This is a genomic window from Ruegeria sp. BI11 (genome assembly GCF_056538005.1).
Map to the genome: position 1 here is coordinate 56,160 of NZ_JBQFSM010000003.1, position 57,298 is coordinate 113,457.

Consider the following 57,298-nt stretch of genomic DNA (forward strand, 5'->3'; position numbering starts at 1 on the left):
GCAAGCGTAACGGTCACAGGTGGATCCGAGGTTTCGGACATCCTGTCGCTGAAGTTTCGCAATGGTCTCACCAACAAAAGCGGCACGGTTCTGTATTTTGTCTCGGTCGGATACGTGCAAGGTGACGTCACGACCACAAGCGGTCTGGCTTCTGGGGGCACGCTTCAATCCTTTGAAGAAAGTGACTCGCGCGACGGGTATTCCGTCAGTATTGGCGCTGAACACAGCCTGAACGACAACTGGTCGATTACAGGTGAATTTGAATACGTGCAGTTTGACTCGCGCGATGTAGAGTTTGGCAATGGATTCTCAACTAAATCCACGCCGCGTTATCGTGGTTTGCGCTTTGGATTGAACTACACTTTCTAAAAGTGTCAGCGATTGGGGCAAGGCGCGGCTGCGTCTGGCTTCGGCGGTTTTACCATCCGATTGGGAAAAATTGAAACTGTGGCTTGCGCCCACCGAGACTTGTTGTCTACGCTCAGGGTATAAACGCCAAGACAGGAGAACGGATTGGCCATCGGTGCCCTTACCCCACCGCAAGATGACATGCCCCAACGCGAGGCGTTTGTTGAATTCCCTGACAATCGGTTGCTGATTGATTTGTGCGGTGAGTATGACCGCAACCTGACCGAAATCGAACAAAAGCTGTCAGTCCAGATCGTGCGCCGTGGCAATCAGTTGGTTGTCATGGGCGACGAAGATTTGCAGAAGCAGGCGATTGAAGTGCTGCAGGCCCTCTATACTCGTCTGGAAGGTGGTCGCGATGTCGAGGCCGCAGATGTGGATCGCGAATTGCGGATGGGTGGTTCGGAACAGGGAACTGGCAGCCGCGACGGTGATCAGCTTGAGATGTTCAAAGGCGGAACGGTCGAGATAAAGACCCGTAAAAAGTTGGTCGAGCCACGCACCGATGCGCAAAAAGCCTATGTTCAGTCGCTGTTTAGTAACGAGCTGGCTTTTGGAATCGGTCCTGCGGGCACGGGTAAAACCTATCTGGCCGTTGCCGTTGGCGTGTCGATGTTCATCGGCGGGCATGTGGATCGGATTATCCTCAGCCGCCCCGCGGTCGAGGCCGGGGAAAAGCTGGGCTATCTGCCCGGTGACATGAAGGACAAGGTCGATCCGTATATGCAGCCGCTATACGATGCGCTGAACGACTTTCTGCCCGGTAAGCAGCTGGCCAAACTGATCGAGGAAAAACGCATCGAAATCGCACCGCTGGCCTTTATGCGCGGGCGAACTTTGGCCAATGCGTTTGTCGTGTTGGATGAGGCACAGAACGCCACAACTATGCAGATGAAAATGTTCCTGACCCGTCTGGGTGAAGGCAGCCGTATGGTGATCACCGGTGACCGCTCGCAGGTGGACCTGCCACGCGGAGTTCAGTCGGGGCTGCAAGATGCGGAACGTTTGTTGAAAACGATCGCAAATATCAGCTTTAACTACTTCACCTCGAAGGATGTGGTCCGCCACCCGCTTGTCGCCGCCATTATCGAAGCGTATGAGGCCGACTCGGGCCGTGAGACGGGGTAATCGTCCGCGGCCGCAGGCTTTGGACGTGGTTACATGAACCTTGAACTGACAATTGAGGATTCACGCTGGCAGGGACTGGAACCCTTGGCTACGCGCGCCATTCAGGTGGTGCTGGACCATTGCGATCTTGATGCGGATCTATGCGAAGTCAGCCTGCTGGCCTGTGATGATGCGCGGATTGCTGAGCTGAATGCAGAATTCCGGGAAAAGCCTACGCCGACCAACGTACTCAGTTGGCCCGCCGAAGAGCTGGCTGCTGAGGAACCTGGTCAGAACCCGACGCCGCCCGCGCCAGATTTCACCGGTGAGATTGCACTGGGCGATATCGCGATTGCCTACGACACCTGCGCGCGTGAAGCAGAAGAGGCCGGGAAAACTATGGATGATCACGTCACGCACCTGATCATTCACGGAACGTTGCATTTGCTGGGCTATGATCACATTCGTGACCCCGACGCCACTTTGATGGAAACGGTTGAGGTCGCTATACTTGGCAAAATGGGTATCGATGACCCATATAATACGTAGACGGGCCATCTAGGCCGATTATTTGGAACAGGATTATGGGCGAGACAGACGGCAGTTCTATGGCGGCGCAGGGCGCGCAATCCAGGAACGGCGGTGAAGATAGCAAAGAGAAAGCCGGTTTCTTTTCTCGAATAGTGGACGCGTTTTCGCCGCAGGGCGAGGATGAAGAGAGCCAGGTGACCAACGGTCATGATGTCGACAAGACACAGCCGCGTGGCATGATCAACCTGCGGCGGATGCGGGTTGAGGACGTGGCCATCCCGACGGCCGAGATCATCTCGGTCCCTTCAACAATCACCAAGGATGAGCTGGCGCAGTTGTTCCGCGAAAGCGGTTTGTCGCGGATTCCGGTTTATGAGGGCACGCTGGACACGCCATTGGGGTTCGTCCACCTGAAAGACTTTGCCCTGACCCATGGGTTCAACGGCGGGTCCAGTGAATTCGATTTGCTCACGATGCTGCGGACGTTGCTGTTCGTGCCGCCTTCGATGCCGATTGGGGTTCTGCTGACCAAGATGCAAACTGAACGACGCCATATGGCGTTGGTGATCGATGAATATGGTGGTGTCGACGGGCTGTTGACGATTGAGGATTTGATCGAACAGGTTGTTGGTGAAATTGCCGATGAACATGACGCGGATGAAGATCAGCTTTGGGTTCAGGAAAAGCCCGGCTGCTATATCGTTCAGGCCCGCGTCCCGCTGGAAGAGTTTGAGGCCGAGATTGGGCGCTCGCTGACCAGTCACGAAGACGTGGACGAAGAAGAGATCGACACGTTGGGCGGTCTGGTCTTTATGCTGTCGGGCCGGGTGCCAGCGCGGGGTGAAGTTGTCTTGCATCCCGAAGGCCCTGAATTCGAGGTGATTGACGCCGATCCGCGCCGGATCAAGCGGCTGCGTGTCATGTTGCCGGACCTCGCTGCATGAACCCTTCACAGGGCTGGAACATTTGGCTGAGATGCGCTCTGGCCGCCCTTTTGGGTGCGTTGGCGGCGTTTGGCCTGGCACCCTTTGGCGTGTGGGCTGCAACGCTGCTTGCGCTGGTGCTGCTCGCTCCGTTGTTTCTGTCGACCGAAACGCGGGGAAGGGCTGCCTGGGTGGGCTGGGCATTTGCCACCGGGTATTTCGCACATGGCCTCAGCTGGATTGTCGAGCCGTTCTTCGTGGACGCTGAACGGCATGCCTGGATGGCGCCCTTTGCCTTGGTCTTCATGGCGGGGGGGCTGGCCCTGTTCTGGGCGCTGGCCTTTTGGGTCGCGCGGCGACCAAAGGGTGGCGCAGTCGCGCAGGCCGTCTATCTGGCTGTGGTCGTGTCACTGGCGGAATTCGCCCGCGGCTATGTGCTGACGGGGTTTCCGTGGGCAGGGCTGGCGCAGGTATGGGTCGGCTCGCCAGTGGCCCAACTTTTGTCATTGTTCGGGCCATACGGTCTAGGCGCGCTGACCCTGTTGGCGACGTTGCCCCTGGGGGCGGCGCTGACGCAACGCAGCGGGTTTGCTTGTTCGCTTGGGCTGACTGGTGGCGCCGCCTGTTTGGCGCTAGGCTATGCTGCCACACGCCCCGCGGTTATGGAAACCGACCACGTTGTGCGCTTGATCCAGCCTAATGCCCCGCAGCATCAGAAGTGGGATCCGGATTACGCCCCCTTGTTCTTTGCGCGTCAGATTGAATTTACGGCGGCGCAGCCCCGGCCCGATCTAATTATTTGGCCCGAAACTTCAATACCTGCGTGGCTTGGCAGCGCGCAACCTTACTTGAACGCCGTTGCCGACGCAGCACAAGGCACGCCGGTGTTCCTGGGTATTCAGCGGGGCGACGGGCCACGCATCTACAACTCGATGATCTATTTGAATGAACAGGGCCAGCAGCAAGGTCTGTATGACAAGCACCATTTGGCCCCGTTTGGGGAATACGTCCCGTTCGGCGAGGTGATGGCAAAGTTCGGTATCTATGGCATGACCGCCACCACCGGTAATGGTTTCAGCGCGGGGCCGGGGGCCGCGTTAATGGATGCGGGCAAGCTGGGCAAGGCGTTGCCGCTGATCTGTTATGAAGCCGTGTTCACGCAGGATGTACTGTCTGCCCCGGGGCGCGCGGATTTCCTGTTGCAGATCACCAATGACGCTTGGTTCGGCACAAGATCCGGCCCTTATCAGCATCTGGTGCAAGCTCAGATGCGCGCGATCGAGCAGGGTCTGCCGATGATGCGGTCGGCCAATACCGGGGTATCGGCGATGATTAATCCGTTGGGGCGCATCACACAGGCGCTGCCCCTGAACCAGGCCGGATTTATCGACGCAAAGCTGCCTGCTCCGTTTGCTCCTACCGTGTATTCCAGAATTGGGGATGTTCCGGTCTTTGCCCTGCTGGTCGCCCTGTTCGCGCTGCTTTGGCGCAACGCCCGGCGGGGACACGAATAATTATCGATTGACCCTGTGTTTGTGTGGGCGTATCCCCTCGGGTGCCTGTCACAACGGCTTCCTGGCGTGATGGGGAAATCTTAATGGAGCACTTTCATGTCTCGACAGAACTATACTTTTACTTCGGAATCCGTATCCGAAGGGCACCCAGATAAGGTATGTGACCGAATCTCGGATGCTGTACTTGACGCATTTCTGAAAGAAGAACCCGAAGCACGCGTGGCGTGCGAAACCTTTGCTACGACCGACCGTGTCGTCATCGGTGGAGAAGTAGGTCTGTCTGATCAGGAAAAGCTGCACGACTATATGGGCCGCATCGACGAGATTGCGCGCGCCTGTATCAAGGATATCGGCTATGAGCAGGACAAATTTCACCATGAGACCGTAGAGGTGACGAACCTGCTGCACGAACAGTCTGCCCATATCGCGCAGGGTGTGGATGCCTCGGACAACAAGGACGAAGGCGCTGGCGACCAGGGTATCATGTTTGGCTATGCCACTACCGAGACCCCGGCACTGATGCCCGCACCGATCCAGTATTCCCACGCGATTCTGCGCCGTCTGGCCGAAGTACGCAAGAACGGGTCAGAGCCTGCGCTGGGCCCGGATGCGAAATCGCAGCTGTCCGTGATCTATCGCGATGGTAAGCCGGTCGGCGTCAGCTCGATTGTGCTGTCGACCCAACATCTGGATGAGACGCTAACCTCGAAGGATATTCGCGCCATTGTCGAGCCGTACATCGCCGAAACTCTTCCCGAAGGCTGGCTTTCAGCTGAAACCGAATGGCACGTGAACCCCACGGGCAAATTCGTGATTGGCGGACCGGACGGTGATGCCGGTTTGACCGGTCGCAAAATCATCGTTGACACCTATGGTGGTGCCGCACCGCATGGTGGCGGCGCTTTCTCGGGGAAAGATCCGACTAAGGTGGACCGTTCGGCCGCTTATGCCGCGCGGTATTTGGCCAAGAACGTGGTTGCCGCGGGTATGGCTGAACGCTGCACCATCCAGCTGAGCTATGCGATTGGTGTGTCAAAACCGCTGTCGATTTATGCCGACACGCACGGAACAGGTCAAATTGCGGATGCTCAGATCGAAAAGGCCGTAGGGCAGGTGATGGACCTGACTCCGCGCGGTATTCGTGAACATCTGCAGTTGAACAAGCCGATCTATCAGCGCACCGCAGCCTATGGTCATTTCGGCCGTCAGCCTGATGCGGATGGCGGTTTCAGCTGGGAGCGTACCGATCTGACCTACGCGCTGAAGTCGGCGGTCTGACCGTTCCACTATGAAATGGTGCGCTCTTGCGGGCGCGCTCTATTGTTGGAAATGCAATTTTGGGGCGGCGTGTCGGCAGAACTGACGCGACCGCCCCTTGCTTTGGCCCCGCCTGCGCAGTATGGGCTCCGCCATGAGCACCCAGACACCCCAGCGCCCCCGCAGAAACTTCTATGGCCGCTTTAAGGGCAAGGCCCTGAAGCAGAGTCAAAAGACGTATCTGAACGAAGACCTCGATGCCTTGTCGCCGGGTGCGGTGGATTGGGAGGCCAATCCTGAGCGCCATCCGCTGGACCTGAAAGCGCTGTTCGGCGGTAAGGAGGTCTGGCTTGAGGTCGGCTTTGGGGGTGGTGAGCATCTGGTACATCAGGCGGCAAGCAACCCCGATATCGGGATCATCGGGGCCGAGCCCTATATCAACGGTGTTGCCATGTTGCTGGGCAAAATCCGCAAGGCCGGGGTCGAAAACCTGGCCGTCCATCCCGGCGATGCGCGTGATTTGTTCGATGTGCTGCCCGAGGCCAGCATCTCTCGTGCGTTTCTATTATACCCCGACCCGTGGCCCAAGACGCGTCATCACCGTCGGCGTTTTGTGACGCAGGAACACCTGAAACCCTTGGCGCGCGCGCTGAAGCCCGGTTCGATTTTCCGCGTTGCCACCGATATTCCCGACTATGTCCGCCAGACGTTGGAAGAGGTGCCGCGCGCTGGGTTTGAATGGCTGGCTGAGCGCCCTTCTGACTGGCAAGAGCCGTGGGATGACTGGATTTCCACCCGCTATGAGCAGAAGGCTTTGCGCGAAGGCCGGACGCCACATTATCTGACCTTCCGCCGCAAGGACTGATTGCCGCTGGACCAACCGGCCCCAATTCGCTAATCCGCCTTGAACTGATAGCGAAAACAGGAGCCCCCATGTCCGGACACGGCACGCCCATCCCGATGACCTCGCATCCTTGCGGCCCGCTGACCGGCACGGCAGAGGTGCCCGGTGACAAGTCAATCTCGCACCGGTCGCTGATCCTGGGCGCAATGGCGGTAGGTGAAACCAAAATCTCGGGCCTGCTTGAGGGTGAGGACGTACTGGACACCGCCAAAGCGATGCGTGCCTTTGGGGCCGAGGTAACGGATCACGGCGGCGGCGAATGGACCGTGCACGGGGTTGGTGTCGGTGGGTTTGCCGAGCCGGATCAAGTGATCGACTGCGGCAACTCGGGCACCGGAGTTCGTTTGATCATGGGCGCGATGGCGACCTGTCCGATTTCCGCGACCTTTACCGGCGATGCCAGCCTGAACAAGCGACCGATGGCACGCGTCACCGATCCTCTGGCTCTGTTTGGCACGCAATCGGTGGGTCGTTCTGGTGGACGTTTGCCGATGACCATCGTGGGCGCCGCGGAACCCGTCCCGGTCCGCTACGAAGTGCCGGTGCCGTCGGCGCAGGTGAAATCCGCCGTACTGCTGGCCGGTCTGAACGCGCCGGGCAAGACCGTGGTAATCGAGAAAGAGGCCACCCGCGACCACTCGGAACGGATGCTGGCCGGGTTTGGTGCCGAAATTACCGTCGAAGATACCGACGAGGGCCGAGTGATCACCCTGGCCGGTCGCCCCGAGTTGAAACCTCAGGTCATCGCCGTGCCGCGCGATCCATCCAGCGCGGCCTTTCCTGTGTGCGCGGCGCTGATCACGCCGGGCTCGGATGTGCTGGTGCCCGGCATCGGTTTGAACCCCACCCGCGCGGGGCTGTTCACCACGCTGCGCGAGATGGGTGCCGACCTGACCTATGAGAATGAGCGTGAAGAGGGTGGGGAACCCGTCGCTGATCTGCGCGCGAAGTACTCGCCGAATATGAAGGGGATCAACGTGCCGCCGGAACGCGCGGCCTCGATGATCGACGAATATCCGGTGTTGTCCGTGGTTGCGGCTAATGCCACCGGCACCACGATGATGGGCGGCGTAAAAGAGCTGCGCGTCAAGGAAAGCGACCGGATCGACGCCATGGCGCGCGGTTTGCGCGCAAATGGCGTGACCGTGGACGAAGGTGAGGAATGGTGGTCGGTCGAAGGATTGGGTATCGGCAATGTCCCCGGCGGCGGCACATGTGAAAGCTTTCTGGATCACCGAATTGCCATGTCTTTCATGGTGATGGGCATGGGCGCGAAAACTCCGGTATCCGTGGATGATGGCGGACCAATCGCCACGTCGTTCCCGATTTTCGAGCCGCTGATGGCGGCGTTGGGTGCCAAGGTCGAACGCACATGAGTTTCACCGTCGCCATCGATGGTCCTGCGGCGGCGGGCAAGGGGACGATCTCGAAAGGGGTGGCGGCGCAGTTCGGTTTTGCGCATCTGGATACGGGGTTGCTTTATCGTGCGGTAGGGCGTCGAACGCTGGATGGGACTGACCCTGTCGAGGCCGCGCAGGCATTGACTGCTCAAGAGTTGGAACAAGGCGATTTGCGTACGGCTGACATTGCACAGGCGGCCTCGAAAGTTGCTGTGATCCCCGAGGTTCGTGCGGCGCTGGTAGAGTTTCAGCGTTCCTTTGCCCGTCGGGCAGGAGGAGCCGTATTAGATGGGCGCGATATCGGAACGGTGATTTGTCCCGGGGCCGAGGTGAAACTGTTCGTCACCGCCAGTGCCGAGGTACGGGCAGAGCGCCGCTATTTGGAACTCAGCGCAAAGGGTGCCGATGTAACCCGTGAGCTTGTGCTGGCTGATGTGCGTGAACGTGACATGCGGGATGCCGAACGCAGCACGGCTCCGATGAAACCAGCCGCGGATGCTGTGCTGTTGGACACGTCCGATCTGAGTATTGAGGCCGCCTTGGCGCAGGCCGTCGCCCTTGTCGAAAGCAAACACCCCGCGACGTCCTAACGCCGCGGGGAGAGGTGATTACAACTCGCCTACAGCGATAGATTTGATCTGCGCCCACTGATCGTCAGCGGTTTTTGCGGTGGCTGGTACGTCCTTCAGGAATGCAGCACGGGTTTCGGCGTTCAAGAACAGATACAGTTTACCATCGGCAACAAGATACTGATCCGGGTCGCCATCGAATTTCTTACCAACCGATACGCCGAACGAACAGAACCCGCCATGCTGTGGCAGGTAGGCAGTGGGGTTGGCTTCGAACGCTTCGAGATTTGCGGCGCTGGTGAAATAATAGGACGCGCCATCGTAGGTCGACGAATGGGTGGCAAACCCTTCGACCGGGTTACCTTCGTTCACCAGAGCCACCAGATCGACGCCATGTGCGGCCAAAGGCGCGCCTGCGGCAGAGATACCGTTCGAGACGTTGATCTCGTCCGCCGCAAAGGCAGGTGCCGCAATCAGGGGCAGGGTGGCGATCAGGGATGTCAGAACCAGAGACTTCATTGTGTTTTCCTTTCCTGTTCAGGTTCGGGCCGGCGGGGGAGCCAGCCGCTGAAACAAAGCTAGGGGCAGGGATTTGAACGGGCTATCGCAGTAAGAACGGCAAACCTTGCAGATCGTTCAAAGTTAAGGCGGTGCGCGACATACTCTTCACCAAGCTTTGTTTGGTCAGGATGTGGGCGGGTGCCTATGGTAAAGATGTAGACTGCAGGAGAAATGCCATGATCCGTCTAGCCCTAGTATTGATTTTTCTGGCCGGAGGTCTGGCGGCTCAGGAAACCCCTGAGGCCGAGCCGCCTATGGACTACGAACGTCTGGGCAAGATCATCTTTGCGCTTGATCCGGATGCTCAGCCACAGGGGCCGGGGTTCCAACTGACCGTGTCGGATGTGCCAATTCTGGTTATCACTGACGCCAATGCTGACCGGATGCGGGCGATGGTTCCGATCCGCCGCGCCGAAGGGCTGACGCCCGAGGATATGCGCCGCATGATGCAGGCCAATTTCGACAGTGCTCTGGACGCGCGATATGCGATTGCAAACGGCATGCTATGGGCGGCGTTTATCCACCCGTTGTCGCCCTTGGAAAAAGATCAGCTGATCTCGGGGCTGGCGCAGACTGTAAACATCGCCAAGACTTATGGGTCGCTTTATTCCGGAGGCGCCCAGCAGTTCGGGGGCGGCGACAGCGGCAACCTACAGCGTGAACTGATCGACGAGCTTCTCAAAAAGGGCGAGGAGATCTGAGCTAGAGCGCAGATCCTTCCCTTTGCTTTTCTTGTTCCGACGGGGTTGGCGTGTGGTTGAAGACAAAGGCCGTTCTGCAGGCCTCTTCACCTCCCAGTTCGGCAATCTTTTTGCGTTGATCTGCAAAGGCGCGTGTGTTGACCTCTTCGGGGTCACATATTTCGCGCAGACGGCGTTCGCCTTCGACCAATTCCACTTGAACTTCGGGGTCGTTAACCCTGTCGATGGCGCGATTGACCTGTTCATGCGGGTCCGATGCAAGATCGAACAGCTGGGGGTCATGCCCGACGTAATAGACGTATTTCCACTTGCCCCAGCGCACCATGAAGCTGCCGGTTTTTGATCCTCCGTCATGGTATTCGCTGAACCCGGTTCGATCGGGATCATCGGGTGCCGTGGCCAGATCGATAAGCGAAACGCCCGGTTGATCCGTATTGCCTGCATCATCAGGAACACCGCAGACATCCCGCGCTGTCGCTGCAATGTCCGTCAGGTTCGTGCAGGTCGAGACTTGCTTGCCGTGGGGAATACCGGGTCCGGCTAGGATCATCGGAACTCCGGCGCTGGCCTCATACATCACCTGTTTGGTCCAGAACCCCTGATCGCCCATCATGTCGCCATGGTCTGAGACATAGACAATCACCGTGTTATCGGCCTGACCGCTGTCCGTCAGAGCCTTTAGGATACGCCCTACACAATCGTCCATGAACGATGTCAGGCCGTAATACGCGGCCTTGGCTTCGCGCACCTTCTGTTCATCAAAATAGGCATCGTAGTTGAAGAATGACGCGATATTCTGCAGCTCTGCATGATCAGGTAGCCCTTGGCCATAGCCCACCGGCAGGTCCATTTCCGCAGGATCGTAGAGGTCGTACCATTCCTTGGGACAAGTCAGCGGATAGTGCGGACTAACCAAAGACACAAAGGCCACCCAGGGTGTCTCGTGACGTTTCGGATCGGTCAGCCATGCCTCAGAAGCGGCGGTTATATCCAGATCATAGTCAGTATAGGTACTGGATCCGATGCCAACATCACCCGCCAGTTCGGCGGCTGAATCGTATGCGGGTGGGTTCTCGCGCAATAGGCCCACGGCCCAACCGATTCCTCCGACGACGTGCATGGGGAATACTTCCTGCGAGAATCCGTTGTCATCCTCGGTTGAGCGAAAATGCAGTTTACCGATCGACACGACCTCGCGCCCGGCGTCCCGCAGTTGCCGCATCCAACTGCGCGGTTGGCCGTCATAGGGTGTCGCGCTGTCCCAATTTCCGGTCGTGTGCACCCAGTCTCCGGTGGCCAGGGCCGCGCGGGTGGGGACGCACATCGGTGATGGCGTATAGGCCGAGGTGAACATCGTACCCCGGGCCGCCAGGGCGTCCAGATTGGGGGTTTTGACGATCTGATGACCGGCACAACCCATCGCGTCCTTACGGTGTTCGTCTGAAATGATGACCAGAAAGTTCAATTCGTCTGCTCCTTGATCGCTGCATTGAGCCTAGCACCGATCCATCGACGGAAGGTTTCAACTTGCGACAACTGAGTCGCTTTCCGGCTTTGACTTGCAGTGCTTCAGCAGAATCGCTATAGAGCACGCGTCTAAACAAGGGCGGTCAACGTCCGGATGACGTATCTGAGCAGGGCCGGGTTACCTCGGCCCTTTGTGTTTGTGTAGTCAGATGCGCACCGGATCACGCCTGAAGGCATCATGAAACAAGACCGGCGGAAACAACCGCTCGGCCAGCAAAAACGTATGTAAAGGAAAACAACGCCACATGGCTAACGCATCCATGGAGGAATTCGAAGCCCTCCTTAATGAAAGCTTCGAAATGGACACGCCCGAAGAGGGTTCTGTTGTCAAAGGTAAGGTTCTGGCGATCGAAGCCGGCCAAGCCATCATCGACGTAGGCTACAAAATGGAAGGCCGCGTTGATCTGAAAGAATTCGCAAATCCCGGCGAAGCCCCTGAAATCGCTGTAGGTGACGAGGTCGAAGTCTACCTGCGCGCCGCAGAAAACGCCCGTGGCGAAGCTGTCATCTCGCGCGAGATGGCCCGCCGCGAAGAGGCATGGGACCGTCTGGAAAAAGCATACGCCGACGACCAGCGTGTCGAAGGTGCAATCTTTGGCCGCGTCAAAGGTGGCTTCACTGTCGATTTGGGTGGCGCAGTTGCGTTCCTGCCCGGCTCGCAGGTTGACGTTCGCCCCGTGCGCGACGCTGGCCCGCTGATGGGTCTGAAGCAGCCGTTCCAGATTCTGAAAATGGACCGTCGCCGTGGCAACATCGTTGTTTCGCGTCGCGCAATCCTGGAAGAATCGCGTGCCGAACAGCGTGCCGAAGTTATCGGCAACCTGTCCGAAGGTCAGACCGTCGAAGGTGTTGTCAAGAACATCACCGAATACGGTGCATTCGTTGACCTGGGCGGCGTTGACGGTCTGCTGCACGTCACCGACATGGCATGGCGTCGCGTGAACCACCCGTCCGAGATCCTGACGATTGGCGAAACCATCAAGGTTCAGGTCATCAAGATCAACAAGGAAACCCACCGCATCAGCCTGGGCATGAAGCAGCTGCAGGAAGATCCGTGGGATCTGGTTGCTGCCAAGTACCCGCTGGGCTCGGTCCATCAGGGTCGCGTCACCAACATCACCGACTACGGCGCGTTCGTCGAGCTGGAAGCCGGTGTCGAAGGTCTGGTGCACGTGTCCGAGATGTCCTGGACCAAGAAAAACGTCCACCCCGGCAAGATCGTTTCGACCAGCCAGGAAGTCGACGTCATGGTTCTGGAAATCGACGGCGCCAAGCGTCGCGTGTCTCTGGGCCTGAAGCAGACTCAGCGCAACCCGTGGGAAGTGTTTGCAGAAACACACCCCGAGGGCACCGAGGTCGAAGGCGAAGTCAAGAACATCACCGAATTCGGTCTGTTCATTGGTCTCGAAGGCGACATCGACGGCATGGTTCACCTGTCGGACCTGTCTTGGGACGAGCGTGGCGAGGATGCCATCCAGAACTACCGCAAAGGCGACATGGTTTCGGCCGTTGTCTCGGAAGTTGACGTGGAAAAAGAGCGTATCTCGCTGTCGATCAAAGCCCTGGGCGGCGACAAGTTCGCCGAAGCCGTGGGCGGCGTGAAGCGTGGCTCGGTCATCACCGTCGAAGTCACCGCGATCGAAGATGGCGGCATCGAAGTGGAATACGAAGGCATGAAGTCCTTCATCCGCCGCTCCGACCTGTCGCGTGACCGTGCCGAACAGCGCCCCGAGCGTTTCTCGGTCGGTGACAAGGTCGACGTCCGCGTCACCAACGTCGACAGCAAGACCCGCCGTCTGGGCCTGTCGATCAAAGCACGCGAGATCGCCGAAGAGAAAGAGGCCGTGGAACAGTATGGTTCCTCCGACTCGGGCGCATCGCTGGGCGATATCCTGGGTGCAGCGCTGAAATCGGGCGACTAAGCCCGGGCCTCAGCCTTAGCCGAATTTACGGCCCCGCGTATCTGCGCGGGGCCGTTTTTGTTGCGAATCAATATGTTCCAAAATTTGGGCTTATTCCGGGTGTCGTTCATGCTTTTGCCGGGTATTTCACGCTCACAAGCAAAAAAACGCGTGACTTGGTGCGAAAATGAAGGCTTTGCACACAGAGTTTACGTTCCCCCGATCACGGTTTTTTCCTATACTGTCCAAATAAATAGACATGGCTAACCGGTCGCCTGGGAGGGTAACGCTTATGATCCGTTCAGAACTGATTCAGAAAATCGCCGACGAAAACCCGCATCTGTATCAACGCGACGTCGAGCGGATCGTGAATACCGTGTTCGAAGAAGTGACGGATGCCATGGCCCGTGGTGACCGTGTGGAGCTGCGTGGTTTCGGTGCCTTTTCGGTAAAACAGCGCGACGCGCGCGTTGGCCGCAATCCGCGCACCGGGGAAACTGTTCAAGTCGAAGAAAAATGTGTTCCATTTTTCAAAACTGGCAAGTTGCTTAGGGACCGATTGAACGGTAAAGCCTAAGGCATGATACGCTACCTTCGATATGCTTTTCTGGCGATCCTCGGGATCGTGCTCATCTCCGTCTCGCTGGCCAACCGCGAAACGGTTGAACTGACCTTGATGCCCGAGGCATTTGCCGAGCTTTTGGGCTTTAATCTCAGCACGTCGCTGCCACTGTTCGTTGTGGTGCTGGGCGGTGTGGTTGCGGGCCTGATCATCGGCTTCCTGTGGGAATGGCTGCGCGAGCATAAGCATCGCCGCGACGCGTCGACAAAGAAAAGCGAAGTCCGCAAGCTTGAGCGCGAGGTCAAGAAGCTCAAGAAAAAGCAGAACGAAGGACAGGACGAAGTTCTGGCACTGTTGGACGAGGCCAGCTGAGGCCCTTTTATGTCTGATGTATCCGTCAAAATCTGCGGTTTGACCGCCCCTGATCATGTGCGCGCAGCGGTGGATGCCGGTGCGCGTTATGTCGGGTTTGTCTTCTTTCCCAAATCGCCGCGCCATCTTGAGATCGCGACAGCGTCAAAGCTGGCCCATCTGGTGCCCGCAGGAGTCGCCAAGGTCGCGCTGACGGTGAATGCGACGGATGAGGAACTGGACCGGATCGTGGCCAATGTGCCGTTGGACATTTTGCAATTGCACGGCAAGGAAAGCCCGGATCGGGTGGCCGAGGTTCGCAATCGGTTTGGCTTGCCTGTGATGAAGGCCATCGGTGTGGCCGAGGCGGAAGACCTTGCTGCGATTGATCTTTATTCCGAAGTTGCCGACCAGTTGCTGATCGACGCCAAGCCGCCACGTAACGCGGAACTACCGGGCGGTAATGGTCTGGCTTTTGACTGGCGTCTGTTGGCGGGACGCAAATACTGGCAGCGTCCATGGATGCTGGCCGGAGGGCTTACGCCCGACAACGTCGCCGAGGCGATCCGCATGACCGGTGCACGGCAGGTCGATGTGTCGTCAGGCGTCGAAAGTGCGCCCGGCGTTAAGGATGCGGTGTTGGTTCAGGCCTTTATCGACGCAACCCGGTGATCTGATCGACCGGCATCCGCGTATCCCCGGTAGGGGAGGACGCAATCATGCTGGCGGCAATCGGCGGAGTTTCATTGAAACGGTGGTATTATGGGCCGGAGCTTTTTTGGCGGGCCCATCAAGCATTGCTACAGGCGCGCGGTGATCCGTTGTGCCTGCACGCCAGTGTGTTCCCGCATCAGGGTTTGTATTTCTCGCTGAGCGTCTGGCATGACCTCGAAGCGATGCTAACCTTTGCTCAGTCCGGCCCCCACCGCCGCGTGGTGCAGGTGGCGTCGCGGCTGGCAGAGGTGAATCAGTTCTACCATTTTCCCTGCATTGCCGTGCCCAGTAACCAGCAGGCGCTGCAGGTTTGGGCACAGCATGTTGAAGCGGCGGAATGATACGTTTTGCCATGGCAAATCCCGTCGCCACCACCTATGAACAACGGGTACGACGAGGGAGACACCCATGGCCAACGATCTTTTCAATTCCTTCATGTCCGGCCCTGACGAAAAGGGCCGTTTCGGCATATTCGGCGGGCGGTTCGTCAGCGAAACGCTGATGCCTTTGATCCTGTCGCTGGAAGAAGAATATGAAAAGGCCAAGGATGATCCCACCTTCTGGGCCGAGATGGACGATCTGTGGGCGAACTATGTGGGTCGCCCCTCGCCGCTGTACTATGCGGAGCGCCTGACCGAGCATCTGGGCGGTGCCAAGATCTACCTGAAGCGCGATGAGCTGAACCACACCGGCGCACATAAGATCAACAACGTGTTGGGTCAGATCATTCTGGCGCGCCGCATGGGCAAGACCCGGATCATCGCCGAGACCGGAGCCGGTCAGCACGGCGTGGCGACCGCTACCGTCTGCGCCAAGTTTGGCCTGAAATGTGTGGTCTATATGGGCGCGCATGACGTGCAGCGTCAGGCACCCAACGTGTTCCGTATGCGACTGCTAGGGGCCGAAGTGATCCCGGTGACCTCGGGCCGTGGCACCCTGAAGGACGCCATGAACGACGCGCTGCGCGATTGGGTGACCAATGTGCGCGACACGTTCTACTGCATCGGTACCGTTGCCGGTCCGCACCCCTATCCTGCGATGGTGCGTGACTTCCAGTCGATAATCGGCAAGGAAGCCAAAGAGCAGATGATGAAGGCCGAAGGCCGTCTGCCGGATACGCTTATCGCGGCCATTGGTGGTGGCTCGAACGCAATGGGCCTGTTCTACCCGTTCCTCGACGACAAAGACGTTAACATCATCGGCGTTGAGGCTGGTGGTAAGGGCGTGAACGAAAAGATGGAGCATTGTGCCTCGCTGACCGGTGGCCGTCCGGGCGTACTGCATGGCAACCGCACTTATCTGCTGCAGGACGATGACGGCCAGATTCTGGAAGGTTATTCGATCTCGGCCGGTCTGGATTATCCGGGTATCGGGCCTGAGCATTCGTGGCTGCACGACATTGGCCGCGCGAACTATGTCTCGATCACCGACAAAGAAGCGCTTGAGGCGTTCCAGCTGTGCTGCGCAACCGAAGGTATCATCCCGGCTCTGGAACCGTCCCATGCGCTGGCCCATGTGATGAAAATCGCCCCCGAACTGCCCAAGGATCACCTGATCTGCATGAACATGTGCGGACGCGGCGACAAAGACGTGCAGACCGTGGCCAAATATCTGAACTTCGACATGTCGGATACCGAAGGCCGCACGGCCGATTGACCAAGCGGTAAATTTTGAAATTCTGAAAAGAGCGGCGCGCCTTTGACGGGTGAGCCGCTTTGTTTTTGTCGCGCGGCGTTTTCGAATATTGCGCAACTGGGTAATTTTGTTGCGTGCTCGCCACAGGTGCATTTTAGGGTTGCAGAAAATTATTGAGCGAATCCAGCACCTTCGCCTAAACCCGCCGCTACCGGTCACAACGGGCCGGACCCTAGCGGGCAGAGGTGATCACTCTCCCGGTGCGGACGGCGCTGCCGAAACCGTATGCCAGGGCCGAAACCGAGGATTGGTACATGCTTTGTAGCTCAGTTGGATAGAGCGGCAGGTTTCCCATCTGTAGGAGAAGGTTCGACTCCTTCCAAGGCACCAAATGTAGCTCATTCTGGTTAGAGCAATCGACTGCAAATCGAAGGGTAGCGGGTTCGATTCCCGCCATTTGACAAAGCTGTTCAGTCAGCACCGGCCTTCCACGCCGGCCCGTGAAAACGGTCCAAAACATATGGGTCCGGGTGTTCCCCAGCAGGGGCGGCACCGCGCAACGTCAGACTTTGGTCGGGCGGGGCAGGGACCTTCGCTGCTCTGGCCTTGGGCCGGAGGGCGGATGACGGTGCCGCCGGATCGGTGCCCCGCTTGACCCTAGGGTTACGCGGCGCATGGGTCCCGCGCCCCTCTCTCTGACCCTCCCGCGCAGGGGCATGGCGCGGGGGATGTCCGGGTCTTTCCCGCCTTCAACCGAGGGCTTCACACCTGTCACCCGTTCGGGGTGCAACCCACTGAAAACATGAAAAGGAGTTCGCATTTGCGACGACGATAGAGCGAGACGAAAAGGAGAAATGATATGACACTGTTCCAAGATCTGATTGACCGGCTGACCGGCCACCGGCGGCTGACCATGACCGAGACCCAGCGGATGCTGGTCCTGCGCAACGGGGTGTTCGATGCAATCCTCGGCCCCGGGAAACACCGGCTGCTGCGCAAGGATGTGCTGACCGAAATGCACGATCTGGAGAAGCTCTTTTTCGTGTCGCCCTACGAGCGGGCGCTGATGCAGAACCGGCCTGAACTGGCGGCCAAGCATCTGACCGAGTTCCGGGCCGAGCCTGACGAAGTTCTGGTTCTGCTGCGGGATGGGCTGCCTGTTCGGGTGCTGAACCCCGAAGCACGGGCGATTGTCTGGAAGGCTGCAGGGCCATGGAAGGTCGAACATCACGCGCTGACCGAAACCATGGCCGTTTCCAAAGCAGTCGCACAGCGGCTGGTGCGGGCCGGGCTGCGGTTGAACCTGACGCAGGCCGAAGTTGCCGAAGGGCATACCGGGCTGCTGACGGTGGACGGGGTGCTGGTGGATCAACTGACCCCCGGTGCGCACGCCTTCTGGAAAGTCGGGTGGAATGTTGAGGTCAAGCAGATCGACCTGCGGCAACGCACCCATGAGGTGACAGGGCAAGAGATCCTGACCAAGGACCGGGTGGCCATTCGGGTCAACCTCAACGCTGATTACCGGGTCGTTGATCCGGTCACGGCGGTGGGGGCGGTCAAGGACTTCGATCAGGCCCTGCACCGGGCGCTGCAACTGGCGTTCCGGAAGACCTTGGGCGCGATGACGCTGGACCGGCTGCTGGCCGAGAAAGTGACCTTCGACACCGAGGCTGCGGATCGGGTGCGGACGCAGATGGCCGGGATCGGTATCGAAGTGGGTGAGATCGCGTTGAAAGACGTCATCCTGCCCGGGGAGATGCGGGAGATCCTGACCGCCGTGGTCGCCGCCGAGAAACAGGCCGAGGCCAACGTTATCCGGCGGCGGGAAGAAACCAATGCCACGCGGTCCCTGCTGAACACCGCAAAGGTGATGGCGGAAAACCCGGTGATGCTGCGGTTGAAAGAGCTGGAAGCTCTGGAAACCATCGCTGGGAAGGTCGAACGGCTGACGGTCCATAACGGGACCGAAGGGCTGATGTCCGACCTCGTCAAACTGCGGGAGTAATCCCGAATAAGGGCCGGTCCGGGGTTTTCCGGGCCGGTCCGTCTATTCAGAAGCGGCGTTTTCTTTCAGAAGGCGCAGCGGAACGATCTCAAGCGCCCTCTGATGGGTCGCCTCAAGATGCACCTTCGGGGCGCAGCCTTCGTCATGGGCCTGCAGAAAGCGTGCTGCGCATAGGCACCAACTGTCACCTGGGTTCAGGCCCGGAAAATTGAACTCGGGGCGCGGGGTGCTCAGGTCGTTTCCGACATATTTTGAAAAGGCCAGAAATTCAGCCGTCATCACTGCGCAAACTGTGTGGCTGCCCTGATCCTCAGGGCAGGTGTTGCAGGCCCCGTCACGAAAAAAACCGGTCAGCGGATCACGGGAACAGGGACTGAGCACACCGCCCAAAACGTTGATACTGTCTTGTTTTTGCATGAGACCACTTTACAGGCTTTGAGCGATCTTGCGGAACATTTCTACGTTTGCCTCGTTAATCCCGGGATCGCGGAACTTGCGATCTGCCCCGGTTGTGACGATCAATACGCCGCGCGGTTGGTCGAAATAGATATACTGACCGTAAACGCCACGGGCCAGAAACTCGCCCTCATGCGCGCCAAGAGGGATCCACCATTGATAGCCATAGCCAATTTTGCCAGGTGCGGTTGGGGCGCTGGGCAGGACGGATTCGGCGATCCAGTCCGCAGGTACAAGCTGCTGCCCGTCATGCACGCCGTTTTGCAGGATCATCTGACCAAAGCGCGCAAAATCGCGCGTAGTGAAGTTTAAACCACCCAGCACAAACGCAACCCCAGCACCGTCGGTCACGTAATATCCGTCGTGTTCAAGGCCCAAGGGCTGAATGATCTTTTCGGCCAGCAAATCTGTCACACTGCGCCCGGTGGCGCCGCGGATCACCATGCCGAGGACATGTGTGTCAATCGACACGTATTGCCAGGTCTCGCCCGGTGTGGCGAAACTGTTTTGCAGTGAGGCAGCAAAATCGTCCAACTCTCCGCCCAAGGCGATGACGCGCCCCATACGGTTGATGTCTGAATTGGGATCGAAATAATCCTCGTTGAAGGTGACGCCGCTGGCCATGTTCAACACGTTGCGGACCGACGCGCCGTCATAGGCGGTGCCTTCCAACTGCGGCGCATATTTCACCACCGGATCGTCCAGCGAGTCGATGGCGCCCTCGGCCAGTAGGATGCCGAACAGGGCGGACAGATAACTTTTGGCCACCGACCACGAAATCCGGCGATCCTCGGGTGCAGTGCCCAGATAGTATTCTTCGAACCGGATCTGCCCGTCCTGCATCACCAGAAGAGAGGTGACTGCACGATCCTCGATCCATCCATCGGTGCCCTCGGGCAGGTCAAAGCCTTGGCCATAGGGCAGTTCCCAGGTCGGTCCATCGCCGCGCGGCAGGTCGACCGTCAGGAATGCTTCGTTCATATGAGAGAAATTGTGAACGATCTTTTCTTCGGAAAACAAAGAGTTGACGGCCATCAGGCGCTGCAGTTCTTCGCGTTTCCAGAACCCGACAACGACCGCAGCCAGTACCAGCATCAAAACGATGCGCAGCACCCATTTCAGCAAAACTCTCATATGTCGCCCCTCCTATCCGTACCGCATTGGAGCGTGCCCGACGCTGTTCTTCAATTGGAACGTTACGGCAAGGTCACCCGCTCTATTTGAACTTGTCCAACAGCTTTTGCATGGCCGAGCGCGCGTCGACCTCGGGTTCAGGGGCGGGCTTGGTGGTTGGTTTGGATGCCTCAGCCGGAGATTTTGATGACCGGGGCGGGGCCGTGCGCAGGGCGACAGCATTCATGAACTTACCGCCATCCCCGTTAGCTAGGTAAACTGCGCCGTCCGACACACCGCGCAGTACGTCGTCCAGCCAGTCGGTATCGGCCTTGGCAAAATCGCCCAGAACGTATGGCGAGACCATTTCCTTTCGGCCCGGGTGGCCAATCCCCAGCCGCACCCGATCATAGGCCGGGCTGATATGTTCGTGGATCGAGCGCAGCCCGTTGTGCCCGGCATGTCCACCGCCCGCCTTGACGCGCACCTTGCCGGGAGCAAGGTCCAACTCGTCATGAAAGATGGTCACGTCGGTCGAGTCGAGCTTGTAGAACCGCATCGCCTCACCCACGGACTGACCTGAACGGTTCATGAATGTCTGCGGTTTGATCAGCAGCACTTTTTCGCCACCCAGTCGACCTTCGGCGATCTCAGCCTGAAACTTGGATTTCCACGGGCCAAAGCCGTGATCCTCGGCAATGCGATCAACGGCCATAAAGCCAATATTGTGCCGGTTGCGGGCGTATTTCGATCCCGGGTTCCCCAATCCGACAAACAGTTTCATAGTCTCGTCCTTGTGCCTTGCAACATGTGCAGGTGGTTGATGGCATGGAATGCCACCGGTTTTCCAGCCCGGGTGCGCCAAAAGAAAACGGGGCCCGAAAAAGGCCCCGTTTCCAAATCCGAAATGTTAGGTCCGGACTTATTCTTCTGCTTCTTCCTGGCCGACGACTTCTACTTCGTCTGCGGCGACTTCTTCGCCTTCTTCCTCATCGTCGGTCGACAGGCCTGTAGGTGCCGAGATGTTGGCGATCACGAAGTCACGGTCGATGGTCGGCTTGGTACCGGCCGGCAGCTCAACCGAGGAAATAGTGACAACGTCGTTGATGTTCAGACCGGTCACGTCAACGGTGATCTTCTCAGGAATGTCACCTGCGGTGCACATCAGTTCGACTTCAGGACGGACAACGGTCAGAACGCCGCCCTTTTTGATGCCGGGCGCTTCGTCTTCGTTGATGAACTCAACCGGGATGAACAGCGCGATCTTGGTGGTCCGACGCAGGCGCATCAGGTCCAGGTGGGTCGGCAGATCTTTGACAATGTCACGTTGAACGTCGCGGCAGATGACGCGGACGTCTTCGTGGCCTTCAACCTTCAGGTTCCACAAGGTCGACTTGAACCGGCCTGCTTTCAGACGCTTGAACAAGACGTTGAACGGGATCTGGATCGGCAGCGGCTCTTTGTCACCACCAAAAACAATGCCCGGAACCATGCCGTCGCGGCGCGCTTGACGAGCGGCGCCCTTGCCTGTCCCCGTCCGTTCCAGAGCTACGAGATCCGGAATCTCTCCAGCCATGATAAATTCTCCAATGTTAGGGCGGGCATCCTCCAAGGCTGTATGCCCGCGTGAAGCCGCGTCCTTATCTCGATTCATTGGGTTTGGAAAGGGGTTTTTGTTCTGTTTGGGTCAAAGAACTCTCATTGCTGCCAGCGACCACCAAAGTCTTCGGGAACCAGCAGATTGTGACGCCCCAGGTCGCCCACATTGCGTTCGCCGCACAGCGCCATGGTGGTGTCGAGTTCCTTGTGAATGACGTCCAGCGCAGTGGTGACGCCTTTCTGGCCCATCGCCCCCAGCCCATAGACGAAAGCGCGACCGATATACGTGCCCTTGGCTCCCAGCGCCAACGCCTTTAGCACGTCCTGACCCGAGCGGATGCCGCTGTCCATATGAACCTCGACGTCGCCGCCGACGGCGTCCATGATCTGCGGTAGCATCCTGATGGAGCTAAGCGCACCATCCAGCTGCCGCCCGCCATGGTTTGATACGACAATGGCATCGGCCCCAAGTTTCGCCGCCATTTTGGCGTCTTCGGCGTCCAGAATGCCTTTGAGGATGACTTTGCCGCCCCATTGTTCCATCAGCTTTTCGACCTTCGCCCAGTCGAGGCTGGGGTCGAACTGTTCAGCCGTCCACGCGCCCAGGGACGAGGTGTCTGAGATGCCCTCGACATGGCCGACGATATTGCCGAACTCGCGCCGCTGCGCCCCAAGCATTTCAATGCCCCAGGACCATTTGGTCATCAGGTTTGCAACTGTCTTTGCGGTCAGTTTCGGCGGTGCGGACAATCCGTTTTTCAGATCCTTGTGTCGCTGGCCCAGGATTTGCAAATCCAACGTAATGACCAAGGCCGAGCATTTCGCGTCTTTGGCGCGCTGGATCAGACGGCTGACATAGTCCTGATCCTTCATCGTATATAGCTGGAACCAGAAGGGTTTTGACGTATGCTCGGCCACGTCTTCGATCGAATTGATCGACATGGTCGACAGGGTAAAGGGTACGCCGAACTCTTCAGCGGCTTTGGCGGCTTTCATTTCGCCGTCCGCGTGCTGCATGCCCGTCAATCCAACCGGTGCCAGCGCGACCGGCATCACAACATCTTCTCCGATCATCTGCGACGCGGTGGACCGTCCCGCCATGTCTACGGCAACCCGTTGACGCAGCCGAATATCCGAGAAATCCGAGCTGTTGTCGTGAAACGTCTGTTCGGTCCAGCTGCCGCTTTCGGCGTAATCATAGAACATCCGCGGGACGCGGCGTTCATAGATGCGTCGAAGATCTTCGATTGTTGTAATAACAGCCATGTTCGGGCGCTTTCGCTACTTTGGTCAGATTTTTATGCCAATTTCTAACATTTCCGACACCGACGTCCAGATATCAAAAAAACCGCAGAACGATTGAGGCGTGCTGCGGTTCCGATTATAGGTATGAGTGACCGAAAGATCAGGCGGAATGCGCGCCGTCGGCCAGTGTTTTCACAAAGTCCAGAACCTCGGCCACAGGCTTGCCTGCTCCGATCTGACTGACGATGGCCGAGCCGACAACCGCGCCGTCTGCAACGCTGGCGATGGCTTTGGATTTCTCCGGTGTGTTGATGCCGAAGCCTACGATAACGGGCAGGTCTGTCGCGGATTTGATCCGGGCCACTTCGGGACCGACATTCGTGGCCTGCGCCTCGGCTGCGCCAGTGATGCCGGTGATCGAGACATAATACACAAAGCCCGAGGTGTTCTGCAGAACGCGGGGCAGGCGTTTGTCATCGGTGGTCGGCGTCGCCAGACGGATAAAGTTCAACCCGGCGGCTTGGGCTGGCAGGCACAGTTCCTCATCCTCTTCCGGTGGCAGGTCGACGACAATCAGACCATCAATGCCAGCGGCCTGCGCATCGGCCAGAAAGGTTTCGACGCCTCGGCTGTAAATCGGGTTGAAATAGCCCATCAGAACAATCGGGGTCGTGTCGTCGGTTTCACGGAACATCCGGGCCAGGTCCAGCGTACGTTGCAAGGTCATGCCACCGTCCAAGGCTCGCTGTCCGGCGGCCTGAATGGTCGGGCCATCTGCCATGGGATCGGTGAACGGCAAACCCAATTCGATTACGTCCACACCAGCGCCGGGCAATCCTTTGACCACCTCAAGCGAGGTCTCATAGTCGGGGTCCCCCGCCATGATATAGGCGACAAAAGCCTTTTTCCCTTCGGCCTTCAAGGCGGCGAACTTGGCGTCGATACGGGTCATCGGATGTCCTTGCAGTCAGGTTTCGACCCGATGTGCAGAAACTTTCGCCGAAAATCAATCCCGCTTGGGCATATGAGGTCAGAACGACTTGTGAAACCGCAGGAACGCTGAGTTGACGCCGGGGTTGTCATCGTGTGTGCTGGCATTCGAGATGTGGGTGACTGCAAAGGAAACTTTGTTACCGTTGTTCAACTTATATCCCAGGCCCAGCAGACTACGGATCTGGAACCCTCCGCCCAGATCGTTGTCATCGTCCCCTTCGGAATAGTAGCCGGGCATGACGCTGCCTTCGACAAACCACCGGTTAGCAAATGAGTAGATACCAACCGGACCGACGCCCAGATGAAAGTCGCCTGCTCCGTCCACAGTCGCTGCAACACCCCAGGTGGCGTCGAACCGTTGGGCGTCATAAAACGGGCTATGCTGGTATTCCAAGGAAACCACAGCTTGGTCGTCTGCCCCGCTATTCGAAAACTCGGCGTATCCGGCACCGAAGATCAGGGATTGAGCTTGTGCGGAGGGGGCTGCTGCCAGCAGCACGATTAAAACGGCAACGGATTTCATGGTCTATATTCACTGTCTCTACTATTCTACCTGCTACTTGGTGACATTAGGTCGCAGTTTTCAATCCGGGCAAGCTCACAATTATCCAACGATTTTGTGATGTTGCATTTTGGACTTGCCTTTCCGAACGCTCAGTGACTTGCGCATCTACCCTTTGCCGCCTAGAAGCTGCCGTCGAATGGCATCAGGAGGCCGCTATGGGCTTTAAAATGGGAATCGTGGGTCTGCCGAATGTGGGCAAGTCGACCCTCTTTAATGCGTTGACCAAAACCGCCGCCGCGCAGGCAGCGAATTTCCCGTTCTGTACCATTGAACCCAATGTGGGGGATGTGGCCGTGCCTGATGATCGTCTGGACAAACTGGCGGCCATTGCAAGCTCGAAGCAAATCATCCCGACACGGATGACCTTTGTGGACATTGCCGGGCTGGTCAAAGGTGCGTCGAAAGGTGAGGGGCTGGGCAACCAGTTTCTGGCAAACATCCGCGAAACCGACGCCATTGCCCATGTGTTGCGCTGTTTCGAAGACGGCGACGTGACCCATGTGGATGGCCGTGTCGACCCCGTGGCCGATGCCGATACGATCGAGACCGAGCTGATGCTGGCCGACCTGGAAAGCATCGAAAAGCGCCGCGCCAATCTGGTTCGCAAGCTCAAGGGCAACGACAAAGAGGCGCAGCAGCAGGACCGCCTACTGGCCGAGGCACAAGCCATGCTGGAAAGCGGCAAACCTGCGCGTCTGGTCGAAGTGTCGGACGAGGACTCCAAAGCCTGGAAGATGCTGCAGTTGCTAACCACCAAGCCGGTTCTGTACGTCTGCAACGTGTCCGAGGAAGAAGCTGCCGAGGGCAATGAATACTCAGCCAAAGTGGCCGATATGGCCGCTGAGCAAGGCAACGCGCATGTTATCATCAGCGCCAAGATCGAAGAGGAAATCAGCCTGCTGGAAGAGGATGAGGCACAGATGTTCCTCGAGGAGATGGGTTTGGAAGAACCCGGCCTCGACCGTCTGATCAAAGCTGGTTACGACCTTTTAAAGCTTGAGACTTATTTCACCGTCGGCCCGAAAGAGGCCCGTGCCTGGACCATTCGCACCGGCACCGCCGCACCGCAGGCCGCTGGTGTGATCCATGGCGACTTCGAAAAAGGCTTTATCCGCGCCGAGACCATCGCTTATGACGACTTTATCTCGGCCAATGGCGAGCAGGGCGCGAAAGAGGCGGGCAAGATGCGGGCCGAGGGCAAGGGTTACATCGTCAAAGATGGCGACGTGATGCATTTCCTGTTCAACACTTGAGCCATTTCGGAGTGTCGTATCACGAGCTGCCCGCCCTCTGACAAACGGCGCTAGTTTTCTTCTCCCAGCTCCTGCCTCAGGGTGAAGTAGTCCCAGACGACCCAGCTCTCTGCGATCTTTCCATCGGCAATCCGGTCGATCTGAACACCTGTCCAGTCAACGGGACGGTTCGACGCCGGCAGGCCAAGATAGGTACCTTCTAGAGTGCCGTAAAACCGCCAATGCGTGGACACGCGGTTGCCTTCGGCAATCTGTCCGAAAATCTCGACCTTCAGATCGGGGAAGGCTTTGTGGTTTTCCGCGACTATACTTGCCCAGGTTGCCAGATCGACGCTCCCGGTGCCGCCAGTGGCCAGTGGAGCCTGATGGTTTTGGTAACCGTCGGCAAAAATTGACACGTCAATAGTGGACTCTGCGGCCCACATTTCAACAGCCTGTCGTGATAGGTTTTTTGTTGCAGAGTCATCATCTTGTTGAGCCATCGCGTTTCCTCCTGCCGTAATTGTCAGTAGTAGTGTTAATGCCGAAATATGTGTTGCCAAACCAATGTGCTTTCCGGTCATCGGCTTCCTCCGTCCGTGATGCCGTCATCGGGCTAGGATAATGCACCCATTGCAATGTGGGAAAGTGCGGTCTGTGGCTTGCGTGATCGCAACTAGCACTTTCACCGGGCTGCAAACACGTTACTCTGCGCTTTTGACCTGAAGAAGAAACAGCGGCATGATCGAAATTCGCGACCTGCAATTGCTAAGCGCCTTGGCGCGGCACCGTCATTTTGCCAAAGCGGCCGAGGAATGCGGGATATCGCAACCGGCATTTTCTATGCGGATCCGTAATCTCGAGGATCGGCTGGGCGTATCTATTGTACGGCGCGCAAATCGGTTTCAGGGTCTCACGGAAGAAGGCGAGATGATCGTCCAGCGCGCAAGGCGTATCCTGGATGATACCAAAGCGCTGGAACAGCAAGTGCTGGCTGCCAAAGGCGAGATCACCGGTACATTAATCCTGGGCGTGATACCGACTGCGATTGCTTTCACTGGCCGTTTGATCAAGCGTCTGCGGCAGGCCCATCCGCGCATTGTCACCCGTATCGAGACGATGTCATCCACCGCGATCCAGCACGGACTAGACGAGGGCAGTTTAGATGCTGGCGTGACCTATGGGGACAGCATAGGTACGGATTTGCGGCGGGTGCAGCCGCTATACGAGGAAACCTATGTTCTGCTGGTCCCGTCTCATATGACGGATCACAGCGGTCCGATGCCGTGGTCGCAGGTGGCGGAATTCCCGCTCAGCCTGCTTGAGCCGCAGATGCAAAACCGGCGCATTCTTGACCGGATTTTTGCCGAACAGGGCCTGCATCCGGATGTCGTGGCCGAAACCAGCGGGTTCACTGCTTCGATGGTCATGGCGCGCGAGGGGTTGGCCGCCACCGTCGTGCCGCGCGTTCTGACCCGAGCGCTGGGTGATTTGAAGGGAACGAAAGTGCTGCCTCTGATCGATCCGGTGGTCAGCAAACCGATTTGCCTGGCGACCCTGACACGCGATCCAGAACTGCCGACGGTCCAGGCATTGCGCACCGTTGTGACCTCTTTACGATGATAAGCTGTCGTTATCGTGCGATTGAAGAATGCGATTTGACGATATGTTACTCTGATGAGACAGAGTCGGTCTCAAACGGAGGAACGCATGGCACCCTTGGACACCAAGCCATCCGACGCCAAACCGGGCGTTTGGAAGTCAGGTAAAGGCAAAGGGCGGCACACACCAAAAGGCCGCCAATTCACTGATCAGGCGCAAGCCGACATTCTGGACTTGCTGGGCGATAGCCCACGTAGGCGAGATCTGCTGATCGAATTTTTGCATTTGATTCAGGACAGATACGGCCATATCTCGGCCGATCATATTGCCGCGCTGGCCGTCGAAGTGCGGGTCGGGCAGGCCGAGATTTATGAAACTGCCACTTTCTATGCCCATTTTGATGTGGTGAAAGAAGACGAAACCCCTCCTCCGGCGTTGACCATCCGGGTCTGCGATTCCCTGTCTTGTGAAATGGCAGGGGCCCAGCAGCTGCAAAAGGCGTTGGAAGACGGGTTGGACGCATCACAGGTTCGTGTCCTTCGCGCGCCCTGCATGGGCCGTTGCGACACCGCTCCCGTGCTTGAGATCGGCCACAACCATATCGACCATGCGACGCCGGAAAAGGTGCAAGCTGCGATTGAGGCGGGCGATACCCACGCCCATCTACCCGATTATGAAACCTTTGCTGCCTACGCCGAAAACGGCGGCTACGCCAAGCTGAAAGAGCTGCGCGACGGTGGTGACTGGGAGAAGGTGCAGGAAGGTGTCCTGTCTTCGGGTCTGCGTGGCCTGGGCGGTGCTGGCTTCCCGTCGGGCAAGAAATGGGGCTTTGTTCGGATGAACGAAGGCCCGCGCTATCTGGCCGTGAACGGCGACGAAGGCGAACCCGGCACGTTCAAAGACCGCTACTATCTGGAGCGTACGCCGCATGTCTTCCTCGAAGGCATGCTGATCGCCGCATGGGCGGTCGAGGCGGAAACCTGCTTTATCTATATGCGCGATGAATACCCGGCGGTTCTGGAAATCCTGGCCCGCGAGATTGCAGCGCTTGAAGATGCCGGAATCGTCGAGAAAGGTTACATCGATCTGCGCCGCGGTGCGGGCGCCTATATCTGCGGTGAAGAATCCGCGATGATCGAGTCGATCGAAGGTAAGAAGGGCCTGCCGCGTCACCGTCCTCCGTTCGTGGCGCAGGTTGGGGTCTTTAACCGCCCGACGCTCGTGCACAATGTCGAGACGCTGTATTGGGTCTCGAAGATTTGCCGCGAGGGGCCGGAATGTCTCAACAGCACCGAAAAGAATGGCCGCACGGGCCTGCGCAGCTATTCAGTCTCAGGCCGGGTGGCCAAGCCGGGGGTTTACCTTCTGCCTGCCGGGTCGACCATTCTGGATGTGATTGAGGCCGCAGGTGGCATGGCCGAAGGTCAGACCTTCAAGGCGTATCAGCCCGGTGGTCCTTCGTCGGGTCTTCTGCCCGCATCGATGGACGATATCCCGCTGGATTTCGACACGCTGCAACCCCATGGCACCTTTATCGGCTCCGCCGCCGTGGTGGTTCTGTCTGATCAGGACACCGCCCGCGATGCGGCCCTGAACATGCTGCGGTTCTTCGAGGATGAAAGCTGTGGTCAGTGTACGCCTTGCCGGGCCGGTTGCGAAAAAGCGGTCAAGCTGATGCAGGCCGACAAGTGGGATCAGGACCTGTTAGAGGATCTGTGTCAGGTCATGGGCGATGCCTCGATTTGCGGTTTGGGGCAGGCGGCCCCGAACCCGATCCGTCTGGTCATGAAACACTTCGCTGACGAAATCTGAGGGAGACAGAGCCATGCTTGATGCAAGCCCAACCAAGACCGTCACCTTCAATCTGAACGGCGATGACGTCACCGTGCCCGAAGGCACCACGATCTGGGAAGCGGCCAACGGTCGTGGACTGGTAATCCCGCACCTGTGCCACAAACCGGCACCGGGCTACAAACCCGACGGCAACTGCCGCGCCTGTATGGTCGAGGTGGACGGCGAGCGTACACTGGTCGCCTCGTGCGTTCGCCCAGCCTCGGAAGGCATGGTGGTAAAGACCGACACTGACCGCGCCGAAAAGTCGCGCGCGATGGTCATGGAACTGCTGGTGGCAGACCAACCCGAGCAGCCACATGACGTGTCCAGCCACTTTTGGGATATGGCCAAGCTGAACGATGTTAGCGATAGCCGTTTCCCGGCAAAAGAGGCCGAGAAAATCCCTCTGCTGGATGACAGCCACGTAGCGATGCGCGTCAATCTGGATGCCTGCATCAACTGCAACCTCTGTGTGCGTGCTTGCCGTGATGTGCAGGTGAACGACGTGATCGGCATGGCCGGTCGCGGTCATACTGCGCAGGTGGTGTTTGACCAAAACGACCCGATGGGCGCATCGACCTGCGTGGCCTGTGGCGAATGTGTTCAGGCCTGCCCGACAGGTGCCCTGATGCCCGCTACCGTGTTGAACGATCAGCAGCAGGGGGACAGCAAGGATTATGACAGCGAAACTGAAAGCGTCTGCCCGTTCTGCGGTGTTGGCTGCAAAGTCTCGCTGAAGGTTAAAGACGGCAAGGTCAAATATGTGGAGGGCATCAATGGCCCTGCAAACGAAGGTCGCCTGTGCGTCAAAGGCCGCTTTGGCTTTGACTACATTCACCACCCGCACCGCCTGACCAAGCCTCTGATCCGGCGTGAGGACGCGCCTGCGAAGGGGCTGAACGTCGATCCCGGTAATCTGAGCACCCATTTCCGCGAAGCGACGTGGGGAGAGGCGATGGATTTGGCGGCGACCAAGCTGAAGACGATGCGTGAAGCAGACCCGCGCAGTGTTGCAGGCTTTGGCTCGGCCAAATGCACCAACGAAGAAGCCTATCTGTTCCAGAAGTTCATCCGTCAGGGTTTCCGCCACAACAACGTCGACCACTGCACCCGATTGTGCCACGCGTCGTCGGTGGCGGCGCTGATCGAGAACGTGGGCTCGGGCGCAGTGACCGCGACTTTCAACGAGATCGAAAACGCAGATGTTGCGATCATCATCGGGGCCAACCCGATTGAAAATCACCCCGTTGCGGCGACTTATTTTAAGCAGTTCACCAAGCGCGGTGGCAAGCTGATCGTGATGGACCCGCGCGGTGTCGGTATGCGCAAATTCGCGACCGAAATGCTGCAGTTCCGTCCAGGTGCTGACGTGTCAATGCTGAACGCGATCATGAACGTGATCGTCGAGGAAGAGCTGTATGACAGCCAGTACATCCACACCTGGACCGAGAATTGGGCAGCCGAGAAGGAACATCTGAGCCAATTCACTCCCGAGGCGATGGCCCCGATCTGCGGTATCGAGCCGGATCAGCTGCGCCGAGTGGCGCGGACCTTTGCGCAGGCCAAGGCGGGTCTGATCTTCTGGGGTATGGGCGTCAGCCAGCATATCCATGGCACGGATAACTCTCGCTGCCTGATCTCGCTGGCTCTGATGACCGGCAATGTCGGCAAACCGGGCGCGGGTCTGCACCCGCTGCGCGGCCAGAACAACGTGCAGGGCGCGTCGGACGCAGGTCTGATCCCGATGTTCCTACCAGATTATCAGTCGGTTATGGATGATGACATCCGCGCCAAGTTCAATCATGTCTGGAACTCCGAGGACTTCTCGAACGAGAAAGGCCTGACGGTTACCGAGATCATTGATGAGGTCTACGCGGGCAACATCAAGGGCATGTATATCTTGGGTGAAAACCCAGCCATGTCCGACCCGGATGTCAACCACGCCCGTGCGGCGTTGGCCAAGCTCGACCTGATGATCGTGCAGGATATCTTCCTGACCGAAACGGCGAACTATGCCGACATCATCCTGCCGGCCTCGGCGCTGTATGAAAAGAACGGCACCGTGTCGAACACCAACCGTCAGGTGCAGCGGGTGCGTCCCGCTGTGGCCCCTCCGGGAGAGGCGCGTGAGGATTGGCAGATCACCACCGAACTGGCGCAGCGCATCGGATTGAACTGGGATTACACGGATGTATCTCAGGTGTTCAACGAGATGAAGCTGACGATGGAATCGCTGGATAACATCACGTGGGAGCGACTTGAGACCGAGTCGATCACCTATCCGTCGCTCAGCGAGACCGATCCGGGTCAGTCCATCGTGTTTGGTGACGGCTTCCCGCGCGCTGGCGGTAAGGCCAAGTTCACCCCTGCTAGCGTGATCCCACCGGATGAATCGCCGGATGAAGAATATCCGATGATCGCTACCACCGGGCGTCAGTTGGAGCACTGGCATACCGGTGCCATGACCCGCCGTGCCAGCGTTCTGGACGCGGTAGAGCCCGAAGCGAACTGTTCGATGAACCCTCGCACGCTGAAACTGATGGGCGTTGAGCCGGGCGAGATGGTTCGGCTGACCACCCGTCGCGGTTCGATCGAGATCATGGCACGTGCCGACCGGGCCATCGCCGAGGATATGGTGTTTGTCCCGTTCGCCTATGTCGAGGCGGCGGCGAATATCCTGACCAACTCGGCCATCGACCCGTATGGCAAAATCCCCGAGTTCAAATTCTCGGCGGTGCGGGTGGAAAAAGTCGAAGACGCCGTCGCGGCGGAATAGCCCCACCCCATACATTGAATGAAAGGCGGCCTATTCGGTCGCCTTTTTCTTTCCTTGACAGCATGTTACTTGCAGCCAACCCTGTCACCGTCACTGGTGCAGGAGTTTCACATGGCCCGCCGTTTCGTCGATCTATCCGTTCCGTTGGAAACCGGGATTGTGTCGGACCCGCCAATCATGCTGCCCGAAATCGAATACCTGACCCATGGCCAGACGGCCGAACAGGTCATGTCTTTCTTTCCCGGCTTGCAAAAAGAAGACCTGCCGGGCGGCGAGGGCTGGGCTATCGAGCGGCTGCAGATCGCCACGCACAACGGCACTCATCTGGACGCGCCTTATCATCATCACTCGACGATGAATAACGGCGAAAGGGCGATCACCATCGACGAGGTGCCCCTGGAATGGTGCATGAACCCTGGCGTAAAGCTGGACTTTCGCCACTTCGACGACGGCTATGTGGTGTCCGCCGCCGATGTGGAGGCGGAACTGAAGCGAACCGGGCATAGCTTGCAACCGCTGGACATCGTGATCGTGAACACCTCGGCAGGCACGCAGTACGGGCAACCCGATTACCTGATGAAGGGCTGCGGAATGGGGCGCGAGGCGACGCTGTACCTGACCCAACGCGGCGTCCGGGTCACCGGCACGGACGCCTGGAGCTGGGACGCACCTTTTGCGCTGACGGCGCAGGAATATTCGGAAACCCGCGATCCGTCGATCATCTGGGAAGGTCACCGGGCATCAATGGACATCGGGTATTGCCACATGGAAAAACTGACAAACCTGGAAGACCTTCCGCCCACCGGGTTCGAAATCTCGTGTTTTCCGTTCAAGATCAAAGGTGCGTCGGCAGGCTTTATTCGCGCTGTCGCAATTTTCGAGGAAGACCCTGATGACTAAACTCCGTGGCGGCCATGATGGACCTTATGATGCGCCAATTGAAATACGAGGGTTTTCGGTTCTACCGGAATGGATCGACTATAACGGTCACATGAACGTTGGGTTTTATGGTGTGGCCTTCGATCGTGCGCTGGATCACTTGATGGATGATCACCTGGGCTTGGGCGAGGCGCAGGTCAATGCGTTGGGGCAGGGGCCTTATATCCTGCAATCGCACATGAATTTTCTGGACGAGATACACCTGGGCACGCCGTTCTGGTTTCGCTTTCGCATGCTGGATGCCGACTACAAACGCGGGCACTACTTTGCGCAAATGCTGTCTGGTGACGGGGTGATATGTGCCACGCAAGAGGCGCTGTTCATGAACGTCAGCCATACGACCAGGCGTTCAACTCCTTATCCGGACTGGGCGGTCGCGCGGCTGACCCGGATGGTTCAAGATCACGCAATACTGGAGCCTGCGTCACAGGTTGGACACGCCATCGGCATCCGTCGGCGCGATCAATAATCCCGTTCGAAAAACACCCCAACCCCAGTCTCACCACGCCCATCGACCGAGCCGCGGACCGTGAAGTTGTCCGAGACATCAAGATTCAGGTTCACCTCGGTATCGCCTTCGGTGTTGACTGTGAAATCGGTGTAGAGATTGTCGCTCAGATACGCTCCGGCCCCCAGACGGCCAGCACCTCCTTCGGACGCGCCGATATCCACCGTGTCGACGCCGGTCGAATCGCGAAGCCCTTTGGTTGCATCCCCTCCGGCACCGCTGAGCTGCGCCAGCGACGCCGCCATCTGGGCGATTACAAAGGGTGAAATTTCGGAAAACCGGTTGCCGAACAATAGCATAGCCAGCGCCTCTTCGGCGGGGCGTTCGGGGTCGGAATAGACGTCAACCTCGGGGGCATTCAACGGACCCGAGATTTCGATTGTTGCGGTACCATCGGATGTACTGGTGGATGAGGCGAACTCGATATACGGCGTCAGGTCCCCTTGCAGCGTCACAAGCCCCTTTGTCAGGGCCAGCCTACGACCCAGAATGTCGAAATTCCCGCGGATCAATTCGATCTGACCAGACGGGATAACTGCAGTGGTCGTGCCGCCAATAGACAGTCGCCCGCCAAGTTCGGCATTAACACCCCGGCCGCGCACGAACACCGCTTTGGGCGCGACCAGATTGACATCCAGTGCGATACGGGAATCGCTTTTCTGCGCGCCTTCCTCGACAATCAGACCTGCGCGTTCACGGGTGAGGAAACCGGCCTGACTTTCATTGATATGTCTGATCTCGGGGATCGGCGCGGCGCCAACGGCGCCAGCAGCGGCTGCAAGGTTGATATTGGTTTCTTCGAACGTGATCTGACCGGAAATGGCGCTGTTTCCTGCCAAAGCTCCGGTCATGGCGATTTCACCGTTCAACGTTGTCTCGTACAGCAGCTTATCTGTAAGCACCAGCTGGTTGAGCCGCGCGACGATGTTCGCGTTCAGCGGCGGCGTTAGGTCCAAAGGCCCAGAGATGGTAAAGGTACCACCTGCCCGCATGCCTCCATTCAGCGAGATATTGGCGCGGCTTTGCGCCAATTCGACCGAGCCGCTGATCCCGGTGACGGTCTGTCCGATGGCAGGAATAGCCAGTGACGTTCCCGAGGTGGTGACAGACCCGCTGAGCGAGCTAAGCTGAGGTTTTCCTTTCAGACGCAGATTATGCCGCGCCGTTCCTTCGATCTGGTTCGGTGAAATAAAGATGTTGGCGACACCCAGGTTGATACCGCCCTGCGCTTGCAGATCGGCCTCACCGCTGTTTTCGTCAAAGGTTCCGGCGATGGTGCTGCTGATCTCGGCCGGGCCATTGGCTGATCCGTCGATGGACCAAACGCCATTGTTGCGTTTGGCGTTACCGGTCGCTGCCACGGTACCAGGGAATTCGGGCGCGAACCGTTCGATCTTGTTCAGCTTGGCGTCGAAATCCAGATCGGCTGAACCATCGGTATTTACCATTCCGGTTAGCGCTGCATAAGAACTGTCTGGACCGCTTAACCGCATGTCCCCTTCAAGCCCCGAACGGGTTGGGGCAACATTTCCGTCCAATGTCATCGGCCCGGACATCGAAGCAATGACGCGGGAAAGGTCGTCAAGCTGTGCCGAGAAGGTCAGACCTCCGGCCTCTCGATCCAGCTTGCCCGATGCCGTTGCGGACAAGGCGGTGCCTTTCAGGCTGAAGGTGCGGATTTCCACGCCCTCTTCGCCTTTGTCGGCATCAATGTTCAGGGTCGTGCGTCCTTGGATCAATTTGTCGACCAGTTCGATCCCGGTCTGAATGTCATCGGCGTCCACGTTGCCTTGAACGTCAAAGACACGGTTGGCGAGATTTCCGTTGCCCTGCATATTCGCGGCGACCGATCCGGCCAGATCGCGTTTCGCCAACCCCGAGAACAGCGACAGATCGGGGGCGTTTAGACGGGCGCTGCCGTCAATAGACAGGTCTCCGGTCGGGTCGTCCACCGTTGCGGCGACATTCGCGGTCAGGGCTGTGCCGTTGACCGTCGCTTTACGGATTTCGATCTGATCGGCTGTGCGCGCGCCGTCCCAGGTGATCACGGTCTTGCCGGTCAGCAACGGATCGATATCGGACATGCCAGTTTTGATGTCCTTTCCGGTCACGCTGGCGGTGCCGTCGAATTCCAGCGTCTGCACCGTCCCTTTGCCGTCCATTTCTGCCTGCACCGAACCGCCAAGTTCACGCTTGGCTAGACCGGAAAAGACCGACAGGTCAGATGCATTCACACTGGCCTTGCCGTCGATGGTCAGGTTGCCGTCGGATGTGGTGACTTCGCCACTGGCCTTTGCCTGCGCAGCCTCGCTGTTCAGGTCAAACTCGCGAATGGTGATGCCGTCGCTTCCCCGGCTACCATCTAAGGTAATGGTGGTTTCGCCTTTGATGACCGGGTCAATGTCATCGCGCCCGGTGACCAGATTGCTGCCCTCAACCACTAGCTTGCCGTCAAAACTGCGTTCCAGCGGCGAGCCCTTGCCTTCGACCCGCCCCGAGGCCTTCCCGCCCAGATCAAGTTGCGCCAGATCCGAAAACCGGGACAGGTCCGATGCCTCGAGCGTCGCCGATCCGTCAACCGTCAGACCGCTGTTCAGCCCGTCGATCAACGCATCCAGCGCCAGGGTATAGTCAGTTCCCACCAGTTCGAACCCCGACAGATTCAGGGATTGATCGCTGCCGTAATCGAACTGCCCGTCCAGTGTTATGCTTTCACCCAGTGCGGTGTTCAGGGCCTGATCATTCAGGTCGATCCCGTCCACGATGGCTTGAAGGTCGCCAGAGACGCTGAATGCAGTGCCCTGTTCAAGGGTGCCCTGTGCGGTGATCCGGGCCGTGTCCAGCTTCGCCTGTGGTGACTGAAACGCGTTCGCTGTCAGGCTCAGGTCCCACAGGTTGCCGTTTTTTTGATCGAACAGAGCGGAAATTTGCGCTGCTTCGATCGAGGTGTCGCCGCCTTTGACCGGCAACACCACCGTATTCCCGTCGGGCGGGGTGATCCGGCCTTGCAGTGCCGCCAGTTGCAAAGTGCCGCCTTCGGCCAACTGCAGCTCACCCTTCAGGTTCAAGGCTTGCGTGGTCAATTCCAGGTCGGGTATGTCCAGCGCGCCTTGCGGTTTAGTCTGCCCTTCTACGTACAAGCGCGTTTTCGGGCCGAAGAACGGGTCTAGATCCTCGGCCATGAAGGGGGTCAGGTCGCCGCCCAGATCTGCGGTAAAGGCGATCCCGTCCGCCGCGCCGGTTTCTGTGGCGCGTAGTTCAACCTGTCCTGTGACCTGTTGCTGATTGTCACTGCTCAGGGCGATATCGGCGGTGAAATCGGTCACCGGACCCGCACCTGTGACCGAAAGGCCAATCGGCGGGCTATCAGGAATGTTCAGTGCCGTCGAAATCACCCCGCCTGCGGCCTCTTTCACCTGCAGGTCCAGATTTATTTCACGCGAGGTATTTTGGAACCCGGCGGTCAAAGTGACCTCATCGCCCGCGCGGTCCAGTCGGGTGACGTCCAGACTGGTGTCCAGCGCGCCATCGGCCAGCGACAGGTTTCCTGTCACAGACAGATCGGCGGCGACCCCGATCAGAGGTTCGCCCAGTGACAGCTCATCAATCTTAATTTCGCCAATTTCGATGGAAACGGGCAGCTCTGGCAGTTCGAACGGTTTGGTTTCGGCGGTTGGCGCCGGGGTGTCCTTGGTGGTCGTGCCGGGGGCGCGGGCAATGTCGATTTCCTGCGCGGTCAAAGCATTGACGGAAAACCGACCCCGGATCAGGGCCAGCCGGTTCCAGTCCAGCTCGGCATCTTTGATGGTCAGCCAGACGCCCTCGTCGTCTGACACGGTGATTTCTTCAATAGTAGCGCGGGCGCTTAGCGCGCCTTGCAGCCCTTTGACGGTGACGTTCTGATCATCGCCTGACAAGGTGTCCTGCAGGAAACGCTCCAACATGCTGCCACCGCCGTCATCCTCCTGCGCGATCAGGGGCGGTGCTGTCAGGATCAGCACCGTTGTCACAACCGGATATGAATACTGCCGTATCAAAACGCTTGTCCGATCCCGATATAGAATTGCAGACCATCTCCGGTGTCACCTTGAACTGGCAGGGCTAGGTCGAGGCGCAGCGGGCCGAATCCACCCAGATCATACCTGAATCCAAGCCCGGCACCTGAATGGAACTCCGCATCGCTGCCGATGAATGAGGACGTGTCCACGGTACCGAAATCATAAAATCCGACAAGGGATATCGTGTCGGTGATCTTGCCCCGGACTTCGCCGGACAATCCAATGAAGGACTTGCCGCCCGCTACACCGCCATTCACTGGAATGCCGAGGCTTTCGAACGGCTGCCCGCGCACGGTTCCAGCCCCGCCCGAGAAGAACAGAAAATCCGGGGTCACATTGCTTGGCGAGGGCCCGATGATCGACCCTATCTGAGCACGCCCGGCCAGAACGAGCCGCCCGCCTGTGCCAAGGCTGGTATATGCGCGTGTGTCGGCGAATAGCCGGATGCCCGTGTCCGTGCCTGAAAACCCAACGAACGGCATGATTTGCGAATCCAAATAGAACCCACGGGTCGCGCTAACTTTGCTGTCACGCTCGTCCCATTCCGACCGGGTTGGAATAATGAAATAACGGAACTTGCGGCCGCTGCCATAGGCGTCATCTGCATCCGACCACTGAAATCCGGCCGAGGCTTCGGCATAAAGCCGGTCGGAAAAGGTGCGACGCGCACCATAGGCCAGCGAGGCCACGGATACGTTGTAGTTCTCGGTATTGCGCCGCTCCAGCAAAGCACTCCAAAAGGTATTGTCGTCCGGGCCTAGCCGGTCGGGCTGATCCAGTCGCAAACCGATGCGGCCGTCCAGATCCTCAGTTCCCCCGATATTGCGCAACGCGGCTTCGAACCGCAGCCGTTCCGCGCGGCGAAAAACATTGCGATGTGTCCAGGTTGCAGTGACGTCCAGACCGGCGTTCGAGGCCAGCTCGACCCCGAAGGTCAAGCGGCGCTTGGGCATGTCTTCGAAGGTGGCGTCGAAATCCAGCGTGCCGTCGGGATTTGGGGTTTCATGCTCTTCAATCGAAACGATGCTAAAAGTTCCGGTACGGCGCAACCGGGTGCCAACCTTCTGGATCGCCGCTGGTGAGTAAACCTCGCCTGACGGGAACCCGGCGATTTTGTAGATCGACCTGGGGCGAACATCTGAATCGCCCTTTATGAACATCTCGCCGAAGGTCAGGCGCGGCCCCGGTTCAAGGTCGATTTCTGCATCCAGCTTTCTTTGCGTATGGCGAGCGATGACAGTCTGGCCTTCAAGTTGTGCCTTGGCGTGTCCGGCATCCCGCCAGCCCTGCACTCCGGCCGAGGCTGCCTGTTGGATGGCCCCGGTCGTGGCCAGTTTGCCGGGGGCGAACTCCTCGGGCAGGATCGTCTCCGGCGTTACCGGCTCAACGATGGCGGTGCCAAAAGTAAAGGTCGGTCCGGTATTCACCGTGATCACCGCACGGCTGATTGTGTTGGGTACCGTTAACGAGCTTATGTCAGCCGCTTCCTGACCATCCAGCTTAATGCTGACAACGGGGCTGAAGTAGCCTTCATCATACAGAATCTGAACGATGGTACGGTAATCCGACAGGGCGGCGGACAGGACCTCAAGCGGTGTGTCCAATCCGCGTTCGTCGGCTGTCACGACCGAGGAGGTTTCTTCGATGCGCTCAACCACGGGCTTTGGCGCACCTGGCGCGGACAGGGTTATTTCCAGCGCGGCCAGAGACGAGGGGAGAGCGGCGGTCAATGCGCCAAGCAGACAGTATTTCACAAAGGCCAGTGGCCTGCTTCCCCGCATCGAATGGCTCCAACTGCCCCAAGTCGAAATCAATTGCACCGTCTTATAAAAACAGCGGCTGATAACTTTCATGTTAGAGCATCAGATTCCGCACAGGGAAAGGACTTATCGAAAACGGCGCCAAAATACCGGATTGTGTGCCCGTCCAGCCCCTGTTTTTGGGGGTCGAAACTATGGCGCCAACCATTTTTTGCATTTCCATGCTCCTCCCGCCCGGACCCTTCGCATCAAAGATGCTTGGAACCAGTTGGGCCGGGCAGCGCACGGGCAGGCCCGCGCGCTGCGGTTCCGTTCGATCAGGGCTGTGCCATCAAGCGGGCGACGTCGAGCATGCGCGCAGAAAAGCCCCATTCATTGTCATACCATCCAAAAATGCGAACCTGCTGGTCGCCGACCATCCGTGTCTCAGGTCCTGCGATGACTAGCGATTCCGGTCGAGTCCGCAAATCTGACGATACCAAAGGGTGATCGGTCCAGCCCAGAACGGGAGAGTGCGTGACCGCCTTTCGCAGTTCGGCTTCAAAGTCAGTGGCGGACATGCCGCGTTCAAGCGTCGCGACCAGATCTATCGCAGAGACACTGGCCGTGGGAACCCGCACTGCCGCGCCTGAGATGCGGCCAGCGAGATGGGGCATAACCTCATCAATCAAATGTGTGGCGCTGCTGGTGGTGGGCACCATAGACAGCGCTCCGGCGCGCGATCGGGCCAGATCGCCGCGCGGGGCGTCGACCATCGGCTGGCTATTGGTATAGCAGTGGATGGTTGTCATATGGGCCGAGGCGATGCCTCCGATCCCGTCTAGAACTTTGACCAGAGGGGCCAGCCCATTGGTGGTGCAGGACGCGTTCGATACGATCCGCGCATTGCCCAACTGCGCCTCGTTTGCGCCCAGAACAATTGTCACTTCGGTCGCGGGTGAAGGGCCCGAGATCAGCACTTTGCCTGCCCCGGCAGTCAATCCCTGGCTGGCTACGTCCGAGGTGCGCGCGACCCCGGTGCAATCCATCAGGACATCCACTCCGCTCAGGTCAACGCGGGACAGATCCGGGCTATGGGTGACGGGGATAGAATGGCCGTCGATGACAAGGGCCTCATCTCCGGCCTCGACTGGCCCGGGATAGGGGCCAAACGTGCTGTCGTATTTGAACAGATAGGCACAGGTTTCCAGCGGTGCGATATCGTTGATCAGCACCAGCTCAATATCCTTGCCCCACGGCAACGCCAGCAGCTGCCGCAGGATCGTGCGGCCAATACGGCCGAATCCGTTGATTGCGAGTTTCATGCGCAAGCTATGGCAGCGGGTTGCGCTGACCTCAATGCCCGTTTCGCCGCAGGATCAATTGCAGCTGACCTGTGAAAAGAATTGGCCCGAAATGTTTTGATACATGCTGGCCCGGATAGGCTTGCATCCAGTCGCCGCTTGAATGGCCGCCATAGCCTGGATGGTACGCAGGCGGGGTGGTGGGCCGAACGGGTTGAGGTTGTTGTTGTCGCGCGTGGCGCGGTACACGACCGGAGCATCCGAGACCTGAGTAACAGCCCATGTGCGGCTCATGACAAAGACCGATTTGGTTTCTTCTTTGGCGGCAACAGGGGTTGCCTCCAGGGCCGTCAGGCCAACTACAGCTGCCAGTGCCAGCAGGGATCCGCGCAGTACCATTGAACAATCTCCAGTGCTAAAAACCGGTGTTATTTCACCAGATTCAGACGCTTATGTGAACCCCTGCGCTGGAAATCCTGAATCAGTGTAAGTGGTTAGGCTGTGGCGGCCGGTTCGCGTCGTTGCACAAAAGGCAATGAGGCCCATGTTCCATTAGATGTGTGTGCTCGGCGCATCAGCCGCGCTGCGCGAGCGCTGCGCAAGAAGGCTGTGCCGGTTTCGGGCCCGCGGTACCGATGGAATCGTTCGGGATAGTTATCGCGTTCGCTTGACAGGGCTTGGCCCCCGTTCACTGCCAGTATAGTCTTGAATGCAAACCTATTTCAGCAAGGCGAGGCGATCATGAAAGCCTGGATTTCTTCTACGGTAGTAGCAATCACGATACTGGGATCGTCTTTGGGCGTGCAGGCCCAAACAATTTCCCGAATCATCGCGGATATGGGCCTGAGTCCGGCAGACTTCGAGATACTGAGCGCGACCTCGGCCGCGATGCTTGAGGGCGGCACGCCTCGGGTTGGTGCGGAAAGCAACTGGGAGAACGACGAAACCGGTTCAAAAGGCACGATCCGCGTGCGCGATGTGCGTGACAATTGCGTTCATTTTCAGCATTTCATTCGGCCGGAAGGAGCGGATCAAACGCGCGAGGTCAGAACCCGTCGGTGCCGCGATGCGGGCGGAAACTGGATTCTGACACCCTGATCGGGGCCTAGTAGCCGCGGGATCTGTCTACTTCGTGTAGCAGCGGTTCACCGGTGGTCAAACGACGAAAGTTTTCACCCACATCTGCCAGTGCTTCGCCCAGATGCCAGCCCGAGACATGCGGTGTGATGGTGACACTGGGATGTGTCCATAGCGGGCTGTCGGACGGCAGGGGCTCGGTCGAGGTCACGTCCAGCACAGCATGGCCCGGCGTGCCATTGTCCAGCGCGGCGATCAGCGCGGCCTCGTCGATCAGATCACCGCGGCCTGCGTTCAACAGTTGGCTGCCCGGTTTCATCGCAGCCAGCATATCGGCATCGAACAACCCAATTGTCTGTGGGGTCGAGGGCAGGATCGCGCAGACATGGTCGCACTGGCCCAGCAGTTCGGGCAGGGCCGCGTCTCCGTGCAGGCAAGTTACACCGTCAATTTGCTTGGCTGAGCGGCTCCAACCCATGACCTGAAACCCGATAGCGCGCAGCATTTTGGCGCTACGGGTACCGATATGGCCCAGCCCCAGCACGCCGACCACGGTGTCTGGCGAATAGCCAGGCGCCCTAGGGGCCCACTCCGCGCGGTTTTGCGCCTTTTCGTGAAAGACCATGTGCCGCTGATGGCGTAGAACATAGGCTACAAACCATTCGGCGATCCCCTGTGCGGGGGCGTCTGGTTTCAGCCGCGTGATACGCACATGCGCGGGCAGGTTGGGGTTGCTGACGATGGTCTCGACCCCGGCGCCCAGTTTTTGCACCAGTTTCAGGTTTGGCAGGCGATTGGGGCGATTGTTGCTCAATCCGACGACCGCGACCATGGTGATATCGGCCGGGTCGCCCAGGGTTTCGGGCGTGCGCACATCCATATCCGGGTGCAGCCGACGGATGTCGCGGGCAATATCGTTGTCGCTTATCCAATCGGACAGCCCGGTTTCAATCAACAACGCCATGTTGCGTCCCCCTCTGCTTCAATTTGCCTGCAATGACGTCCCGTCACAGAACTGGACATCGCTGCCGCAGCTAAGTCATTCTTTGGCCGAAGGTAAAGCCCGTTCACTGGTTAGAGTGTACAGGCACGCACAGAAAACGTTTGAGGCAGCGCATGAACGGGACCCAAGACCTGAGCCACCAGGCCTATTTTCACCTGCGTTCGGATGGCGCTTTTGTGGGCAATGACCCCGCGCGTGGGCCGTGGTCAGCGGATCATTGTCACGCCGGGCCGGTCAGCGGCCTGATCGTGCGTGCCGCCGAAACAGAAGTCGGGCCTGAGAAGATGCTGACCCGGTTGACGGTCGATCTGCTGCGCCCGCAACCACTGGCCGGGCTGCGCGTGGCCGCAGAGACCACGCGTCATACCAAGACGCTGGCCACCACACGGGTAACGGTGCACGATCTGGACGACACGCTCTGTGCTGCCGCGACAACAATGCATCTGGCGCGTCGTGATATTGGGACGGTTCCGAATGTCACGATGCCTCCACCCCGGCTGGAAGACGCAGTGACAGGGCCATTTCCGATTGGTGAGATACGTCACGATCTGCCCGGATTCGCCAACCATTCTCAGGTGCTGTACCCGAAGGGTGGAAATCAGGGGGCAGGGCCCAAGATAGTCTGGATGCGCACCCCTGCCTTGCTGGATGGCGAGGTGCCGTCACCGATTCAGGTGCTTTGCCCACTGGCCGACTGTGGCAACGGCATCTCGTGGAATGCACCGACAACCGAGATGGGTTTCATGAACACCGATCTGACCGTGCAAATCCATCGTGAGCCGGTTTCGGATTGGCTGGCGTCGGACTCGGTGTGCCATTGGCAACCGTCGGGGATCGGGATGTCCCAATCCGTGCTGTATGACACGCAAGGCCCGGTCGGTACGGCCTTGCAAACGTTGGTTCTGTTCCCGCCGAATTGATCCAATGGCCAGATTCTGCAGGTGTCGTTTGAATCGCATTGCCGCGCGTGGGCTCAAGCCCTATCTTTCACGCATGCGTTGGATTGTAACCCTGCTGACCTGCTGCCTGCCTATCCCGGCCTTGGCGCACCCGCATGTCTTTATCGACACCGGGTTGGAATTCATCGTGGACGACGCCGGTCAACTGACCCATGTCCGGGTGACTTGGGCGTATGATGAATTCTATTCGTTGTTGGTGCTGGAGGATATGCGGCTGGATCAGGATGCCGATGGCGTTTTGAACGACGGTGAAAAGCAATTGTTGTCCGGTTTCGATGCGCAATGGGTCGAGGGGTACAATGGCGATCTAGTCGTCACTGCGGATGGTGCGCCCGTGACCTTGTCGGGCCCGCTTGAGCCTTCCGCGACCACCGAAGACGGGCGCATCGTCACCAGCCATCTGCGCGCGGTCGAGGGCAGCTCGGTCTCAGCCGCCGCGCTAACGGCAAAAGCCTTTGATGAAACTTATTATACCGCCTATGAAATGACCCGCCCGGTGACAGTGACCGGCCCTGTGTCGTGTCAGATGGACCGAATCGACCCCGATATCGACGGGCAACTGGCGCAGATGCAGGCTTTTTTGTTGACACTGGATGCAGATTACGACCTTGAGGAAAACGATATTCCGCTGGTCGGAGAAAGCTTTGCGACCGAGATTTTCGTTTCATGTCCAAATACCTGATTTTTCCGGTTGCCGTCGCCATTGCGTTGCTTCTGTGGTTCTGGGGCAGTGGCGGGTTTGACAGCCTGGCCGCATGGGCGGCGGGCGAACAGCGAGAGTTTCAGAACCAGATCGCACGATCCTTACGCGCCGCGCGGGCGGAACAGCCCGAGGCTGTCGCCACCCTGCTGACGGTTTGCTTCGCCTATGGTTTCTTTCACGCCATCGGTCCCGGCCATGGCAAGGTTCTGATCGGCGGTTATGGGCTGGGTCGCCGGGTCCCCTTCTGGCGCTTGTCTGCTATTAGCGTTCTGTCCAGTCTGGGGCAGGCGGTGACGGCCGTTGTGCTGGTTTATGCGGGCGTTCTGGTCTTTCAGATGTCACGCGAAAGCCTGGTGGGAACGACCGAACAAGTCATGGCACCTATCAGCTATGGTGCCATCGCCGCGATAGGCCTTTGGCTGGTGTTCCGTGCAATACGCAGTTTTGCAAAGCGACACCGTAGTGAAACCGCGCATCTCCATCATAATCATCACGACCATGATCATCACCATCATGACCATGAAGTGTGCTCAGATTGTGGCCACCGGCATGGTCCCACAGCGGAAGAGGTGGCGCAGGTTGGTAGCCTGCGCGAGGCTCTGTTGCTGATTGCCGGCATCGCTGCCCGGCCATGTACCGGGGCGCTGTTTGTTCTTATCCTGACATGGCAAATGGGGATCGCGATGGTCGGTGTCGCAGGGGCCTTTGCCATGGCGCTGGGCACGGCGACCGTAACGACTCTGGTCGGATGGACGTCGTTCGGATTGCGCGGGGGATTGCTGGCCTCTGCCTCGGCCACGCGATTTGCATCCGTGCTGGCCCCAACCATTGAATTGGTGGCGGGTTTAACAATCGCTGTGATTGCCAGCGGTTTGCTACTGCGCGCGATTTAACCGAAGACTGGTTCCGGGTATCCGACACGCGCTAGATACAAGCCTTGCGGCGGGCATACCGGTCCGCAAGCAGCGCGATCTGCGGCTTGCAGTGCTTCGCGCACATCGTCGGGTGTCCACCCACCCGCGCCGACACGCTCCAGAGTACCCACAAAGCTGCGCACCTGATTGTGCAGGAAAGACCGGGCGCGAACGTGGAAGTGTATCTCAGGACCCGAGAAACCCTCAACCTGTTCAACCCGCAGCTCATCCAGAGTTTTGACTGGGCTGGCGGCCTGACAAATGGATGAGCGGAAGGTGGTGAAATCATGCCGCCCGATCAACATATCCGCCCCGGCCTGCATGGCATCGACATCCAGCCGGTGGTTGATCCGCCAGACCTGACCGGCGTCATGTGTCGCAGGCGCACGGCGCATTAGGATGCGAAACAGGTACTGCCGTTCTAACGCGGAAAACCTTGCGTGCCAGTCATCGCCGACCCGAGCGGCTTTGACGATGACCACCGGCCGCGGCTTGAGGTGATAGTTCAGCGCCTCGGACAGGCGGAAAGGGTCCCAGTCTTTGACCAGATCGCAATGGGCGACCTGACCCAGTGCATGAACGCCTGCGTCCGTTCGGCCCGCAGCAGCAATGGTGTGATCGCCGGGCTGAATACGCGACAGGGCCTGTTCGATTGCCCCCTGCACAGACGGCAATTCCTTTTGCCGCTGCCACCCGGCAAACGGTTCCCCTTGGTATTCGACTTTCAGCGCGTATCTAGGCATGGGCTGCTGGTAACGCGCCGCGCGGGGACGGGCAAGAGTGGGAAAGCGCTGGTATGTCTGCTGACCTCTACCTATCTTGAGCGAAACGAAAAAAGCGGGGCGACAGTTTGGTCATCTCATCCCTGGCAGACAGTCTTGTGCGCGGTGTTGAAACCGTGGGCGACCGTGTGTCTGAAACTCTGTTTGAACCGGTCATCCGTCTGGGCGTTACCGGGTTGGCGCGGTCGGGAAAGACGGTGTTCATCACGTCTCTGGTTGCGAATCTGCTGGATCGGGGACGGATGCCCGGATTGGTCGCGCAGCAGGAAGGCCGCATCAATTCGGTCTATCTGCAACCCCAGCCGGACGATACGGTGCCGCGCTTTGACTATGAAAACCACCTGGCCGCGCTGACCGGGCCACAGCCCCATTGGCCAGACAGCACCCGTGCCGTGTCCGAGCTGCGCCTGTCCTTCAAGGCCCGTCCAGCAGGGTTGCTTGCGGGTTTGCAGGGGCCGCGCACGGTTCATCTGGATATTGTGGATTATCCGGGTGAGTGGCTGCTGGACTTGGCATTACTGGACAAATCATACGAGGTCTGGTCAGCCGAAACCTTAAACCGTATCGAAACGCGGACCGAAGCGGCTGCGTATTTGGCGCAGGCCAGGGCCGCAAACCCTGCGGATGCTCATGACGAACCCACGGCGCAGGCGTTGGCCAAAGCCTTTGCTGCGTATTTGAACGCCGCACGGGATGCAGGGTTTTATGATTGCACGCCGGGGCGGTTTCTGTTGCCCGGCGATCTGGCGGGTTCTCCGGTGCTGACCTTTGCGCCATTGCCGGCGGAGGGCCACGCGCCGCGCCGTAGCTTGCACCGCGAAATGGCGCGCCGATATGAGGCGTATAAATCGCAAGTGGTGAAACCCTTCTTTCGCGATCATTTCTCGCGGATCGACCGTCAGGTGGTTCTGGTCGATGCGCTGGGTGCGATCCATAAAGGGCCGCAAGCGGTCGAGGATATGCGTCGGGCGATGGCCGATATCCTGTCGGCCTTTCGACCGGGGCGCAATGCGTGGCTCAGCCAGCTGCTGTTGGGCAAGCGGGTTGAACGTATACTGTTCGCAGCCACCAAGGCCGATCACCTGCACCACACACAGCACCCCCGTCTGACCCATATCATGGAGGCCCTGACCCGGGATGCCCGCGACAGGGCTAGCTTTGCCGGGGCCGAGACGGCGGCGCTGTCGCTGGCTGCCCTGCGCGCCACGACCGAGGAAATCCGAACGCATAACGGGGCAGATTTGCCTTGTGTGCGTGGGACGTTGCTGAACGGCAAACAGGCAGCCTTTTACCCCGGTGATCTGCCCGATGACCCGGCCCATTTGCTGGGCCCGGCCCGCAACGGGGCAGAAAGCTGGCTGGACAAGGATTTCGGTTTCATGGCTTTTGCACCCGCGCATCTGACCCTGCGTCCGGGCGATGGCCCGCCCCATATCCGGTTGGACCGTGCCACGCAGTTCCTGATCGGAGACCGCCTGTGACCGTAACCCTCCGCCCCGCGCGCACGACGGATGCCGGAAAGATCGGAGAGATCCTGTACGGCTTTGCCCGTGAAAGCGACTGGATGCCCGAGCTACATACCTGCGCTGAAACCATCGCCTTTTGCGGTTGGATGATTGATCGGGGTTGGGTCACCGTGGCCGAAACCGATACTGACGTTGTGGGGTTTTTAGCGCTCAACGGGACGGAAGTTCATTCCTTGTATCTGACGCCGCCAATATGCGGACAGGGGATTGGGCAGCGCTTGCTGGATCATGCCAAATCCGATCAGGCAGAACTGTCCTTGTTTGCGTTTCAGGCCAACCACGGCGCGTGCCGGTTTTATGAACGCAACGGTTTTGCCGAAGTGGCCCGCAGTGATGGGGCTGACAATGATGAAAACCTGCCTGACATTAAATATGTCTGGCGGCGGATAGGGGCAGCGGATGGCTAAGGGTCCGGTACTGATTGATCTCGATACGGAAGAACCTGCCGCCGATGTGGCACAGGCCCCGCCAGTTCCGGATATTGACCCACCTCAAGGTCAGGCGATGCAAGCGGCAGCCCGGTTGGCGGCACGACAGCCCTCGGTCCTGTCGCGCTGGTTCTGGGGGCTGACGCTGGCCGTGCTTGGCGCGGTGGTTTCCGTTGCCGCATGGGATTTTGCCACCTCACTGCTGTTGCGGTCGCCGATACTGGGCTGGGCTGTAACTGGGCTGATCGGTGCGTTGGTTTTGGTCGCTCTGATTATCGCGCTGCGGGAGCTGGCAGCCATCGGGCGCTTGTCTCGCGTGGATGGGATGCGCCGCGCCGCAGATGCCGCGCTGGCCGAGGGTGATTTGGCGCAGGCTCGCACGGTCACCAACCGCCTGATCGCGTTTTACAAAGGGCGCGAGGAAACCCGGTGGGGCCGCGACCGGTTAGCTGAACGGATGGGAGAGCAATTCGACGCCTCGACCCTGCTGACCTTGGCCGAGGACGAATTGTTGGCCCCACTCGACGCCGCCGCCAGCCGTGAGGTCGAGGCCGCCGCCCGGCAGGTTGCCACGGTGACCGCACTGGTGCCCTTGGCGTTGGCTGATGTGGTGACGGCCCTTGCGGCCTCCTTGCGGATGATCCGCCGGGTGGCCGAGATATATGGCGGACGCGCTGGATTTCTGGGCAGCTGGCGTCTGACCCGTGCCGTGTTCGTGCATCTGGTGGCGACCGGGGCAGTAGCCGTGGGCGATGATCTGCTGGAACCTATTCTGGGCGGATCGGTCCTCAGTAAACTGTCGCGCCGGTTCGGCGAGGGGCTGGTGAATGGCGCGCTCAGCGCGCGGGTTGGTGTGGCCGCGATGGAGGTCTGCCGACCACTACCGTTTTCAGATCGGCACAAGCCATCTACGCGGGGGATGATCAAACGCGCACTCAGCGGATTGTTTTCCAAAACTTGACCTGGCGCAAAGTCCTGTGGCCCGCTGGCGTGCATAACAAAGCCGGAGCCAGCCATGACCGATCACGGACACAGCCAGCAGGAAATCGCCGCACGGATCAATGCGCCTCCGGGGCGGGGGGTACTACGGGACGTAGTGTATGGCGGCATCGACGGATCGGTTACCACCTTTGCCATTGTGGCTGGAGTTGCCGGGGCCGGGCTGTCGCCGTTCATCATCGTGGCGCTGGGGCTCGCCAATGTCCTGGCTGACGGGTTTTCCATGGCCGCCGGGAATTACTCGGGTACCAAAGCCGAGCTGGACAACATCCGCCGCATCCGCGCTATCGAAGAACGCCACATCAGTCTGTATCCCGAAGGCGAGCGCCGCGAAGTGCGCGAGATTCTGGCACAAAAGGGCCTGTCGGGTGATGTTCTGGACGAGGCAACCGATGCGATCACGGCCAACCACGACAATTGGATCAACTTGATGGTCGAAGGCGAATACGGGTTGGGCAGCGTCGACCCCCATCCGTTCAAGGCCGCGATGGCGACGTTTATTGCCTTTCTTGTCGCCGGTATGGTGCCACTGCTGCCGTTCCTTTTGTCGGTTGATCAGGCCTTTACGGTGTCGGTCTGCATGACCATGGGTGTTTTCTTTGCAATCGGGGCTTTCAAAGCCCATTGGTCGCTGTTCCCGTGGTGGCGGTCTGGGTTGGAGACCTTTGTGATCGGCGGGGCGGCGGCGTTGATCGCATATCTTGTGGGCTCGCTATTTCACCCCTGACGACCAAGATTGTCGCAGTGTGCCCCATAGGGCTGGTCAATTCTTGACCAGCGGTTACGTTGCTGCAAAGAGGTTTAAGGGATCGAGTAACCGTTGCGGATAGAGAATAAAAACGTACTGGTTTTAGGGGCTTATGGATTTATCGGTGCGGCGTTGACGCGGTCTCTGAGAGCCGAGGGCGCACGTGTGTCGGCTTTTGTACGCAACGTGAAAATCAGTGCGCGGGTTCTGCCGGATGTAACGCAGGTGCAAGGCGATTTACGGGCATGTCTGCGGTCCTAGGATTGGGGGGCATATCTGGAAGGCGTTGACTGCGTGGTGAATTGTGCAGGGGCGCTGCAGGATGGTTCTGCCGATGATCTCGAGGCGGTGCACCACACCGCCATCGCAGCCCTCGGGCAAGCCTGTGCGCGACAAGGAATTGCGGTGGTTCAAATCTCAGCCATTGGTGCTGATCCCAGTGCAGATACGGATTTTATGCGCACCAAGGCGGGAGGGGACGCGGCGCTGCGGGCTTGTGATGTACCGCTTTGGATATTCAAACCCGGTCTGGTGATCGGACAATCTGATTATGGTGGAACGGCGTTGCTGCGGATGTTGGCGGCGGTTCCTGTGGTGCAACCCATCGCGTATCCGCAAGCGCCTGTTCAATGCGTGGGCATGCCAGACCTGTGCCGTGCGGTGACCTTGGCCGTGGCCAATGAGATACCGCAGGGCACTTACGATCTGGTCGAAGATTCCCCGGCCCCCTTGTCTGATGTGCTGACCGAGACCCGCCGTTGGCTGGGTTTCCCTGCGGCTCGGTTCACGGTGAAGATACCTGCTGTCATCACGACTGTGATCGCACGCAGCGCGGATGCGTTGGATCATTTGGGAAGGCGCTCGCCCCTGCGCAGCAACGCAATGACCGTGATGGAATACGGTGTGGTCGGTAATCCGGAGCCGTTTCGCGCCGCAACAGGCCGGTCGCTGGTGTCCTTGCCCCAGATTTATGCGGGCCTGACTTGCGCCCGTGAACATCGGCTGGTTGCGCGAATGTCCTTGCTAATGCCACTGGTAGTCGCGGTTCTCAGCCTGTTCTGGCTGCTGTCCGGCCTCTTCGGGCTGATTGGTCTGCTCAAGGCTACATCGGTTCTGACCGGGATAGGGTGGAGCACAGGAATGGCCGTCGCCAGCGTTCTGTTCTGGTCATTAGTCGACATTGCGTTGGGGCTTGCCATCCTGTGGCGCCCTTTGGCCGCGCGTGCGTGTCTGGCGCAGGTTGCAGTTGCCATTTTCTACCTGCTGGCGGCCAGTTTCACTGTGCCCGGTCTGTGGCTGGATCCGCTTGGGCCCCTGATCAAAATCCTGCCAGCGATGACCTTGTCGCTTGTCGCTTGGCCCCTGCTGCAGAGCCGCTGATGGACCCTGATCTGATCCTGCGATGGTTGCACGTTATAGGGGCGTGCGTTCTGCTTGGCACCGGGGCAGGGATCGCGTTTTTCATGCTGATCGCGCATCCACCGGCGACGCACAGTTTATCGCTCAGACCGCCGGAACCGTGGTGCTGGCCGATCTGGTATTCACGGCGAGCGCCGTTGTACTGCAGCCAGTAACAGGCGGGATGCTGGCATGGCGGCTGGGGTGGCCTATGACCGAAGGCTGGATTTTAGCCTCGCTGCTGCTTTACGCGGTGGCGGGGGTGTTCTGGCTGCCGGTGGTGTGGATACAGGTTCGGCTGCGTGAGTTGGCGCAGGCCGCAGCAGATGCGAACGCTCCGCTGCCACGGTCCTATCACCGCCTATTCCGTATCTGGTTCGTCTGTGGCTTTCCGGCTTTTGCGGCTGTTCTGATCATCATCTGGTTGATGATCGCCCGTCCGTCGATTGGCTGGGTGTAGCCCAAGGGATCAACACGCAAATCATCGGGATTTCTGACTGTTACAGATTGCATGCCTCGGGTAGCCTGACGTTTAAACCACCCGGAGTGCCCATTGGAATCCCTTCTTGTCCTTGTCGGATTGATCGTATTGGCCATCCCGGTCACCATTGTCGTTTTGTTGGTCAGCCATTCACGCCTGCGCGGCCGGGTCGATCAGTTAGAGCAGCAAATTCGGTCACTGGGTGCTGATGTGCCGGAGCCTCGGCGGGCCGAGGTGCGCAAGCCAACCGAGAAACCGGGCAAGCCGTCAAAGCCCGCCCCGTGGTCTGCCGCCAAGGCGCAACGGGTCCAGCAGCCTACCGAAGAAACACCACCCGCAGCCGTTGTCTTCCGCGAGGATCGGTTGGCCGCGTTGACAAACTGGTTGCGCGAGAACTGGTTCTATGCGGTCTCGGCGCTTTCGCTGGCGCTGGCGGGGATATTTCTGGTTCAATACGGCGTTGAAAGCGGGCTGTTGCCGCCAGCCGCACGGGTGATCGCGGCTTTGCTTTTCGGCGCGGCTCTGATCGGTGCCGGTGAGATCATCCGTCGCAAATACGGGGATGACGAAAGCACGGCAACTGCCTATCTGCCCTCGGTCTTTTCCGGTGCTGGGCTGGTCACGCTATTCGGAGGCGTTCTGGCCGCGCGGCAGCTCTATGATCTGATCGGCGCCGAGGGCGCACTGGTCGCAATGGTTGCTGTCTCTGTGGTAGGTCTTGTGCTGGGCTGGTTTCACGGTCCTTTGCTGGCCGCGGTCGGATTGATCGGATCGTTTTCCGCCCCATTCGTGGTCGGAGGCGCGTCTGAAGATCCAAGCTGGCTGTACGCCTATTTCTTCGTCATCGCTGTTCTGGGATTGGGAATCGACACGGTGCGGCGTTGGGCATGGATTTCGGTTCTGACTTTGGTTGGGGCTTATATTGCCAGCCTACTACTGGTGTTGTCCTCGCCCATTACCGAGGCCGAATACCTGATCGGCGTGACGGCGTTGGCCCTGATAGCCATCGCAATTCCGGTCCGGCGGATCTGGCCGGACCATGGCGGATCAATGATCAGTGCGATCCTATGGCGCAAAAAGGGCGATGCGTGGCCGGAATTCCCGACGCGGCTGGGTTTTGGTGCGGTTGCTGTCAGTGCAGCAATCCTGTCGCTGCACTGGGCGGACAGCGTAGATGAGTTCTGGCTGGGAATTGTGCTGCTGTCGGGGATGACCCTTGGATTGATGTTGTGGGCAAAACGGGCCGAGGCGTTGCAAGACGCCACGGTTCTGCCTGCGTTAGGTCTTATCTGGTTTGTCCTTATGCATGGCTGGGACAATGGGGTCGTGCTGAGTCAGTTTGCCGAAACCTATGCAGAAACGCCCGAAGCAGATTTCCCCTGGGTGGTGACCGTTCTGACGGCCCTTGGTGCAGTGATTTCGCTCACGGCGGCGTGGCAGTCGATGCAGGCACAGAAATACGCGGCAATATGGGCGGGGGCAGCGGCGGTACTCGCCCCCGCATTGGCCATCGCGCTTGAAGTCGGTTGGCATCCGACCGAGGTCATCGGAGCGTACCCCTGGGCCCTGCACGCAATTGCGTTGGGCGTGCTGATGGTCGGCTTGGCGGAACGCTTTGCACGCGTGGATGGCGAGAACCGGATGCGCCCGGCTCTCGCGACGATATCGGCTCTGTCATGTCTAAGCTTTGCTTGCGTCATCGTTCTTAGCTCGGCGGCGCTGACCATCGCACTGGTAGTGATGGTCGTCGTAGCGGCGGCGTTGGATCGCAAATTCACGCTGCCCCCGATGAGTTGGTTCATATGGGCAGGCGTGTTCACCATCACTGTGCGATTGGTCCTGACTCCGGGCCTTGTTTGGGCCAGCTACGCGCCAGTGGCCGAGATGGTGCTGGTCTACGGCGGAAGCACTGCGGGTTTTGTGATCGGGTGGTTGCTGCTGCGGCCGCTGCATCGTCCGGTGGCGGGCCTGCTGCTGGAAAGCGCGGCCTGGGCGACCGGGGGCATCCTGATTTCCCTAATGCTAGAACGCTGGCTGCAAAGCTTTGGTGAAGGCAACGCCACCAACAGTCATTGGGGTCTGGGCCTGCTAGCGATCATCTGGTTGCTGCTGGCTTTCGCACAAGTCCAGCGGTTGGAGCTGGCGGGCAAGCTGAACTACGTCCGCTACCTGCTGGCCGCGTTCTTTGCCGGTCACGGCTTGTTGCGGCTGGCGCAGGCAGTGGCCGAGGCAAACCCGCTGCTCAGCACAGCTGTGCCACCGGTACTGGGGCCTCCGGTTCTTAACACGCTGGCGGTAGCCTATCTGCTGCCTGCGCTGATTATTGGCTTCTCAGTCTGGCGCATTTACGCAACCCCGCGGTGGCTGAAACGCGCCAGTTGGGGATTGGCTGGCGGTCTGGCGGCCATTTGGCTGGGGCTGATGATCCGCCATATCTGGCAGGGCGCTGCGGGGATGTATGAGGGGAACGGTGTGACCCAACCCGAACTTTACACCTATACCATGGCCCTGCTGGCGATTGGTGCGGTGCTGTTTTACCAGTCACTGGCGCGCCGGTCCGACCTGATGCGCAAGGCCGGTCTGGCGGTGATCGGGTTGGCCGTCGCCAAAGTGTTCCTGATCGATATCGCTGGTCTGGGCGGGCTGATCCGCGTGTTCTCGTTGCTGGCGCTGGGTCTCGCATTGGCCGGGCTTGCGTGGCTCAACCGTTGGGCCAAGCTGCGCTATTCGCCGCAGCAGGCGGAACCTCTGGACCATTAGGCGCGGGCGTCCTATAAGCGCGGCCATGTATGACCGGATGGCCATCATTATTCGAATTATATCCCCGGCGCTCTGACCCTCTGAGACGCCGGGCAAAGGTGTTTGAGAACTCGCACCGACCGCTTCGCACCTAGTACGACCAGATCATCCAAAGGACGCCCCCAATGTGCGCCGACACGATCCAGACACCTGATTACAAAGACACGCTGAACCTGCCCAAAACCGATTTCCCCATGCGCGCCGGTCTGCCGAAACGCGAACCCGCATGGCTGGAGCGGTGGGAGACCATCGGCGTCTATGACCGCCTGCGTGAAAAAGAGGGCCGCGCGCCCTTTACCCTGCACGATGGCCCCCCCTATGCGAACGGTCACTTGCATATCGGCCACGCGCTGAACAAGACGATCAAGGACATGATCGTGCGCAGCCATCAGATGATGGGTTTTGACGCGCGTTACGTGCCCGGCTGGGATTGCCATGGCTTGCCGATCGAATGGAAGATCGAGGAACAGTATCGCAAAAAGGGCAAGAACAAGGACGAGGTGAACGCCGTCGACTTCCGTCAGGAATGCCGCAAGTTCGCCGAGGGCTGGATCGACATCCAGCGTGAAGAGTTCAAGCGTCTGGGCATCACCGGCAACTGGGCCGATCCCTATATCACCATGGACTATCACGCCGAAGCCGTGATCGCCGACGAATTCATGAAGTTCCTGATGAACGGCACGCTCTATCAGGGCTCGAAGCCCGTGATGTGGTCGCCCATCGAAAAGACCGCTTTGGCTGAGGCCGAGGTCGAGTACCACGACAAGGAAAGCTTCACCATCTGGGTGAAGTTCAAGGTTTTGAATGCGGGCGATCTGGATGACGCGTTCGTGGTGATCTGGACGACGACGCCTTGGACCATGCCATCGAACAAGGCTGTCGTTTTTGGCAAGGACATCTCCTATGGCCTGTACGAAGTCACCGGCGCACCCGACGAATGCTGGGCTGCGGTGGGCGACAAGTTCCTGCTGGCCGACAATCTGGCCGCCGATGTGCTGGGCCGCGCCCGTCTGAACGACGATCAGTGGACCCGCGTCCGTGACGTGACCACTGATGAGCTGGCAGGTGTGCAACTGACCCACCCGCTGGCCGGGGCCGAGGGTGGCAATGGCGAATGGGACGATATCCGCGACTTCCGCGCCGCTGAGTTCGTGACCGATACCGAAGGCACCGGTTTTGTCCACTGTGCGCCCTCGCACGGTATGGAGGAATTCGAGCTGTACCGCGATCTGGGCATGCTGGAACAGGTCATCACCTATAACGTGATGGATGACGGCTCGTTCCGCGCCGATCTACCGTTCTTTGGCGGCAAGTATATACTGTCCCGCAAGGGCGGCGAGGGTGACGCGAACAAGGCTGTCATCGACAAACTTGTGGAGGTCGGCGGTCTGCTGGCGCGTGGCAAGATCAAACACAGCTATCCGCATTCGTGGCGTTCGAAAGCTCCGATCATCTACCGCAACACGCCGCAATGGTTTGCATCCGTTGATCGCAAGCTGGATGACGGTATGGGCGAGATGGGGGACACCATCCGGGAACGCGCTCTGCGGTCCATCGACGAGTTGGTGAAATGGACGCCGCAGACCGGTCGCAATCGCCTCTATTCGATGATCGAGGCGCGCCCGGACTGGGTTCTGTCGCGTCAGCGCGCCTGGGGCGTGCCGCTGACCTGCTTCACCAAAAAAAGCGCTCTGCCGACCGACGCGGATTACCTGCTGCGCAACGAAGGCCTCAACGCCCGTATCAAGGCGGCGTTCGAGACAGACGGCGCGGATGTTTGGTACACCGACGGGTTCAAAGAGAAGATCCTCGACGGCATCGCCAACCCGGATGACTACGATCAGGTGTTCGACGTGTTGGATGTTTGGTTCGACTCGGGGTCAACCCACGCCTTCGTTCTGCGCGACCGTGAGGATGGCACCGAAGACGGCATCGCCGACGTTTACATGGAAGGCACCGACCAGCACCGTGGTTGGTTCCATTCGTCGATGCTGCAAGCTTGTGGCACCAAAGGGCGGGCACCGTACCGGAACGTTGTGACCCATGGGTTCACGCTGGACGCCAAGGGCAACAAGATGTCCAAGTCGCTGGGCAACACCATCGTGCCGGAAGAGGTCGTCAAGCAATACGGCGCCGATATCCTGCGCCTGTGGGTGGCTCAGACCGACTATACCGCTGACCAGCGGATCGGGCCGGAGATTCTGAAAGGCACTGCCGACAGCTATCGCCGTCTGCGCAACACCATGCGGTTCATGCTGGGGTCGCTGGCTGACTTCACCGAGGCGGATCGCGTTGATCCGGCGGATATGCCGCGCCTGGAGCGCTGGGTGCTCAGCCGTCTGGCCGATCTGGATGAGCAGGTGCGCAAAGGCTATGCATCTTTCGACTTCCAGGGCGTGTTCAGCGCGGTCTTCACCTTCGCCACCGTTGACCTGTCGTCGTTCTATTTCGACGTCCGTAAGGATGCGCTGTACTGTGACGGCGACACCCTGCGCCGCCGTGCTGCACGCACCGCGCTGGATATCCTGTTTCACCGGCTGACCACATGGCTGGCCCCGGTTCTGGTTTTCACCATGGAAGAGGTCTGGCTTGAGCGTTTCCCGGGCGATGACAGCTCGGTCCATTTGGTGGATTTCCCGGATACGCCCGCCGACTGGCGCGATGCGGAACTGGAAACCAACATGGCCAAGGTTCGCCGCGTGCGCCGGGCCGTAACTGCCGCGCTGGAAATCCAGCGTCAGGACAAGGTGATCGGGTCCAGCCTCGAAGCGGCCCCGATTGTTCATGTTGAGGATGGCGACACCCGCGATCTGCTGGCGACCTTCGACGTGGATGACATGTGCATCACTTCCGGATTGACCGTCACCGGCGACCCGGCCCCTGCCGAGGCGTTCCGCGTGCCCGAAATCGAAGGCGTTGCGGTGCTGTTTGAAAAGGCCGAGGGAAACA

Annotated in this window: 51 protein-coding genes, 2 tRNA genes, 1 pseudogene and 1 riboswitch (2 of these 55 only partly in view); of the genes and pseudogenes, 38 read left to right on the forward strand and 16 right to left on the reverse strand. The window is 59.1% G+C overall.

Features of this window, described 5'->3' with window-relative positions; all coding sequences use genetic code 11:
• From ACR0DT_RS08660 to ACR0DT_RS08700, 9 genes are all read left to right on the forward strand, one after another.
• Positions 1–369, forward strand: the end of a protein-coding gene (locus ACR0DT_RS08660; RefSeq protein ID WP_480710340.1) for an outer membrane protein. The gene continues 396 nt to the left of window position 1, outside the view; the window shows 369 of its 765 coding nt (coding positions 397–765); its start codon lies beyond the left edge, outside the window; the stop codon is at positions 367–369.
• Positions 370–513: 144 nt separating this feature from the next.
• Positions 514–1,536, forward strand: coding sequence for a PhoH family protein (locus ACR0DT_RS08665; RefSeq protein WP_480710341.1), 1,023 nt, complete (start codon positions 514–516; stop codon positions 1,534–1,536).
• Positions 1,537–1,569: 33 nt separating this feature from the next.
• A complete protein-coding gene (gene ybeY / locus ACR0DT_RS08670) occupies positions 1,570–2,064 on the forward strand; it encodes an rRNA maturation RNase YbeY (protein WP_480710342.1) in 495 nt (164 codons plus the stop codon).
• A gap of 35 nt (positions 2,065–2,099) precedes the next feature.
• The gene (locus tag ACR0DT_RS08675) at positions 2,100–2,990 is read left to right on the forward strand and encodes a hemolysin family protein (protein WP_480710343.1); all 891 of its coding nucleotides are present in this window, start codon (positions 2,100–2,102) and stop codon (positions 2,988–2,990) included.
• The gene (gene lnt, locus ACR0DT_RS08680) at positions 2,987–4,483 is read left to right on the forward strand and encodes an apolipoprotein N-acyltransferase (protein WP_480710344.1); all 1,497 of its coding nucleotides are present in this window, start codon (positions 2,987–2,989) and stop codon (positions 4,481–4,483) included. The genes ACR0DT_RS08675 and lnt overlap by 4 nt, the downstream gene beginning before the upstream one ends.
• 42 nt (positions 4,484–4,525) lie before the next feature.
• Positions 4,526–4,574, forward strand: a riboswitch (SAM-SAH riboswitch).
• A gap of 5 nt (positions 4,575–4,579) precedes the next feature.
• Positions 4,580–5,761: a methionine adenosyltransferase gene (metK, locus tag ACR0DT_RS08685; protein ID WP_480710345.1), complete on the forward strand. Its 1,182-nt coding sequence runs from the start codon at positions 4,580–4,582 to the stop codon at positions 5,759–5,761.
• A 133-nt stretch (positions 5,762–5,894) separates the two neighbouring features.
• On the forward strand, positions 5,895–6,605 hold the full coding sequence (gene trmB, locus ACR0DT_RS08690; RefSeq protein ID WP_480710346.1) for a tRNA (guanine(46)-N(7))-methyltransferase TrmB: 711 nt from the start codon (positions 5,895–5,897) through the stop codon (positions 6,603–6,605).
• A gap of 68 nt (positions 6,606–6,673) precedes the next feature.
• On the forward strand, positions 6,674–8,020 hold the full coding sequence (gene aroA, locus ACR0DT_RS08695) for a 3-phosphoshikimate 1-carboxyvinyltransferase (protein WP_480710347.1): 1,347 nt from the start codon (positions 6,674–6,676) through the stop codon (positions 8,018–8,020).
• Positions 8,017–8,634: a (d)CMP kinase gene (locus ACR0DT_RS08700; RefSeq protein WP_480710348.1), complete on the forward strand. Its 618-nt coding sequence runs from the start codon at positions 8,017–8,019 to the stop codon at positions 8,632–8,634. Before aroA ends, ACR0DT_RS08700 begins: the two co-directional genes overlap by 4 nt.
• A gap of 18 nt (positions 8,635–8,652) precedes the next feature.
• Here ACR0DT_RS08700 and ACR0DT_RS08705 read toward each other — a convergent pair whose 3' ends face one another.
• Positions 8,653–9,132, reverse strand: coding sequence for a YHS domain-containing (seleno)protein (locus ACR0DT_RS08705; RefSeq protein ID WP_480710349.1), 480 nt, complete (start codon positions 9,130–9,132; stop codon positions 8,653–8,655).
• 218 nt (positions 9,133–9,350) lie between these two features.
• Here ACR0DT_RS08705 and ACR0DT_RS08710 point away from each other — a divergent pair, with 218 nt between their 5' ends.
• The gene (locus ACR0DT_RS08710; RefSeq protein WP_480710350.1) at positions 9,351–9,875 is read left to right on the forward strand and encodes a hypothetical protein; all 525 of its coding nucleotides are present in this window, start codon (positions 9,351–9,353) and stop codon (positions 9,873–9,875) included.
• Between the two features lies 1 nt (position 9,876).
• Here ACR0DT_RS08710 and ACR0DT_RS08715 read toward each other — a convergent pair whose 3' ends face one another.
• Positions 9,877–11,340, reverse strand: a complete 1,464-nt coding sequence (locus tag ACR0DT_RS08715; protein ID WP_480710351.1) for a sulfatase family protein — start codon at positions 11,338–11,340, stop codon at positions 9,877–9,879.
• Positions 11,341–11,647: 307 nt separating this feature from the next.
• On the opposite strand from ACR0DT_RS08715, the gene rpsA reads away from it, so the two are divergent.
• From rpsA to ACR0DT_RS08760, 9 genes are all read left to right on the forward strand, one after another.
• Positions 11,648–13,324, forward strand: coding sequence for a 30S ribosomal protein S1 (gene rpsA, locus ACR0DT_RS08720; protein WP_039532111.1), 1,677 nt, complete (start codon positions 11,648–11,650; stop codon positions 13,322–13,324).
• A 271-nt stretch (positions 13,325–13,595) separates the two neighbouring features.
• Entirely contained in the window at positions 13,596–13,880 is a 285-nt protein-coding gene (gene ihfB / locus ACR0DT_RS08725) for an integration host factor subunit beta (RefSeq protein WP_037310872.1), read from the forward strand.
• A 3-nt stretch (positions 13,881–13,883) separates the two neighbouring features.
• Positions 13,884–14,237 (forward strand): lipopolysaccharide assembly protein LapA domain-containing protein, encoded by a 354-nt coding sequence (locus ACR0DT_RS08730; RefSeq protein WP_170362442.1) that lies wholly within the window; start codon positions 13,884–13,886, stop codon positions 14,235–14,237.
• Between the two features lie 9 nt (positions 14,238–14,246).
• The gene (locus ACR0DT_RS08735; protein ID WP_480710352.1) at positions 14,247–14,888 is read left to right on the forward strand and encodes a phosphoribosylanthranilate isomerase; all 642 of its coding nucleotides are present in this window, start codon (positions 14,247–14,249) and stop codon (positions 14,886–14,888) included.
• A gap of 47 nt (positions 14,889–14,935) precedes the next feature.
• Complete coding sequence (locus ACR0DT_RS08740) at positions 14,936–15,271, forward strand: hypothetical protein (protein WP_480710353.1); 336 nt, start codon at positions 14,936–14,938, stop codon at positions 15,269–15,271.
• Between the two features lie 67 nt (positions 15,272–15,338).
• Positions 15,339–16,586: a tryptophan synthase subunit beta gene (gene trpB, locus ACR0DT_RS08745; protein WP_480710354.1), complete on the forward strand. Its 1,248-nt coding sequence runs from the start codon at positions 15,339–15,341 to the stop codon at positions 16,584–16,586.
• 294 nt (positions 16,587–16,880) lie between these two features.
• A tRNA-Gly gene (locus ACR0DT_RS08750) sits at positions 16,881–16,953 on the forward strand.
• Positions 16,953–17,027 (forward strand) — tRNA-Cys (locus ACR0DT_RS08755). Before ACR0DT_RS08750 ends, ACR0DT_RS08755 begins: the two co-directional genes overlap by 1 nt.
• Before the next feature lie 397 nt (positions 17,028–17,424).
• The gene (locus ACR0DT_RS08760; protein WP_480710355.1) at positions 17,425–18,570 is read left to right on the forward strand and encodes a slipin family protein; all 1,146 of its coding nucleotides are present in this window, start codon (positions 17,425–17,427) and stop codon (positions 18,568–18,570) included.
• Between the two features lie 42 nt (positions 18,571–18,612).
• Here ACR0DT_RS08760 and ACR0DT_RS08765 read toward each other — a convergent pair whose 3' ends face one another.
• The 7 genes from ACR0DT_RS08765 to ACR0DT_RS08795 all read right to left on the reverse strand — a co-directional run bounded on the left by ACR0DT_RS08765 (position 18,613) and on the right by ACR0DT_RS08795 (position 24,499).
• A complete protein-coding gene (locus tag ACR0DT_RS08765; RefSeq protein ID WP_480710356.1) occupies positions 18,613–18,987 on the reverse strand; it encodes a DUF2237 family protein in 375 nt (124 codons plus the stop codon).
• A 9-nt stretch (positions 18,988–18,996) separates the two neighbouring features.
• A complete protein-coding gene (locus ACR0DT_RS08770) occupies positions 18,997–20,160 on the reverse strand; it encodes a serine hydrolase domain-containing protein (protein WP_480710357.1) in 1,164 nt (387 codons plus the stop codon).
• Positions 20,161–20,242: 82 nt separating this feature from the next.
• Positions 20,243–20,923: an aminoacyl-tRNA hydrolase gene (pth, locus tag ACR0DT_RS08775; RefSeq protein WP_480710358.1), complete on the reverse strand. Its 681-nt coding sequence runs from the start codon at positions 20,921–20,923 to the stop codon at positions 20,243–20,245.
• A gap of 138 nt (positions 20,924–21,061) precedes the next feature.
• Positions 21,062–21,715: a 50S ribosomal protein L25/general stress protein Ctc gene (locus ACR0DT_RS08780; RefSeq protein ID WP_480710359.1), complete on the reverse strand. Its 654-nt coding sequence runs from the start codon at positions 21,713–21,715 to the stop codon at positions 21,062–21,064.
• Between the two features lie 122 nt (positions 21,716–21,837).
• Positions 21,838–23,004, reverse strand: coding sequence for an alpha-hydroxy acid oxidase (locus tag ACR0DT_RS08785; RefSeq protein WP_480710360.1), 1,167 nt, complete (start codon positions 23,002–23,004; stop codon positions 21,838–21,840).
• Between the two features lie 139 nt (positions 23,005–23,143).
• Positions 23,144–23,935 carry a tryptophan synthase subunit alpha gene (gene trpA, locus ACR0DT_RS08790; protein ID WP_480710361.1) on the reverse strand — a complete coding sequence of 264 codons (792 nt, stop codon included), beginning with the start codon at positions 23,933–23,935 and terminating at the stop codon, positions 23,144–23,146.
• A gap of 78 nt (positions 23,936–24,013) precedes the next feature.
• Positions 24,014–24,499 carry an acyloxyacyl hydrolase gene (locus ACR0DT_RS08795; protein WP_480710362.1) on the reverse strand — a complete coding sequence of 162 codons (486 nt, stop codon included), beginning with the start codon at positions 24,497–24,499 and terminating at the stop codon, positions 24,014–24,016.
• 197 nt (positions 24,500–24,696) lie between these two features.
• On the opposite strand from ACR0DT_RS08795, the gene ychF reads away from it, so the two are divergent.
• Entirely contained in the window at positions 24,697–25,794 is a 1,098-nt protein-coding gene (gene ychF / locus ACR0DT_RS08800; protein WP_480710363.1) for a redox-regulated ATPase YchF, read from the forward strand.
• 50 nt (positions 25,795–25,844) lie between these two features.
• On the opposite strand, the gene ACR0DT_RS08805 is transcribed toward ychF, so the two are convergent.
• On the reverse strand, positions 25,845–26,357 hold the full coding sequence (locus ACR0DT_RS08805; RefSeq protein ID WP_480710364.1) for an ester cyclase: 513 nt from the start codon (positions 26,355–26,357) through the stop codon (positions 25,845–25,847).
• A 157-nt stretch (positions 26,358–26,514) separates the two neighbouring features.
• Between ACR0DT_RS08805 and ACR0DT_RS08810 the strand changes: the two genes are divergently transcribed.
• The 5 genes from ACR0DT_RS08810 to ACR0DT_RS08830 all read left to right on the forward strand — a co-directional run bounded on the left by ACR0DT_RS08810 (position 26,515) and on the right by ACR0DT_RS08830 (position 33,392).
• Complete coding sequence (locus tag ACR0DT_RS08810) at positions 26,515–27,396, forward strand: LysR family transcriptional regulator (RefSeq protein ID WP_480710365.1); 882 nt, start codon at positions 26,515–26,517, stop codon at positions 27,394–27,396.
• 87 nt (positions 27,397–27,483) lie between these two features.
• Positions 27,484–29,187: an NAD(P)H-dependent oxidoreductase subunit E gene (locus ACR0DT_RS08815; protein WP_480710366.1), complete on the forward strand. Its 1,704-nt coding sequence runs from the start codon at positions 27,484–27,486 to the stop codon at positions 29,185–29,187.
• Between the two features lie 13 nt (positions 29,188–29,200).
• The gene (gene fdhF, locus ACR0DT_RS08820; RefSeq protein WP_480710367.1) at positions 29,201–31,984 is read left to right on the forward strand and encodes a formate dehydrogenase subunit alpha; all 2,784 of its coding nucleotides are present in this window, start codon (positions 29,201–29,203) and stop codon (positions 31,982–31,984) included.
• A gap of 111 nt (positions 31,985–32,095) precedes the next feature.
• Positions 32,096–32,884, forward strand: coding sequence for a cyclase family protein (locus ACR0DT_RS08825; protein ID WP_480710368.1), 789 nt, complete (start codon positions 32,096–32,098; stop codon positions 32,882–32,884).
• Positions 32,877–33,392, forward strand: a complete 516-nt coding sequence (locus tag ACR0DT_RS08830) for a thioesterase family protein (RefSeq protein WP_480710369.1) — start codon at positions 32,877–32,879, stop codon at positions 33,390–33,392. The genes ACR0DT_RS08825 and ACR0DT_RS08830 overlap by 8 nt, the downstream gene beginning before the upstream one ends.
• Here the strand turns inward: ACR0DT_RS08830 and ACR0DT_RS08835 are convergent.
• The 4 genes from ACR0DT_RS08835 to ACR0DT_RS08850 form a co-directional block, all read right to left on the reverse strand.
• Positions 33,386–37,468 (reverse strand): translocation/assembly module TamB domain-containing protein, encoded by a 4,083-nt coding sequence (locus ACR0DT_RS08835; protein ID WP_480710370.1) that lies wholly within the window; start codon positions 37,466–37,468, stop codon positions 33,386–33,388. The two genes, ACR0DT_RS08830 and ACR0DT_RS08835, sit on opposite strands and share 7 nt — an antisense overlap.
• Positions 37,465–39,270 carry an autotransporter assembly complex protein TamA gene (locus ACR0DT_RS08840; RefSeq protein ID WP_480710371.1) on the reverse strand — a complete coding sequence of 602 codons (1,806 nt, stop codon included), beginning with the start codon at positions 39,268–39,270 and terminating at the stop codon, positions 37,465–37,467. The genes ACR0DT_RS08835 and ACR0DT_RS08840 overlap by 4 nt, the downstream gene beginning before the upstream one ends.
• Positions 39,271–39,566: 296 nt before the next feature.
• Positions 39,567–40,553 (reverse strand): type I glyceraldehyde-3-phosphate dehydrogenase, encoded by a 987-nt coding sequence (locus tag ACR0DT_RS08845; RefSeq protein ID WP_480710372.1) that lies wholly within the window; start codon positions 40,551–40,553, stop codon positions 39,567–39,569.
• 54 nt (positions 40,554–40,607) lie between these two features.
• Positions 40,608–40,931: a hypothetical protein gene (locus ACR0DT_RS08850; RefSeq protein ID WP_352992351.1), complete on the reverse strand. Its 324-nt coding sequence runs from the start codon at positions 40,929–40,931 to the stop codon at positions 40,608–40,610.
• A 342-nt stretch (positions 40,932–41,273) separates the two neighbouring features.
• Between ACR0DT_RS08850 and ACR0DT_RS08855 the strand changes: the two genes are divergently transcribed.
• Positions 41,274–41,630 carry a hypothetical protein gene (locus ACR0DT_RS08855; protein WP_480710373.1) on the forward strand — a complete coding sequence of 119 codons (357 nt, stop codon included), beginning with the start codon at positions 41,274–41,276 and terminating at the stop codon, positions 41,628–41,630.
• Positions 41,631–41,637: 7 nt separating this feature from the next.
• Here ACR0DT_RS08855 and ACR0DT_RS08860 read toward each other — a convergent pair whose 3' ends face one another.
• Complete coding sequence (locus ACR0DT_RS08860; protein WP_480710374.1) at positions 41,638–42,573, reverse strand: 2-hydroxyacid dehydrogenase; 936 nt, start codon at positions 42,571–42,573, stop codon at positions 41,638–41,640.
• A gap of 152 nt (positions 42,574–42,725) precedes the next feature.
• On the opposite strand from ACR0DT_RS08860, the gene ACR0DT_RS08865 reads away from it, so the two are divergent.
• The 3 genes from ACR0DT_RS08865 to ACR0DT_RS08875 are packed head-to-tail and all read left to right on the forward strand — an operon-like array spanning position 42,726 to position 45,167.
• A complete protein-coding gene (locus ACR0DT_RS08865; protein ID WP_480710375.1) occupies positions 42,726–43,532 on the forward strand; it encodes a thioesterase family protein in 807 nt (268 codons plus the stop codon).
• A gap of 28 nt (positions 43,533–43,560) precedes the next feature.
• Positions 43,561–44,253, forward strand: a complete 693-nt coding sequence (locus tag ACR0DT_RS08870; protein WP_480710376.1) for a DUF1007 family protein — start codon at positions 43,561–43,563, stop codon at positions 44,251–44,253.
• Positions 44,238–45,167: a nickel/cobalt transporter gene (locus ACR0DT_RS08875; protein WP_480710377.1), complete on the forward strand. Its 930-nt coding sequence runs from the start codon at positions 44,238–44,240 to the stop codon at positions 45,165–45,167. Before ACR0DT_RS08870 ends, ACR0DT_RS08875 begins: the two co-directional genes overlap by 16 nt.
• Here ACR0DT_RS08875 and truA read toward each other — a convergent pair.
• Positions 45,164–45,931 (reverse strand): tRNA pseudouridine(38-40) synthase TruA, encoded by a 768-nt coding sequence (truA, locus tag ACR0DT_RS08880; RefSeq protein WP_480710378.1) that lies wholly within the window; start codon positions 45,929–45,931, stop codon positions 45,164–45,166. The two genes, ACR0DT_RS08875 and truA, sit on opposite strands and share 4 nt — an antisense overlap.
• A 107-nt stretch (positions 45,932–46,038) precedes the next feature.
• Between truA and ACR0DT_RS08885 the strand changes: the two genes are divergently transcribed.
• The 9 genes and pseudogenes from ACR0DT_RS08885 to ileS all read left to right on the forward strand — a co-directional run.
• On the forward strand, positions 46,039–47,451 hold the full coding sequence (locus tag ACR0DT_RS08885) for a YcjX family GTP-binding protein (protein ID WP_480710379.1): 1,413 nt from the start codon (positions 46,039–46,041) through the stop codon (positions 47,449–47,451).
• Entirely contained in the window at positions 47,448–47,903 is a 456-nt protein-coding gene (locus ACR0DT_RS08890; RefSeq protein WP_480710380.1) for an N-acetyltransferase family protein, read from the forward strand. The genes ACR0DT_RS08885 and ACR0DT_RS08890 overlap by 4 nt, the downstream gene beginning before the upstream one ends.
• Positions 47,896–48,885 carry a YcjF family protein gene (locus tag ACR0DT_RS08895; protein ID WP_480710381.1) on the forward strand — a complete coding sequence of 330 codons (990 nt, stop codon included), beginning with the start codon at positions 47,896–47,898 and terminating at the stop codon, positions 48,883–48,885. The genes ACR0DT_RS08890 and ACR0DT_RS08895 overlap by 8 nt, the downstream gene beginning before the upstream one ends.
• Positions 48,886–48,939: 54 nt before the next feature.
• The gene (locus tag ACR0DT_RS08900; RefSeq protein ID WP_480710382.1) at positions 48,940–49,650 is read left to right on the forward strand and encodes a VIT1/CCC1 transporter family protein; all 711 of its coding nucleotides are present in this window, start codon (positions 48,940–48,942) and stop codon (positions 49,648–49,650) included.
• 93 nt (positions 49,651–49,743) lie between these two features.
• On the forward strand, positions 49,744–49,932 hold the full coding sequence (locus ACR0DT_RS08905) for an NAD-dependent epimerase/dehydratase family protein (RefSeq protein WP_480710383.1): 189 nt from the start codon (positions 49,744–49,746) through the stop codon (positions 49,930–49,932).
• 33 nt (positions 49,933–49,965) lie between these two features.
• Positions 49,966–51,051, forward strand: a complete 1,086-nt coding sequence (locus tag ACR0DT_RS08910; protein ID WP_480710384.1) for an SDR family oxidoreductase — start codon at positions 49,966–49,968, stop codon at positions 51,049–51,051.
• Positions 51,051–51,529: pseudogene (locus ACR0DT_RS08915) on the forward strand (DUF2269 family protein). The gene ACR0DT_RS08910 and the pseudogene ACR0DT_RS08915 overlap by 1 nt, the downstream one beginning before the upstream one ends.
• A 93-nt stretch (positions 51,530–51,622) precedes the next feature.
• Positions 51,623–54,310, forward strand: coding sequence for a DUF2339 domain-containing protein (locus ACR0DT_RS08920; RefSeq protein WP_480710385.1), 2,688 nt, complete (start codon positions 51,623–51,625; stop codon positions 54,308–54,310).
• Positions 54,311–54,474: 164 nt separating this feature from the next.
• A protein-coding gene (gene ileS, locus ACR0DT_RS08925) for an isoleucine--tRNA ligase (protein ID WP_480710386.1) crosses the window boundary here: on the forward strand, positions 54,475–57,298 show its 5' portion. The gene runs 89 nt beyond the window's last position; the window shows 2,824 of its 2,913 coding nt (coding positions 1–2,824); it begins with the start codon at positions 54,475–54,477; its stop codon lies beyond the right edge, outside the window.

What these genes read in the sequence shown, in the direction of transcription:
- ybeY (WP_480710342.1), top strand. Translation starts at nt 1,570, where the DNA reads ATGAACCTTGAACTGACAATTGAGGATTCACGCTGGCAGGGACTGGAA.
- ACR0DT_RS08675 (WP_480710343.1), top strand. Translation starts at nt 2,100, where the DNA reads ATGGGCGAGACAGACGGCAGTTCTATGGCGGCGCAGGGCGCGCAATCC.
- lnt (WP_480710344.1), top strand. Translation starts at nt 2,987, where the DNA reads ATGAACCCTTCACAGGGCTGGAACATTTGGCTGAGATGCGCTCTGGCC.
- metK (WP_480710345.1), top strand. Translation starts at nt 4,580, where the DNA reads ATGTCTCGACAGAACTATACTTTTACTTCGGAATCCGTATCCGAAGGG.
- trmB (WP_480710346.1), top strand. Translation starts at nt 5,895, where the DNA reads ATGAGCACCCAGACACCCCAGCGCCCCCGCAGAAACTTCTATGGCCGC.
- aroA (WP_480710347.1), top strand. Translation starts at nt 6,674, where the DNA reads ATGTCCGGACACGGCACGCCCATCCCGATGACCTCGCATCCTTGCGGC.
- ACR0DT_RS08700 (WP_480710348.1), top strand. Translation starts at nt 8,017, where the DNA reads ATGAGTTTCACCGTCGCCATCGATGGTCCTGCGGCGGCGGGCAAGGGG.
- ACR0DT_RS08705 (WP_480710349.1), bottom strand. Translation starts at nt 9,132, where the DNA reads ATGAAGTCTCTGGTTCTGACATCCCTGATCGCCACCCTGCCCCTGATT.
- ACR0DT_RS08710 (WP_480710350.1), top strand. Translation starts at nt 9,351, where the DNA reads ATGATCCGTCTAGCCCTAGTATTGATTTTTCTGGCCGGAGGTCTGGCG.
- rpsA (WP_039532111.1), top strand. Translation starts at nt 11,648, where the DNA reads ATGGCTAACGCATCCATGGAGGAATTCGAAGCCCTCCTTAATGAAAGC.
- ihfB (WP_037310872.1), top strand. Translation starts at nt 13,596, where the DNA reads ATGATCCGTTCAGAACTGATTCAGAAAATCGCCGACGAAAACCCGCAT.
- ACR0DT_RS08730 (WP_170362442.1), top strand. Translation starts at nt 13,884, where the DNA reads ATGATACGCTACCTTCGATATGCTTTTCTGGCGATCCTCGGGATCGTG.
- ACR0DT_RS08735 (WP_480710352.1), top strand. Translation starts at nt 14,247, where the DNA reads ATGTCTGATGTATCCGTCAAAATCTGCGGTTTGACCGCCCCTGATCAT.
- ACR0DT_RS08740 (WP_480710353.1), top strand. Translation starts at nt 14,936, where the DNA reads ATGCTGGCGGCAATCGGCGGAGTTTCATTGAAACGGTGGTATTATGGG.
- trpB (WP_480710354.1), top strand. Translation starts at nt 15,339, where the DNA reads ATGGCCAACGATCTTTTCAATTCCTTCATGTCCGGCCCTGACGAAAAG.
- ACR0DT_RS08760 (WP_480710355.1), top strand. Translation starts at nt 17,425, where the DNA reads ATGACACTGTTCCAAGATCTGATTGACCGGCTGACCGGCCACCGGCGG.
- ACR0DT_RS08765 (WP_480710356.1), bottom strand. Translation starts at nt 18,987, where the DNA reads ATGCAAAAACAAGACAGTATCAACGTTTTGGGCGGTGTGCTCAGTCCC.
- ACR0DT_RS08770 (WP_480710357.1), bottom strand. Translation starts at nt 20,160, where the DNA reads ATGAGAGTTTTGCTGAAATGGGTGCTGCGCATCGTTTTGATGCTGGTA.
- pth (WP_480710358.1), bottom strand. Translation starts at nt 20,923, where the DNA reads ATGAAACTGTTTGTCGGATTGGGGAACCCGGGATCGAAATACGCCCGC.
- ACR0DT_RS08780 (WP_480710359.1), bottom strand. Translation starts at nt 21,715, where the DNA reads ATGGCTGGAGAGATTCCGGATCTCGTAGCTCTGGAACGGACGGGGACA.
- ACR0DT_RS08785 (WP_480710360.1), bottom strand. Translation starts at nt 23,004, where the DNA reads ATGGCTGTTATTACAACAATCGAAGATCTTCGACGCATCTATGAACGC.
- trpA (WP_480710361.1), bottom strand. Translation starts at nt 23,935, where the DNA reads ATGACCCGTATCGACGCCAAGTTCGCCGCCTTGAAGGCCGAAGGGAAA.
- ACR0DT_RS08795 (WP_480710362.1), bottom strand. Translation starts at nt 24,499, where the DNA reads ATGAAATCCGTTGCCGTTTTAATCGTGCTGCTGGCAGCAGCCCCCTCC.
- ychF (WP_480710363.1), top strand. Translation starts at nt 24,697, where the DNA reads ATGGGCTTTAAAATGGGAATCGTGGGTCTGCCGAATGTGGGCAAGTCG.
- ACR0DT_RS08805 (WP_480710364.1), bottom strand. Translation starts at nt 26,357, where the DNA reads ATGACCGGAAAGCACATTGGTTTGGCAACACATATTTCGGCATTAACA.
- ACR0DT_RS08810 (WP_480710365.1), top strand. Translation starts at nt 26,515, where the DNA reads ATGATCGAAATTCGCGACCTGCAATTGCTAAGCGCCTTGGCGCGGCAC.
- ACR0DT_RS08815 (WP_480710366.1), top strand. Translation starts at nt 27,484, where the DNA reads ATGGCACCCTTGGACACCAAGCCATCCGACGCCAAACCGGGCGTTTGG.
- fdhF (WP_480710367.1), top strand. Translation starts at nt 29,201, where the DNA reads ATGCTTGATGCAAGCCCAACCAAGACCGTCACCTTCAATCTGAACGGC.
- ACR0DT_RS08825 (WP_480710368.1), top strand. Translation starts at nt 32,096, where the DNA reads ATGGCCCGCCGTTTCGTCGATCTATCCGTTCCGTTGGAAACCGGGATT.
- ACR0DT_RS08830 (WP_480710369.1), top strand. Translation starts at nt 32,877, where the DNA reads ATGACTAAACTCCGTGGCGGCCATGATGGACCTTATGATGCGCCAATT.
- ACR0DT_RS08840 (WP_480710371.1), bottom strand. Translation starts at nt 39,270, where the DNA reads ATGCGGGGAAGCAGGCCACTGGCCTTTGTGAAATACTGTCTGCTTGGC.
- ACR0DT_RS08845 (WP_480710372.1), bottom strand. Translation starts at nt 40,553, where the DNA reads ATGAAACTCGCAATCAACGGATTCGGCCGTATTGGCCGCACGATCCTG.
- ACR0DT_RS08850 (WP_352992351.1), bottom strand. Translation starts at nt 40,931, where the DNA reads ATGGTACTGCGCGGATCCCTGCTGGCACTGGCAGCTGTAGTTGGCCTG.
- ACR0DT_RS08855 (WP_480710373.1), top strand. Translation starts at nt 41,274, where the DNA reads ATGAAAGCCTGGATTTCTTCTACGGTAGTAGCAATCACGATACTGGGA.
- ACR0DT_RS08860 (WP_480710374.1), bottom strand. Translation starts at nt 42,573, where the DNA reads ATGGCGTTGTTGATTGAAACCGGGCTGTCCGATTGGATAAGCGACAAC.
- ACR0DT_RS08865 (WP_480710375.1), top strand. Translation starts at nt 42,726, where the DNA reads ATGAACGGGACCCAAGACCTGAGCCACCAGGCCTATTTTCACCTGCGT.
- ACR0DT_RS08875 (WP_480710377.1), top strand. Translation starts at nt 44,238, where the DNA reads ATGTCCAAATACCTGATTTTTCCGGTTGCCGTCGCCATTGCGTTGCTT.
- truA (WP_480710378.1), bottom strand. Translation starts at nt 45,931, where the DNA reads ATGCCTAGATACGCGCTGAAAGTCGAATACCAAGGGGAACCGTTTGCC.
- ACR0DT_RS08895 (WP_480710381.1), top strand. Translation starts at nt 47,896, where the DNA reads ATGGCTAAGGGTCCGGTACTGATTGATCTCGATACGGAAGAACCTGCC.
- ACR0DT_RS08900 (WP_480710382.1), top strand. Translation starts at nt 48,940, where the DNA reads ATGACCGATCACGGACACAGCCAGCAGGAAATCGCCGCACGGATCAAT.